Origin of the sequence: Burkholderia sp. KCJ3K979 (genome assembly GCF_016759955.1) — a bacterium.
GTDB classification, from domain to species: Bacteria; Pseudomonadota; Gammaproteobacteria; order Burkholderiales; family Burkholderiaceae; genus Burkholderia; species Burkholderia orbicola.
Window position 1 is genome coordinate 1 of record NZ_JACFYV010000029.1, and the last position, 47,317, is coordinate 47,317.

At 64.2% G+C, this 47,317-nt stretch carries 48 protein-coding genes; 23 read left to right on the forward strand and 25 right to left on the reverse strand.

Annotation, left to right across the window (positions count from 1 at the left end):
- The first annotated feature begins 108 nt into the window (after positions 1–108).
- On the forward strand, positions 109–828 hold the full coding sequence (locus tag H3O04_RS09660) for a response regulator transcription factor (RefSeq protein WP_043888301.1): 720 nt from the start codon (positions 109–111) through the stop codon (positions 826–828).
- Positions 829–961: 133 nt separating this feature from the next.
- Here H3O04_RS09660 and H3O04_RS09665 read toward each other — a convergent pair whose 3' ends face one another.
- From H3O04_RS09665 to H3O04_RS09680, 4 genes are all read right to left on the reverse strand, one after another.
- Positions 962–1,654, reverse strand: coding sequence for a response regulator (locus H3O04_RS09665; RefSeq protein WP_080331823.1), 693 nt, complete (start codon positions 1,652–1,654; stop codon positions 962–964).
- Positions 1,655–1,887: 233 nt separating this feature from the next.
- Entirely contained in the window at positions 1,888–6,507 is a 4,620-nt protein-coding gene (locus H3O04_RS09670) for an ESPR-type extended signal peptide-containing protein (RefSeq protein WP_202587571.1), read from the reverse strand.
- Positions 6,508–6,707: 200 nt separating this feature from the next.
- Complete coding sequence (locus H3O04_RS09675; RefSeq protein WP_237666228.1) at positions 6,708–9,743, reverse strand: hybrid sensor histidine kinase/response regulator; 3,036 nt, start codon at positions 9,741–9,743, stop codon at positions 6,708–6,710.
- A gap of 96 nt (positions 9,744–9,839) precedes the next feature.
- Entirely contained in the window at positions 9,840–10,634 is a 795-nt protein-coding gene (locus H3O04_RS09680) for a winged helix-turn-helix transcriptional regulator (protein ID WP_337249623.1), read from the reverse strand.
- Between the two features lie 412 nt (positions 10,635–11,046).
- Between H3O04_RS09680 and H3O04_RS09685 the strand changes: the two genes are divergently transcribed.
- From H3O04_RS09685 to H3O04_RS09740, 12 genes are all read left to right on the forward strand, one after another.
- Entirely contained in the window at positions 11,047–12,495 is a 1,449-nt protein-coding gene (locus H3O04_RS09685) for a sensor histidine kinase (protein WP_202587573.1), read from the forward strand.
- A complete protein-coding gene (locus H3O04_RS09690; protein WP_202587574.1) occupies positions 12,492–13,136 on the forward strand; it encodes a response regulator transcription factor in 645 nt (214 codons plus the stop codon). The genes H3O04_RS09685 and H3O04_RS09690 overlap by 4 nt, the downstream gene beginning before the upstream one ends.
- Before the next feature lie 107 nt (positions 13,137–13,243).
- Complete coding sequence (locus H3O04_RS09695; protein WP_023478112.1) at positions 13,244–13,960, forward strand: outer membrane protein; 717 nt, start codon at positions 13,244–13,246, stop codon at positions 13,958–13,960.
- A gap of 28 nt (positions 13,961–13,988) precedes the next feature.
- Positions 13,989–14,459, forward strand: a complete 471-nt coding sequence (locus H3O04_RS09700; RefSeq protein WP_200161595.1) for a hydroxyisourate hydrolase — start codon at positions 13,989–13,991, stop codon at positions 14,457–14,459.
- A gap of 31 nt (positions 14,460–14,490) precedes the next feature.
- Positions 14,491–14,826 carry a hydroxyisourate hydrolase gene (uraH, locus tag H3O04_RS09705; protein WP_124633310.1) on the forward strand — a complete coding sequence of 112 codons (336 nt, stop codon included), beginning with the start codon at positions 14,491–14,493 and terminating at the stop codon, positions 14,824–14,826.
- Positions 14,827–15,059: 233 nt separating this feature from the next.
- The gene (locus H3O04_RS09710; RefSeq protein WP_234044197.1) at positions 15,060–16,061 is read left to right on the forward strand and encodes a serine protease; all 1,002 of its coding nucleotides are present in this window, start codon (positions 15,060–15,062) and stop codon (positions 16,059–16,061) included.
- Positions 16,062–16,163: 102 nt separating this feature from the next.
- Positions 16,164–16,511: an ArsR/SmtB family transcription factor gene (locus H3O04_RS09715; RefSeq protein ID WP_058902586.1), complete on the forward strand. Its 348-nt coding sequence runs from the start codon at positions 16,164–16,166 to the stop codon at positions 16,509–16,511.
- Between the two features lie 23 nt (positions 16,512–16,534).
- Entirely contained in the window at positions 16,535–17,029 is a 495-nt protein-coding gene (locus tag H3O04_RS09720) for an arsenate reductase ArsC (RefSeq protein WP_058902587.1), read from the forward strand.
- A 62-nt stretch (positions 17,030–17,091) separates the two neighbouring features.
- Positions 17,092–18,165 carry an ACR3 family arsenite efflux transporter gene (gene arsB, locus H3O04_RS09725; RefSeq protein WP_200161593.1) on the forward strand — a complete coding sequence of 358 codons (1,074 nt, stop codon included), beginning with the start codon at positions 17,092–17,094 and terminating at the stop codon, positions 18,163–18,165.
- Between the two features lie 20 nt (positions 18,166–18,185).
- Entirely contained in the window at positions 18,186–18,908 is a 723-nt protein-coding gene (gene arsH / locus H3O04_RS09730; protein WP_077178149.1) for an arsenical resistance protein ArsH, read from the forward strand.
- A gap of 113 nt (positions 18,909–19,021) precedes the next feature.
- On the forward strand, positions 19,022–19,441 hold the full coding sequence (locus H3O04_RS09735; protein WP_237666229.1) for a GNAT family N-acetyltransferase: 420 nt from the start codon (positions 19,022–19,024) through the stop codon (positions 19,439–19,441).
- A 182-nt stretch (positions 19,442–19,623) separates the two neighbouring features.
- Positions 19,624–20,295 (forward strand): MarC family protein, encoded by a 672-nt coding sequence (locus tag H3O04_RS09740; RefSeq protein WP_023477195.1) that lies wholly within the window; start codon positions 19,624–19,626, stop codon positions 20,293–20,295.
- A 72-nt stretch (positions 20,296–20,367) separates the two neighbouring features.
- Here the strand turns inward: H3O04_RS09740 and H3O04_RS09745 are convergent, their stop codons facing one another.
- The 3 genes from H3O04_RS09745 to H3O04_RS09755 all read right to left on the reverse strand — a co-directional run bounded on the left by H3O04_RS09745 (position 20,368) and on the right by H3O04_RS09755 (position 22,561).
- On the reverse strand, positions 20,368–20,856 hold the full coding sequence (locus H3O04_RS09745; protein WP_202587575.1) for a GlcG/HbpS family heme-binding protein: 489 nt from the start codon (positions 20,854–20,856) through the stop codon (positions 20,368–20,370).
- A gap of 204 nt (positions 20,857–21,060) precedes the next feature.
- Positions 21,061–21,927 (reverse strand): ion transporter, encoded by an 867-nt coding sequence (locus H3O04_RS09750; protein ID WP_202587576.1) that lies wholly within the window; start codon positions 21,925–21,927, stop codon positions 21,061–21,063.
- Between the two features lie 331 nt (positions 21,928–22,258).
- Entirely contained in the window at positions 22,259–22,561 is a 303-nt protein-coding gene (locus H3O04_RS09755; protein WP_080331816.1) for an H-NS histone family protein, read from the reverse strand.
- Positions 22,562–22,893: 332 nt separating this feature from the next.
- Here H3O04_RS09755 and H3O04_RS09760 point away from each other — a divergent pair, with 332 nt between their 5' ends.
- On the forward strand, positions 22,894–23,454 hold the full coding sequence (locus H3O04_RS09760) for a hypothetical protein (RefSeq protein WP_080331815.1): 561 nt from the start codon (positions 22,894–22,896) through the stop codon (positions 23,452–23,454).
- Between the two features lie 156 nt (positions 23,455–23,610).
- Here the strand turns inward: H3O04_RS09760 and H3O04_RS09765 are convergent, their stop codons facing one another.
- The 12 genes from H3O04_RS09765 to H3O04_RS09820 form a co-directional block, all read right to left on the reverse strand.
- Positions 23,611–24,234, reverse strand: coding sequence for an acyl-homoserine-lactone synthase (locus H3O04_RS09765; protein WP_202587577.1), 624 nt, complete (start codon positions 24,232–24,234; stop codon positions 23,611–23,613).
- Positions 24,235–24,486: 252 nt separating this feature from the next.
- Positions 24,487–25,275: an autoinducer binding domain-containing protein gene (locus tag H3O04_RS09770; RefSeq protein ID WP_202587578.1), complete on the reverse strand. Its 789-nt coding sequence runs from the start codon at positions 25,273–25,275 to the stop codon at positions 24,487–24,489.
- Between the two features lie 292 nt (positions 25,276–25,567).
- On the reverse strand, positions 25,568–26,497 hold the full coding sequence (locus tag H3O04_RS09775) for a 3-oxoacyl-ACP synthase (protein WP_202587579.1): 930 nt from the start codon (positions 26,495–26,497) through the stop codon (positions 25,568–25,570).
- Positions 26,491–27,486 carry a 3-oxoacyl-ACP synthase gene (locus H3O04_RS36070; protein WP_337249624.1) on the reverse strand — a complete coding sequence of 332 codons (996 nt, stop codon included), beginning with the start codon at positions 27,484–27,486 and terminating at the stop codon, positions 26,491–26,493. Before H3O04_RS36070 ends, H3O04_RS09775 begins: the two co-directional genes overlap by 7 nt.
- 44 nt (positions 27,487–27,530) lie before the next feature.
- Positions 27,531–28,124 (reverse strand): GNAT family N-acetyltransferase, encoded by a 594-nt coding sequence (locus H3O04_RS09785; protein ID WP_202587580.1) that lies wholly within the window; start codon positions 28,122–28,124, stop codon positions 27,531–27,533.
- Positions 28,121–29,239: an acyl-CoA dehydrogenase family protein gene (locus tag H3O04_RS09790; RefSeq protein WP_202587581.1), complete on the reverse strand. Its 1,119-nt coding sequence runs from the start codon at positions 29,237–29,239 to the stop codon at positions 28,121–28,123. Before H3O04_RS09790 ends, H3O04_RS09785 begins: the two co-directional genes overlap by 4 nt.
- Positions 29,240–29,272: 33 nt before the next feature.
- Positions 29,273–30,481: a pyridoxal-dependent decarboxylase, exosortase A system-associated gene (locus tag H3O04_RS09795; RefSeq protein ID WP_202587582.1), complete on the reverse strand. Its 1,209-nt coding sequence runs from the start codon at positions 30,479–30,481 to the stop codon at positions 29,273–29,275.
- Complete coding sequence (locus H3O04_RS09800) at positions 30,478–32,088, reverse strand: acyl-CoA ligase (AMP-forming), exosortase A system-associated (RefSeq protein WP_202587583.1); 1,611 nt, start codon at positions 32,086–32,088, stop codon at positions 30,478–30,480. The genes H3O04_RS09795 and H3O04_RS09800 overlap by 4 nt, the downstream gene beginning before the upstream one ends.
- Before the next feature lie 45 nt (positions 32,089–32,133).
- The gene (locus tag H3O04_RS09805; protein ID WP_202587584.1) at positions 32,134–33,069 is read right to left on the reverse strand and encodes a 3-oxoacyl-[acyl-carrier-protein] synthase III C-terminal domain-containing protein; all 936 of its coding nucleotides are present in this window, start codon (positions 33,067–33,069) and stop codon (positions 32,134–32,136) included.
- Positions 33,066–33,953: a 3-oxoacyl-[acyl-carrier-protein] synthase III C-terminal domain-containing protein gene (locus H3O04_RS09810; RefSeq protein ID WP_237666231.1), complete on the reverse strand. Its 888-nt coding sequence runs from the start codon at positions 33,951–33,953 to the stop codon at positions 33,066–33,068. Before H3O04_RS09810 ends, H3O04_RS09805 begins: the two co-directional genes overlap by 4 nt.
- A 121-nt stretch (positions 33,954–34,074) precedes the next feature.
- Positions 34,075–34,353 (reverse strand): acyl carrier protein, encoded by a 279-nt coding sequence (locus H3O04_RS09815; protein WP_027811693.1) that lies wholly within the window; start codon positions 34,351–34,353, stop codon positions 34,075–34,077.
- Between the two features lie 30 nt (positions 34,354–34,383).
- Positions 34,384–35,643, reverse strand: a complete 1,260-nt coding sequence (locus tag H3O04_RS09820) for an acyl-CoA dehydrogenase family protein (RefSeq protein WP_202587586.1) — start codon at positions 35,641–35,643, stop codon at positions 34,384–34,386.
- Between the two features lie 240 nt (positions 35,644–35,883).
- Between H3O04_RS09820 and H3O04_RS09825 the strand changes: the two genes are divergently transcribed.
- Complete coding sequence (locus H3O04_RS09825; RefSeq protein ID WP_202587587.1) at positions 35,884–36,717, forward strand: FadR/GntR family transcriptional regulator; 834 nt, start codon at positions 35,884–35,886, stop codon at positions 36,715–36,717.
- Between the two features lie 394 nt (positions 36,718–37,111).
- Here the strand turns inward: H3O04_RS09825 and H3O04_RS09830 are convergent, their stop codons facing one another.
- The 3 genes from H3O04_RS09830 to H3O04_RS09840 form a co-directional block, all read right to left on the reverse strand.
- Positions 37,112–37,390 carry a helix-turn-helix domain-containing protein gene (locus H3O04_RS09830; protein WP_202587596.1) on the reverse strand — a complete coding sequence of 93 codons (279 nt, stop codon included), beginning with the start codon at positions 37,388–37,390 and terminating at the stop codon, positions 37,112–37,114.
- A 19-nt stretch (positions 37,391–37,409) separates the two neighbouring features.
- The gene (locus H3O04_RS09835) at positions 37,410–37,736 is read right to left on the reverse strand and encodes a helix-turn-helix transcriptional regulator (protein WP_012338904.1); all 327 of its coding nucleotides are present in this window, start codon (positions 37,734–37,736) and stop codon (positions 37,410–37,412) included.
- 67 nt (positions 37,737–37,803) lie between these two features.
- Positions 37,804–38,139, reverse strand: coding sequence for a helix-turn-helix transcriptional regulator (locus H3O04_RS09840; RefSeq protein WP_027811697.1), 336 nt, complete (start codon positions 38,137–38,139; stop codon positions 37,804–37,806).
- Positions 38,140–38,320: 181 nt separating this feature from the next.
- Here H3O04_RS09840 and H3O04_RS09845 point away from each other — a divergent pair, with 181 nt between their 5' ends.
- Genes H3O04_RS09845 through H3O04_RS09880 form a run of 8 tightly spaced genes read left to right on the forward strand, consistent with a single transcriptional unit; the run spans position 38,321 to position 46,022 of the window.
- Positions 38,321–39,196: a branched-chain amino acid ABC transporter permease gene (locus tag H3O04_RS09845; protein ID WP_080331803.1), complete on the forward strand. Its 876-nt coding sequence runs from the start codon at positions 38,321–38,323 to the stop codon at positions 39,194–39,196.
- 4 nt (positions 39,197–39,200) lie between these two features.
- Positions 39,201–40,274, forward strand: coding sequence for a branched-chain amino acid ABC transporter permease (locus tag H3O04_RS09850; protein ID WP_202587588.1), 1,074 nt, complete (start codon positions 39,201–39,203; stop codon positions 40,272–40,274).
- Entirely contained in the window at positions 40,274–41,008 is a 735-nt protein-coding gene (locus tag H3O04_RS09855; protein ID WP_202587589.1) for an ABC transporter ATP-binding protein, read from the forward strand. The genes H3O04_RS09850 and H3O04_RS09855 overlap by 1 nt, the downstream gene beginning before the upstream one ends.
- On the forward strand, positions 40,995–41,750 hold the full coding sequence (locus tag H3O04_RS09860; protein WP_202587590.1) for an ABC transporter ATP-binding protein: 756 nt from the start codon (positions 40,995–40,997) through the stop codon (positions 41,748–41,750). The genes H3O04_RS09855 and H3O04_RS09860 overlap by 14 nt, the downstream gene beginning before the upstream one ends.
- Positions 41,747–42,925, forward strand: a complete 1,179-nt coding sequence (locus tag H3O04_RS09865; RefSeq protein ID WP_202587591.1) for an ABC transporter substrate-binding protein — start codon at positions 41,747–41,749, stop codon at positions 42,923–42,925. Before H3O04_RS09860 ends, H3O04_RS09865 begins: the two co-directional genes overlap by 4 nt.
- 52 nt (positions 42,926–42,977) lie before the next feature.
- Positions 42,978–44,393 (forward strand): amidase family protein, encoded by a 1,416-nt coding sequence (locus tag H3O04_RS09870; protein WP_200161578.1) that lies wholly within the window; start codon positions 42,978–42,980, stop codon positions 44,391–44,393.
- A complete protein-coding gene (locus H3O04_RS09875) occupies positions 44,390–44,935 on the forward strand; it encodes an amino acid synthesis family protein (protein ID WP_202587592.1) in 546 nt (181 codons plus the stop codon). The genes H3O04_RS09870 and H3O04_RS09875 overlap by 4 nt, the downstream gene beginning before the upstream one ends.
- Before the next feature lie 52 nt (positions 44,936–44,987).
- Positions 44,988–46,022 carry a porin gene (locus tag H3O04_RS09880; protein WP_202587593.1) on the forward strand — a complete coding sequence of 345 codons (1,035 nt, stop codon included), beginning with the start codon at positions 44,988–44,990 and terminating at the stop codon, positions 46,020–46,022.
- 65 nt (positions 46,023–46,087) lie between these two features.
- Here the strand turns inward: H3O04_RS09880 and H3O04_RS36640 are convergent, their stop codons facing one another.
- From H3O04_RS36640 to H3O04_RS09890, 3 genes are all read right to left on the reverse strand, one after another.
- The gene (locus tag H3O04_RS36640; protein ID WP_337249625.1) at positions 46,088–46,264 is read right to left on the reverse strand and encodes a hypothetical protein; all 177 of its coding nucleotides are present in this window, start codon (positions 46,262–46,264) and stop codon (positions 46,088–46,090) included.
- 74 nt (positions 46,265–46,338) lie between these two features.
- The gene (locus tag H3O04_RS36645) at positions 46,339–46,500 is read right to left on the reverse strand and encodes a hypothetical protein (RefSeq protein WP_337249626.1); all 162 of its coding nucleotides are present in this window, start codon (positions 46,498–46,500) and stop codon (positions 46,339–46,341) included.
- On the reverse strand, positions 46,491–46,661 hold the full coding sequence (locus tag H3O04_RS09890) for a hypothetical protein (RefSeq protein WP_237666232.1): 171 nt from the start codon (positions 46,659–46,661) through the stop codon (positions 46,491–46,493). Before H3O04_RS09890 ends, H3O04_RS36645 begins: the two co-directional genes overlap by 10 nt.
- Positions 46,662–47,317 lie beyond the last annotated feature (656 nt).

The window sequence follows — 47,317 nt, forward strand, 5'->3', positions numbered from 1 at the left end:
CGTGCGAAGATAGCGCCCAATTACGATCCACGACGCCGCGATGCGCGCCGTCGCCGCCCGCCGGGCGGCGAACCGGCCGCGACGATTGCCGCGCAAATCTGGACGACTATGGGAAGCTATCTGATACGCGTGGTACTGGCCGACGATCACCCGGCGATGCTGGTCGGCGTCGAGCACGGCCTGTCGTCGGTGCCGACGATCCAGTTGACCGGCAAGGCCGTCAATTCGACCGAGTTGATCCGGCTCGTCGAGGCCGGCGTGTGCGACGTCGTGGTGTCCGACTATGCGATGCCGGGCAGCGCGCACGGCGACGGCATCACGCTGTTCTCCTATCTCCAGCGCAATCACCCGGCCGTGAAGCTGGTCGTGCTGACCATGCTCGACAACCCGGCCGTGATCGGCGCGCTGACGCGGCTCGGCATCGAGTGCATCGTCAGCAAGTCCGACACGATCGATCACCTGATTCCCGCGATTCATGCGGCCGCGACGGGCGGCACCTATTACTCGCCGTCGGTCGAGAAGGTCGTGCGCACGCTCACGTCGCATTCGAGCGCCCGTGCGGCCGACCAGAAGCGCGACCTCAGCGACCGCGAACTCGAAGTCGTGCGGCTGTATGCGTCGGGCCTCACGGTCAACGAGATCGCCGACAAACTCAGCCGCAGCAAGAAGACGATCAGCACGCAGAAGGCGCGCGCGATGGAAAAGCTCGGGATCGACAAGGACATCGACCTGCTGCGCTACGCGATCGAGCACGGGATCGTCGCCGCATCGGCCAGCGAAGGGCGGGGCGGCGACGCGAAAGAGGAAGGCGGCGTCGATCCGGCCTGACGGCGCGCGACGAGGCCGGCCGCGCGGGATGGCGGCCATGACGGAAGGTGAGCACGCCTGCCTGTACCGACGCACCGATGCCCCGGCACCTTCAGGTTGCCGGGGCTTTCCGTTTCAGGTCGCGGCAGCGGCGTTACGCGCTGGCTTCGTCGCCGCGCACCGGCGGCGCATAGCCGTAGTCGGTCACGAGCCCACAGGCGATCGCATAGCGCACCAGGTCGACGTCGCGCTCGATGCCGAGCTTCTGCATCGCCGAGCTTTTCTGCGTGCTGATCGTCTTCTTGCTGCGATTGAGTTTTTCCGCGATCTCGTTGACCGACAGCCCCGATGCGAAGAGGCGAATCACCTCCACCTCGCGCACCGACAGCGCGGGCGCCTTGCCGCCGACGCTGCCGGTGTTGCGCAGGATCCGGTCCATCGACGGCGACAGGTAGCGTCCGTTCGTATAGGCCGCGTGGATCGCCATCGTCAGGTGATTGGGCATGTCCGACTTGCTGACGATGCACGCGATGCCGATGTCGATCAGCGCGCGCAGCGCCACCGCGTTCTCCATCATCGTCATCACGACGATCTTCAGCCCCGGAAAGCGCTTGAGCAGGGTCGTGAACATCGCGAGGCCGTCGCCGTATTCGGTGCCGGGCATTGCGTAGTCGGACACCAGCACGTCGCACGGATGGTTCGACAGCGCGTCCATCAGCTCCGTCGAGTTGTGCGCCGTCGCGACCACCGCGACGGTGTTCGTGGCCGACAGTTCGTAGCGGGCGCCGATGACGACGGCCGGATGGTCGTCGGCGATCACGATGCGAATGGGGAAGGTTCTGTTCATGTTGGTTTCACGCGTCGCGCCGCAGCCGGCGGCGCGCGTGTCTCGCTCGGTTGAAAGAAAGGGGTCGGCGCATGCGGGCCGCCGCGGGGCGCGCGATGAAAAGCCGCGCGCGAGGCGGACGCGCCGACGGCCGGTGGCGACTCCAGACGGAATCGGCACCGGCCGTCGGCCGAACGGCGGGGGAGGACTCCCCCGCGTCGGGTCGATGCTCCGCGCGAGGCGGAGCGATCGGGTCAGAACTCATAGCCGACCTGGGCACGCACGCCCACGTCGCCGACCGACGTGATCGACGTCGCGCCGTTCACGAGCCAGTTGCCGCTGCGCGACCGGTAGGTGGCGCCGGCGGCGATCGCCGAGCCGCTCTTGAAGTTCGCGGCGCCGACCGCGACGACGGTCTTGCCCGGCTGCGACGGCGTCATGTTCGGCATCGCCATCGCCGCCGCGATACCGGCGTACGCGTTCTTCGCGACGTCGTTGATCGCGCGGTTCGTGTCGTTGAAGCGTGCGTCGACCGATTCCATCGCGCGGTCGAGCTGGCCCTTCGTCGCCGCATCGCTGGCGTTGATGCCGTCCGCGATGTTGACGAGCCGGCGGTTGCCTTCTGCCGTGCCGTCACCGAACGAAACGGTGTTGGCTTCTGTCGCGACCGAACCCTGACCGATCGCGACCGAGCCGCTGCCGGTGGCCGACGCGCCCTGGCCCAGCGCCGTGCTGTCCTTGCCGGATGCAATCGCGCCCTGGCCCAGCGCCGTGCCGTTTTCGCCGGACGCGACCGCACCCTGGCCGACGGCCGAACCGTTGTTGCCCGACGCGACCGCGCCCTGGCCGACGGCCGAGCTGTTGCTGCCCGATGCCGTCGAGCCCTGGCCGATGGCCGACCCGTTGCTGCCCGATGCGACCGCACCCTGGCCCACGGCGGAACTGTTCTCGCCCGACGCGAGCGCCTTCTCGCCGAGTGCCGAGCTGTTCTCGCCCGATGCCACCGCGCCTTCGCCGACCACCGTCGAGCCGTCGCCCGTGCCCGGGCCGCCCGTGCCGGGGTTCGTTTCGAGTTCGCCGAGACGGTCGGACAGATCGTCGAAGCGGTTCGACAGGTCGCCGAACTGGCCGCTCAGCTCGCCGTACTGCTTCGCGAACTGCTCCTGCAGGTCGAACAGCTGGCTGCCGTTGATCGCGTCCATGCTCGTCGCACTGATTTCGCCCGCGGCGACGCGCTGCAGCTTCGTGCCGAACGTGCCGGCGAACGTCACCGTGTCGAAGTTCAGGCCCGAGTCGTACGTGACCGCACCGACTTCCTTGCCCGTGTAGTCGATCAGGCCGGTGGCGCGGAGCTGCGACACCGTCACGACATCGTCGTCGTCCACGCCGTTCGCGACGCCGGACAGCACGCGCGCGCCGCCGGTGCCCGCGAAGTTCACCACCGAGCCGCCGGTGTTCGCGCCGACCGTGATGCCGCCCGTCATCGCGTCCTGCTGGACGAGGCCGAGCGTGCCGCTTTCAAGCTGCTCGGACAGCTTCTTGAGGCCGCCTTCGTTGGTCGTGACACGGCCGTCGAGGTTGGTGACGACGTCGCCGACCGAGTTGACGATCTTCGTGCCGCCGCTGCCGTCACCGACGGTAAAGGCCGGGGCGGAGATCGAGCCGTCCGGGTTTACCGTCGCGCCGCCGCCGATCGCCGAAGCGACGCTTTCCGACACGCCATGCAGCTGCGAACCGTTGACGGCTTCGGTGCTCGTTGCCGACACGTCGCCTGCCGCGACACCCTTGAGTGTGCGTGCGCCGGTCTTGCTGCTGAAGTCCACGGCGTTGCCGTCGGTGTTCGCGCCGACGGTGATGTCGTCGCCGGGTTTCGCCTGCTGGACGAGACCGAGCGTGCCGCTGCCGATATCGTCGGCCAGCTTCTTGATGTCGCCTTCGTTGGTCGTGACGCGGCCATCGAGGTTGGTGACGACGTCGCCGACCGAGTTGACGATCTTCGTGCCGCCGCTGCCGTCACCGACGGTGAAGACAGGCGCGGAGATCGAGCCGTCCGGGTTCACCGTCGCGCCGCCGCCGATCGCCGAAGCGACGCTGTCGGACACGCCATGCAGCTGCGAACCGTTGACGGCTTCGGTGCTCGTCGCCGACACGTCGCCTGCCGCGACGCCCTTGAGCGTGCGCGCACCGGTCTTGCTGCTGAAGTCCACGGCGTTGCCGTCGGTGTTCGCGCCGACGGTGATGTCGTCGCCGGGTTTCGCCTGCTGGACGAGACCGAGCGTGCCGCTGCCGATGTCGTTGGCCAGCTTCTTGATGTCGCCTTCGTTGGTCGTGACACGGCCGTCGAGGTTGGTGACGACGTCGCCGACCGAGTTGACGATCTTCGTGCCGCCGCTGCCGTCACCGACGGTGAAGACAGGCGCGGAGATCGAGCCGTCCGGGTTCACCGTCGCGCCGCCGCCGATCGCCGAAGCGACGCTGTCCGACATGCCGTGCAGTTGCGAGCCGTTGACGGCTTCGGTGCTCGTCGCCGACACGTCGCCTGCCGCGACGCCCTTGAGCGTGCGCGCACCGGTCTTGCTGCTGAAGTCCACGGCGTTGCCGTCGGTGTTCGCGCCGACGGTGATGTCGTCGCCGGGTTTCGCCTGCTGGACGAGACCGAGCGTGCCGCTGCCGATGTCGTCGGCCAGCTTCTTGATGTCGCCTTCGTTGGTCGTGACACGGCCGTCGAGGTTGGTGACGACGTCGCCGACCGAGTTGACGATCTTCGTGCCGCCGCTGCCGTCGCCGACGGTGAAGGACGGAGCGGAGATCGAGCCGTCCGGGTTTACCGCCGCGCCGCCGCCGATCGCCGAGGCGACGCTGTCGGACACGCCATGCAGTTGCGAGCCGTTGACGGCTTCGGTGCTCGTTGCCGACACGTCGCCAGCCGCGACACCCTTGAGCGTGCGTGCGGTGCCACCGGTCGCGCTGAAGTCCACGGCGTTGCCGTCGGTATTCGCGCCGACGGTGATGTCATCGCCCGGGTTGGCCTGCTGCACGAGGCCGGTGGTCCCGCTTTCGAGCTTGCTCAGCTTGTCGTCGATGTCCCCGATCTGCTTGGTATGGCCGGCGACGGTGCTGATCGTCGACGACAAGCCGGTACTCAGGCCCGAGACGATGCTGTTGGTCGACGAGAGTCCGGTGCTCAGTCCCGCAACGGTGCTGTTGGTTGACGACAAGCCGGTGCTCAGGCTCGAGACCGTGACGTTGGTCGCGGCGATCGCGCTGTTCGTCTTCGTGAACTCGGCATTCATCTGGTCGAGGTTCACGGCGTCCGTGGGCTGCGTACCGTCAGCCACGTTGGTGATTTGCCGACGCAGCGCCGACGAGCCGACCGATACGCTGTTGTCGCGATCCGTGGTCGCGCCGGCGCCGAGCGCCACCGAATCGGTATGGGACGCCTTTGCGTTGACACCCAGTGCAACGCCATGCGAGCCGCTTGCGTTCGCAGCATTGCCGATCGCGATGGCGGCGCCGCCTGCGCTGCTGGCCTGGAAGCCGAGGGCCGTGCTGTTGTTGCCGCTGGCGAGTGCGCTGTTGCCGACGGCCGTTGCGTAAGATCCCGAGGCGCTGGTGTTCGTGCCGATCGCAAGCGCGGCCGTGCCGGCTTGCGCGGCGACCGTGCTGTTGCTCGTGTCGATCTTGACGTACGTATCGTCGACCTTCGTCGACAACTCCTTATTCATCTGGCCGACGTTCACGGCATCGTTGTCTTCCGTGCCCGCGGCGACGTTGACGATCTGGCGTGTGAACTTGTTCCCGTCGATATTGGGCACACCGGCGCCCACGGATACGGTGTTGTCCCGATCTGCAACCGTGCCGAAGCCCAATGCGACAGCGTTGCTGGCGCCGGCGCTGGACGTGGTGCCGATCGCGACCGACGCGTTGCCGGTTGCCACCGCAGCGCGACCGGTACCAATGGCGCTGCCGAGTGCAACGCTATAGTTCCCGGTTGCCGTCGAATTGCTGCCGAGCGCCAGGCTGGCGGCGCCGGTAGAGGTGGCCGACGTCCCCAACGCACTCGAATAATTGTTCGATGCGAAGGCGTTGGACCCGATGGCGGCCGAGTTCGAATTCGCCACACGCGCGTTCATCCCGAGCGCGATGGCATTGTTTGCCCCGCTGGCGACGGCCGCTGCCTGGCCGATGGCGGTCGAGCCTGCGCCCCCTGCGGTTGCGCTGGCGCCGAGGGCGGTTGCGTTATCGAGGGCCGCCAGTGCGCTCGTGCCAATGGCGGTCGAGTTGGCGCCTGCCGCAGTCACCAGCGAACCGATGGCAATTGCGCTGTCGCCGGATGCCGTCGTGATGTAGCCGATTGCGGTGGCTCGATTGGCGTTTGCGTTTGCTGCACCGCCGACTGCCACACCACGACTGACTGAATGCGACCCAGCCCCGACAGCAAGGGCATTGCCGGTCGCAACTGCATTCGAGCCGATCGCCACGGCACGGTAGGAAGCGCCGGTTGCGTCGGCCGATGCGTTTTCGCCGATTGCGATTGCGCCGGTGGCGGTCGCGGTTGCTGCTGTGGTGCCATTCACCTTGATGAGTGTGTCGTCGAGCGCCGCCGCCGTCCCGATCGACCCCATCGTACCGATCGCACTCGTGCCCTTCATCTTGCACACCCCCGCCGCATCGATCGTCCCGCTCGACCCGTCTTCCGTCATGCACGTTTCCGCCGCGGCCGCGCCACCGATCGCCGCACCACCCAGCGCGATCGCGATCACCGCTTGCCGCGCCGCGCGCGCCGACCCCTTCGAATGCGCCTTCGCCGTTTCGGCCGCGGCCGTCCACGTGTTGGTCACGGCATTCCAGACGCTGCGATAAGTCTTGTTCATGTCCCTACTCCTTTCAGTTTGTCAGTTCACAAACCGATGGTAGGGATCGGCCTCGTCCTAATCAGTCGTCCCTGGCTGATTCGAGATAGCGACCATGTAGGCCCAGTCCTACGTGCGCGACGACGCGCCGCGGGCCTGCGCCGCGGAACGAAAGGCGATGGAGGGAGGAAGCCGGCGCGCGAGGGCCGGCCGTGCGGGATTCAGGCAGCCGGCGCCTGCGTCGAGCGCCGTTGCAGCGCTTCGCGCGCGAGCGCGTCCGCTTCGGCGAGCCGCGCATCGAACGACGTCAGGTCGCCGCCGTGCACGATGGCTTGCAGTTCGCCGATCGCGTCGGCCACCGCATGTTCGTGAATCGTCGCGAACGCGCCGCGCAGCGAATGCAGTTGGTGACGCAGCGCGGCGATATCGTTGCGCGCTGCCGCGTCGTGCATCGCCGCGACCGATTGCGCGCGACTCGCTTCGAGCAGCGCATGCACGTCCGGCGGCAGCGGACCTTGCGCGAGATCGACGAGCGTGTGCCGGGCTGGCGCCTGCGCGGCGGCCGTCTGCGCGTAACGCCGCACGGTGCGGTCGATCGTATCGAGCAGCACCGGTTTGACCAGCACCGCGACGATCCCCGCTTCCGCACAGCGCGCATGCTCGGCCGCGCTCGCATGCGCGGTGACGGCGACGATCGGCAGCCCCGGATATTGCGCACGCAGCACGTGCGCGAGCGTATAGCCGTCCATCCCCGGCATGTTCAGATCCGTCATCACGAGGTCGTAGCGCGTATCCGCGCAGCGCCGCAGCGCCGCCGCGCCTTCGTCGGCGGCATCGGCCGCATAGCCGAGCGTGACGAGTTGTCCTTGCAGCAGCGTGCGGTTCACAGGGTGATCGTCGACCACCAGCACGCGCGCGGCGACGCTCGGCAGCGCCGCATCGCCGGCCTGCGCGGCATCGTGCTCGGCGATCTGCGCGTCGGTGGCCGCGCGCAGTGGCAGCGTGACGACGAACGTGCTGCCCTTGCCGGGGTCGCTCGTCACGTCGACCGTGCCATGCATCATCTGCGTGAGCTGCTTCGTCAGCGCGAGGCCGAGGCCCGTGCCGCCGTAGCGGCGCGTGATCGACGTGTCGGCCTGCGTGAACGGCCGGAACAGCGCCGCGCGCTGCGCGTCGGTCATGCCGATGCCCGTGTCGCTGACGCCGATCGCGACCGGCGATTCGGGATCCGTATCGTTGCGCAGGTAGACCTCGAGCGTGATTTCCCCGTGGTTCGTGAACTTGATCGCGTTGCCGACGAGGTTCGCGGCGATCTGCCGGATGCGCGTCGGGTCGCCGACGTAGCGCGACGCGAGCGCGTCGTCGACGAACACGTCGAACTGCAACCCTTTCGCGGCCGCGAGCGGCTCGAACATCGCGCCGGTTTGCCGGATCGTCTCCGCGAGATCGAACGGGATCGCCTCGATCGTCATCTGGCCGGCCTCGATCTTCGACAGGTCGAGGATGTCGTTGATCAGGTCGAGCAGCACCGACGACGCGCCCTCGACCGTATGCAGCCGCTCGCGCTGCGACTCGGCGAGCGGTTCGCGGCCGATCAGTTCGAGGTTGCCGAGGATCGCATTGAGCGGCGTGCGGATCTCGTGGCTCATCGTCGCGAGGAACGCGGACTTCGCGTCGTTCGCGGCGTCGGCGGCGCGCGCCGCTTCGTCGAGCCGGCGCTCGATGTTCTTCTGCGACGTGATGTCGGAGAAGTTGCACAGCACGACGTCCCTGTCGCGAAAGCGCGTGCGCACGAGGTTGACGAGCAGGTCGACCGCCTCGCCGGCGGCGGTGGGCAGCGTCACGTGCAGATCGGGTTGCCACGCGGCGGCGGTGGGCGAGCGGTCGAAGCGTTCGAGCAGCCGCGCCGGCAACGATGGTTCGCCCGCGCGGCGCGCATCGTAGTCGCGCATCGTGTCGTTCTGCAGCAGCACCGCGCCGTCGGCCAGCGACAGCAGCGCGATGCCGGACGGCGCGGCTTCGACGATCGTCCGGTTCAGGTTCTCGCTGTCGATCACGCGCCGCGTGCGCGCGTCGTCGGGTTTCAGCACGCGGCGGTCGAAGCGCACGAGCAGCCACCAGACGAGCGCGATCACGGCCAGCATGACCGCGATGTACCAGCCCGCGCGCAGGCCGATCGTCGCGAGCAGCGAGCGCAGCGTGAACGCCTGCACGAGCGTCCAGTCGGTTTCGGCGATCGGCTGGCTCAGCGAGAACAGCCCGTCGCCGAACGCGGTGCGCGGCCCGCCGCGCCGGACGGCTTCGCGCGTATGCGCGCCGAGCCGCTCGACGGCCGCGCGCGTGGCATCGTCGTCGGCCGCGGTGCCGGCGCGCAGCAGCGTGCGGCCGTGCGCGTCGACGACGATCGCGGCGTCGGTCGTGTCGCCCGTCGACAGCCGCGTGCGCAGCACGTCGACCGGCAGCGTCGACAGGAACACGGCGCGCGGCGCTTGCGCGTCGTAGACGGCGCCGGCGATCCGGAACACGTCGCGCCGCTGCACGGGGTCGTAGACAGGCGAATGCCATTCGTATTGCCCGGGCGGCGGCGTGCCGACGCCGGCGGCGACCCGGGCGACGAGCGTGGCCGCATCGGTGGCGGGCGACGCGGTGAGCGGATCGGGCGGCACCGGTTCGGGAATCACCACCGCGAAGCTGCGGTCGGGGCGATAGGCGTAGCCGGCGATCGCGCGATCGGCGTCGTGCTTCGCGACGTACGCGCCGACGCGATAGCTCATGTCGCTCGCCATCGCCAGATCGTGCGCGTAGCTGTCGGCCGGGTGCGCGGGCGACAGGTCGGCCAGCACGAGCGTCGGCGGAAAGGCCGGGCTGCCCTGGATGATCAGCCGGCCGCGGCCGGCCGCGAGGGCGGCGACGCGCGCCGGATCGGTCGCGCGCGAATTCCACACGGCCTCGTCGTGCGTGACGAGCGTGTCCATGCCCGTCGTGCGCATCTTGAATTCGATCTGGACCAGGAACTGGCGCACCGCGAAGGTCGTATAGCGCGCCTGGATCGCCTCGCGCGCCATCGTATACAGCATCAGGCCGCTCGCGAGCAGGATCGCGACCGTCACGGCCGCGCCGCCGGCATACAGCAGCGCGCGCTGGCGGCGGCCGACGCGGGTCGGCGCGGCGGACGCGGGCGCGGCGGCGGAGCGGGCGGGATCGGGTGCGGCGCGGTGGTCCATCGGGAGCGGGGCGGTCGGCCAGGGTGCCCCCATGATAATGGAGTCCGATCAGCGCGCAATGGGGGCTGTCAGGATTGCGGGGTGCCGGCGAACCGGTCGGCGCCGCGGCGTGCCGCCGGGCCAGGCCGGCTATCGTCGCGGCGCCGCTTCGTCGCCGTCGGGCTCCGCGCCTGGCTCGCACGTGACGAGCCGATAGCCGAACCCGTACATCGTCATCATCTTCACGCCGTGCCGCCCGTCGAGTTCGAGCCGGTCGCGCAGATATGCGACGTGCGTGTCGAGCCGCCGGCTGGACGCCGCGACGAGCGAGCCCCACACCAGCTGGCTCACATGTGCACGGTCGAGCGCGCGGCCCATGTTCAGGAAGAACGCGGTCGCGATCTGGAAATGCTTCTCGGTCAGCACGTGCTCGCGGCCGGCCACGGTTACGCTGCGCGTGGCCGTATCGAATTCGAACGCGCCGATCCGCCAGTGGCGATGATGGGTCGCACGGTGATGCGACCAGCGCAGCCATGTCGCGATGCTCGCGATCAGCGTGTCCGGCGGCACGGCGTACGGGTGATGCTCGTTCGCCCCGGCGATGAAACACGCGGAGCGTGCGAGTTCCGCGTCGCGCTGGCTGATCGACACGATCGCGACGGTGCCGGCGAACCGCGCGCGCAGCGCCTGGATCGCGTCCGTCGTGCGCCGGCAGGCCGTTTCGCATTGCACGACGAACAGATCGAACGCGCGCGTGTCGCAGGCTGCGAGCAGGTCGGGCAGATACTCGAAGCGCGACGGCCGGTAGCCGGCGCGGCGCAGAATGTCGTCGATGCGCAGGCGGTCGTAGCCGTATCCGGCGCGACGCAGCCGGTCGTCGAACGTGCCGCGGCTCGGATGGTCGATCGTCAGGATCGCGATGGCGGTGGATGGGGCGTCGGTCACGATGCGGGCGGGCGAAGCCGGTGCGGCGCGAGTGCGGCGTGCGTACGCGGTCGGACGAAAAGAGACGGGATCATGGCCGGACAGGTTCCGGGCAGCTAGCGGCGTGACGCCGTCCAAAAAAAGTCCCGCCGGGAGGGCGGGAAAAGTATCGACTATGGAGCCTGTACTCCAGGAGGCAACGGAGAACAAGCAAGCCGATTCTGGTCGGTTCGGACTCTGAAGAAAATCAGCCCAGTCTGAAACTGCAGGCGGTGCAATCGATGTCGCCGCGGTTTGGGACTGGGCTGACATCCGGCATAACCGGATTCGGACCACGGGCCGTGTCGATTTGTCGACAATGACGGTCCCCGGCGCCGGGTGCGGCAATCGTTTCGTGCTGTGCGCCGGCCCGCTTTCCCGCTTGCCATCGAACATGAAACCGTCTTTCCGAATCGCCGCGCTGGCCGCGTGGCTCGCGCTGAGCCTTGCCGGCACCGCGTTCGTCGTCTCGCGCGCCGTGTCCGACGCGTACGGCCGCTTCTTCCAGGACTCGAGCATCACGATCCGCCTGCTTGCGCAGAAGGCCGCGCAGCACGAGGCGATCCTCGCGACGCTCGGCGCGTCGTCGCTCGCGGCGCCGCCCGCGCACATGCTCGACAACCTGCGCGAACGGATGCCGCAGCTCGACGGGCTCGCATACTGGCGGCCCGGTAGCGGCTGGCAGACCGACGGCGGGCCGGCTCCCGACACGCTGCCGCGGCAACGGCCGGGCAAGCCGTTCACGCTCGCGTTCGACGGCCCGGCCGCGTACTGGCTCGTCGCCGGAACCGGCTGGGCCGTGCGCGTCGATCCTCGGCTGATGCTGCAGCCAGGCGATTGGTCGACGGCGATTTCGTCGGCGGCGCTCGAATTGCGCGACCGGCGCGTCGAGCTGCTGCGGCGCGTGAATGGCGGCGCGACGCCGTTGTGGACGATGCATCTCGAGAAACACCTGCCCGCGCAGCCGCAGGCGTTCGTGCTGCGCACCACCCGCACGCTGACGGCCGCCGACCTGCCGTGGCTGCCGATCGCGCTGTGGAACGCGGTGGCGGCGCTGCTCGCGGCGGGCGCGCTCGGCGCGTGGCGGCTGCGCGAGGCGCGGCGGCGCGAGGATGCGCGGGCGCGCCTCGATCGCTTCGGCCGGCTCGACACCTTCGGCGAAATGGCGGCCGGCCTCGCGCACGAGCTGAACCAGCCGCTGACCGCGATCGTCAGCCACACGCGGGCGGCCGAACGCATGCTCGACCAACCGGCCGAGCGCGACAGCGTGCGCCGCGCGCTGCAGACGAGCGTCGCGCAGGCGAAGCGCGCGGCGGCGATCCTGGAGCGCATGCGCGACGCGGTGACCACCGCGCATGGCGGCGAGCGTCGCGCGCTCGATCCCGACGCGATCATGAATACGCTGCTGTTCCTGTACCGCGACGAGTGCGCGCGCGAGCACATCGCGCTCGGCTGGCACAACGCGGCGGCGCGCGAGCGGCCGTTCGCGGAGCCGATCGCGGTCGAGCAGATCCTGCACAACCTGATCCAGAACGCGCGCGACGCGCTGGCGGGCGCGGGAGTCGGCACGGTCGCATCGCGCGGCGAGATCCGCATCAGCGGCGCGCGCGTCGGCCGGCATTACCGTTTCAGCGTGACCGACAACGGCCCCGGCGTGCCGGAAGACGTGCTGCCGCGCCTGTTCGAACCGTTTTTCACGACGCGGGCGCGCGGCCTCGGCCTCGGGCTGCCGCTGTGTGACACGCTCGCGCAGCGCCAGGACGGCACGCTGACGGTGCGCAATCTGCCGTCTGGCGGCGTTGAAGCCGCGTTGCTGCTGCCGTTGGCCGGGGAGGTCGCATGAACGATTCACTTCGACACGCCGCCACGCGTGACGCGCCCGTCGTCGCGATCGTCGACGACGACGAAGCCGTGCGTGACGGTCTCGCGTTGCTGCTGCGCACGGTCGGCGTGAGGACGCGCTGTTATCCGGACGCATCGGCCTTCCTCGCCGACGCCGACGACGCGGCGCTCGGCTGCGTGCTGCTCGACATCCGGATGCCGGGCATGAGCGGCCTCGATGCACTCGACGAACTGCGCGCGCGGCGCGACCTGCCGGTGATCGTGCTGACGGGCCACGGCAACGTCGACGCATGCCGGCGCGCGTTCAAGCGCGGCGCGCTCGATTTCCTGCGCAAGCCGGTGGACGACGACGAACTGATCGACACGGTGCAGCAGGCGCTGCGCCGGCAGGCCGCGCAGCGCGGCCAGGACGACGTCGACCAGACTCGCGCGGCCCGCCTCGCGACGCTGAGCGCGCGAGAACGCGAGGTGCTGGAAGGGATCGTGCGCGGCGGGAGCAACAAGGAGATCGCCCGCGAACTCGGGCTGTCGCCGCGCACCGTCGAGACCTATCGCGCGAACGTGTTCGACAAGCTGCGGGCCGCGTCGCTGGTCGAGCTCGTGCGCGATTACGCGGCGCTCGCGGGCGGCTCGCCTCCGTAGCGCTACGGAGGTGCCACCCGTAGCCGAACGGGTTCAACGATCGCGGCGCGATTCCTACGATGACGGCTTCTCCGACAAGTCATTCATCGTCAAGGATTCGATTCATCATGATCAAGCGCTTTGCCCTGCCGTCCACGCTCGCCCTGCTGTTCTCGGGCGCCGCCTTTGCCGATACCGTCGCCGCACCGGAGACGAAGAGGACCGCCGACGCGGGCGACGCCGGCTACTACGCGACGGGCCGCGTCATCGGCGCGTTCGACAACGCGGTAAACATGGAGCTGACGAGCCCGCGCGTCGCGAGCCGCGTCGGCGGCCCGGAGACGGGCTCGAACGTCACCGGCTCGCTCGGCCTCGGCTACCAGTTCGGCAACGGCTGGCGCGCGGAAGGCGAATACGTGTTCAAGCGCACCAACAACTTCACGAGCTACTGGGCGCCGTTCGACGCGAACGCGAACGAATTCCACGTGTCGGCGCAACGCCTGATGCTGAACGGCTACAAGGACTTCGATCTCGGCCGCGGCTTCTCCGTGTACGGCACGCTGGGCATCGGCGTCGCGATCGTGTCGGCCGACGGCTGGCAGACCAACGATACGCGCCGCTTCGCGTCGAAGACGCAGACGAACCTCGCGTATTCGGCCGGTGCGGGCGTCAGCTACGCGATCAACAAGCGCTTCTCGATCGACCTCGGGTATCGCTATGTCGACATGGGCAACGTCGAGACCGGCTTCAACACGTTCGCGAACCGCATCAACGCACGCGACGAACAGTTGAAGTCGAAGCTGTCGTCGAACGAAGTGTTCATCGGCCTGCGCGGCCGGTTCTGATGGAAGACGCGGCCGGGAGACGCATCGCATGACGAACGTGATCGATACGGGGCGACGCAGGCTCGTGCTGGCGACGACCGCGCTGGCCGCCGTGCCCGCATGGGCTGACGGCGCGCGTGCGCCGCGCGTCGCGCCCGGTGTGCGGCGCGGCGCATCGCCCGACCTGACGGTGCGCATCGTCGACCTGCTGCACGGCGTCGCGGCCGAAGGGATGCGCGTCGAGCTGTCGCGTGTCGACGGCGCGCAGGACGTGCCGCTGCACACCGCCACCGTCGATGCGCGCGGCGGCACCGGCACGCCGTTGCTGGCCGGCGACGCGTATCGCGCGGACACGTACACGCTGATGCTGCATGTCGGCGAGTACTTCCGTGCGCGTGGCGTGCAGTCGCCGTTCCTGACGGTCGTGCCGGTCCGCTTCCGGATCGCGCGCGACGACGAGCGCCTGCATGTCGCGGTGCAATTCGGCCGCTGGAACTACACGTATTACCGCGGCACGTGATGCGGCCGCACCTGCGCAAAGGGAGGACGACATGACGGGCATCAGCACGCATCTGCTGGACGTCGCCACCGGCCGGCCGATCACCGGCGTGCGGATCGAGCTATTCGACCTGGGCGAGCAGCCGCCGGCGCTCGTCGCGCGTGCGGTCAGCAACGCGGAAGGGCGCAACGACGCGCCGATGCTGGACGGCGAGCTCGCGCGCCGCGGCGAGTTCGAACTGCGGTTGCATCTCGGCGCGTATTTCAAGGTGGCGGATGCGCTGACCGACATCGTGCCCGTGCGTTTCACCGTGACCGATCCGGCGCGACACCATCACGTGCCGGTGGCGTGTTCGCCGTGGTACGTGTCGGTGTATCGGGGCAGTTGAGCGTTCGACGGACGGTGCGAGGCGGCGATGCGCGGTACGCGCGGGGCGTGCGCCGTCCGTTCGGGCGCCCGGGCGCGACGGTAGGACCAGGCTGACCGCCGTATCGGACCGAAGGTGACGCAGTCCGATTTACCGGAACCGGGGCGACGGCGATACTCGGAGCCATTCGTTCAACTACGGGAGCACGGATTGCCGCGGCGGATGTCGCGCAATGCGTCGTCGACATCATGAGCATGCAGGACATCACCGGGCATTACGCGATTCCGCTCGCGCATCCGTTCTCGGATGTGCCGCCGCCGTACGGCCGGCGACGCCGGCCGTTCGTGGCGAGCCGACGCGCGCGGCAACACGTGTTCGATATCTACGGCGCGCCTCGCGTGCCGGCCCCCGCGACGGACGGCGGCACCGTCGCCAAGGCCGCACGGCCCGCCAAGGCCGTTCGCGCGGCCGACTTCGGTTCCGACAACCGCGCGTGGGTGCGCCCGCATCCGCTGCGCCGCCGCTGGCGGTTGACGCTGATGGCGTGCGCGTTGTTCGGCGCGACGTGCATCCTCGCGACGCATCTGGTCGACGAGCGCCAGCACGCGGCCGAGCACGACGCGGCTTACTCGGCGGCGATCGCGGCCGCGCCGACCGCGGCCGTCGCGGCGACGGAAGTCGCGCGGGCGACGGGCCACGCCGCGGAAGTCGCGATCGTGCGGGCGGATCGGGCGGCGCCGACGGATGCGCAGATGAAGGCTGCCGCGACGGTGGTAGCGGAAACCGCGTCCGCGGAAGCGCGTGCGTTGCACGTCGCGGGGAGCGGCTCGGCGGGTGAGCCGGTGGCGGTGGCGATGGCTGTCGCGTCGAATGCCGTCGTCGCGGAAGCCGCGCCGACGCGTGCCGATCGTGCATCGTCGGCGAGCAAGCCGGTTGTGGCGCCAGCGGCGCGGCCGGCGGCGAAGTCTATTGCGGCGTCGCGCGGCAAGGCGGCGCGTCAGGCCGAAGCGAATGCGCCGGCCGCGAAACATGCGGCGATCGCGGCGCGTGGTGTGACGCCGCGTGCGCAGCCGGCAGCCCGCGCGGCCGATACGCCGACGACCGCGCCGGTATCGAGTTCGGCTCAAGCCGTCGGCATGACGGCCACCGAGTTCACGCAATGGCTTACCGCGACGCGCGATACGTCGTGGTCCGCCGCGGGCGGCACCGATCTGTCGGTCGAACTGCCGAGCCACACGCGGTTGATCGGGCACTGACCGGCGAGCGTCGCGCGGCGTATATCGACGGACAGACCGTCCCGGCGACGCCCTGTATCGGCGTCGCTTTTCCAATTTCCATATTTCGACTATTATCGAAATATGGAAACGAATGAAACCATTGCCGCCCTCGCGGCGCTCGCGCATGAATCCCGGCTCGCGGTCTTTCGCGCGCTCGTGCAGGCTGGGCCGCAAGGCATGCCGGCCGGCCGGATCGCCACGCTGCTCGACGTGCCGCCGTCGTCGCTGTCCTTTCATCTGAAAGAACTCGCGCACGCGCAGCTCGTGACGAGCCGCCAGGACGGCCGCTTCGTGTTCTATTGCGCGAACTTCGACACGATGAACGGGCTGCTCGGCTATCTCACGGAGAATTGTTGCGGCGGCAATCCATGCTCGCCGGTGTCCGGCTGCTCGCCTTCCGGGAAGATCGATCGTCCCCGTCAATCCTGACGCGCGTTCGCGCGCCTTCGCTCATGACCACGAACGTCCTGATCCTCTGTACCCACAACTCGGCGCGCAGCGTGCTGGCCGAGGGCATGCTCAATCACTGGGCCGCGAAGCTCGGCAAGGATGTGCGGGCCTATAGCGCCGGCAGCGCGCCGAGCGGCCGGCTGAATCCGTTCGCGCTGGAAGCGCTGACGCATGCCGGCGTCGACGTCGGCGGCTATCGCAGCAAAAGCCGGGACGAGTTCGTCGGCGACGGTGCGCCGGAAATGCGCGTCGTCATCACGGTGTGCGACAGCGCGGCGTCCGAGACGTGCCCGTACTGGCCCGGCAGCCCGGTCAACGTGCATTGGGGCTACGCCGATCCGTCGAACGCGACGGGCGGCGACGAAGGCAAGCGTCTCGCCTTCGAACTGACACGGCAAGCGATCGGTTACCGGATGCTGCAGTTGCTGGCGCTGCCGCTCGACCGCATGAGCGACGATGCACTCCGGGCCGCGCTGATCGAGATTGCGCAACACTGATCGCACGCTGCGATGCGCCGAGACGCGCAGCCGCCCACGACTACAAGACCGACGCTCGTCCGATGAATACGTCCAACATCACGCCGCCCGGTACGGCGGTCGCGAAACCCGCCATCAACTTCTTCGAACGCTATCTGTCCGTCTGGGTCGCGTTATGCATCGTCGCGGGCATTGCCCTCGGCCAGGCGCTGCCCGGCCTGTTTCAGGCGATCGGCCGGATGGCGTACGCGCAGGTCAATCTGCCGGTCGGGCTGCTGATCTGGGTGATGGTCATCCCGATGCTGGTCAAGGTGGACTTCGGCGCGCTGCACGAGGTGCGTCGGTATGTGAAAGGCATCGGCGTCACGCTCGTCGTGAACTGGCTCGTCAAGCCGTTCTCGATGGCGTTTCTCGGCTGGCTCTTCATCCGCCACCTGTTTGCACCGCTGCTGCCGGCGGAACAGCTCGACAGCTATGTCGCCGGGCTGATCCTGCTGGCGGCCGCGCCGTGCACGGCGATGGTGTTCGTGTGGAGCCGGCTCACGGGCGGCGATCCGCTGTTCACGCTGTCGCAGGTCGCGCTGAACGACAGCATCATGGTGATCGCGTTCGCACCGCTGGTTGGCCTGCTGCTGGGGATGTCGGCCATCACGGTGCCGTGGGCGACGCTGGTCACGTCGGTGGTGCTCTACATCGTCATTCCGGTGATCCTCGCGCAGATTCTGCGCAAGCGGCTGCTCGCGAACGGCCAGGCCGCGTTCGATGCCGCGATGACCAGGATCGGCCCGTGGTCGATCGCCGCGCTGCTGGCCACGCTCGTGCTGCTGTTCGCGTTCCAGGGCGAAGCGATCCTGAGGCAGCCGCTGGTGATCGCGCTGCTCGCGGTGCCGATCCTGATCCAGGTGTTCTTCAACTCGGCGCTTGCGTACTGGCTCAATCGCGCGGTCGGCGAAAAGCACGACATCGCGTGTCCGTCGGCGCTGATCGGCGCATCCAATTTTTTCGAACTGGCGGTCGCGGCCGCGATCAGCCTGTTCGGCTTTCATTCCGGCGCAGCACTGGCCACCGTCGTCGGCGTGCTGATCGAGGTGCCGGTGATGTTGCTGGTCGTGCGCATCGTCAACCGGTCGAAGGGCTGGTACGAGTGCCGCGCCTGAAATCACGAGAGTATTTACCCATGGCTGACTACCTGAACGACCTGCCGCAACTCGATGCCGAACTGTTCCGTGTGCCGGACGCCGCGCAATTGCGACCTGCGGCGCCATCGACGCATCCGCCGCGGCTCTTGCTGCTGTACGGCTCGCTGCGCGAGCGTTCGTTCAGCCGTCTGCTGATCGAGGAAGCCGCGCGATTGCTCGCGGCGATGGGCGCCGAAGTGCGCGTGTTCAATCCGAGCGGCCTGCCGCTGCCCGACGACGCGCCCGACAGTCATCCGAAAGTGGTCGAGCTGCGCGAGCTCGTGATGTGGTCGGAAGGGATGGTGTGGTGTTCGCCGGAACGGCACGGCGCGATGACCGGAATCATGAAAGCGCAGATCGACTGGATTCCGCTGTCGGTCGGTGCCGTGAGGCCGACGCAGGGCAAGACGCTCGCGGTGATGCAGGTGAGCGGCGGCTCGCAGTCGTTCAACGCGGTGAACCAGATGCGCGTGCTCGGGCGCTGGATGCGCATGCTGACGATCCCGAACCAGTCGTCGGTGGCCAAGGCGTTCATGGAATTCGACGAGGCGGGGCGGATGAAGCCGTCCGCGTATTTCGATCGCGTCGTGGACGTGATGGAAGAACTGGTGAAGTTCACGCTGCTCACGCGCGATGTCGGTCCCTATCTGGTCGATCGGTATAGCGAGCGCAAGGAAAGCGCGGAAGAACTGTCGAAACGCGTCAATCAAGCGCGTATCTAGCATCGCCATCGAATGAACGCGGGGGCGATCGGGCACGTTCCGGTGCGGCGCATCGGGCTTGTGCGAGCGTGTTGGGTGCAGGGATTGATGTCACCGCAAACCGGGGTGGAACCATGGCACTTCTTCGTCAAGCGACCGAATCCGATCTGGCCTCGATCGAGGCGCTGCTTCGTGCCAGCGGTTTGCCGACCGCCGGCGTCGCCGTGCACCTGCCGCATTTTGTCGTTGCCGGTGGGGTATCCGGCATCGTGGGGTGTGGCGGCATCGAATTCCACGGACGCCATGCGCTCATTCGCTCGATCACTGTCGTCGAACACGCGCGTCGCGCCGGGGTAGGGCGGCTGCTGGTAACGCGCTTGCTCGCGCAATGCCGCGCGCATGCCGTCCAGTCGGTCGGACTGTTGACCACGACGGCGGAAGACTACTTCGTCAGGCAGGGTTTCGTCGTATCGCCCGCGAAGCGGTGCCGGAGCCGTTGCTGGCGTCCAGCCAGTTTCAGGGTGTCTGTCCGGGATCGGCCGTCGCGATGCTGATGGTCTGCGACGACAAAATCAGACTCGACTGATTCCCTTCCCGGTTCACATTCCCGACAATCAAGTTTCTGCGGCCCGGCATACCCCCGTGTGCCGGATCATGGAGATATCTCCTCTTTGCGGCCGGTCTTCTCGACTGGCCGCTTTTTTATTCCCGTTCGTTACCGGAGAGCACGATCGCGATGCAGCTCGACCGCCTGATCCCTGAAATCCTGTTCGGCTTCACGGGCCTGATCGGCATCATCAATCCGTTCGGCATGGCGTTCGTGTTTCTCGAACGCACGCAATCGCTGAGCGAAGCCGAGCGCGCGATCCTGTCGAAGCAGCTCGCGACGAACGTGTTCTTCACGCTGCTCGTGATCTTCTTCGTCGGCGCGCCGGTGCTGAACTTCTTCGGGATCTCGATGGAGGCGTTGCGGATCGGCGGCGGCTTCGCGGTGGCGGTGGCCGGCTGGTCGATGCTGAACGCGCCGGACGTCCCGGCCGGCGGCGACGTCGCCATGCATGGCGACGATCTGCAGAAGCTGATGTCGCGCGCGTTCTTTCCGCTGACGGTGCCGCTGACGATCGGTCCCGGCTCGATCGCGGCCGGCATCGCGCTGCATGCCAATCGTGCGCATACGGCGAGCGACTACCTGGTGTCGGGTGTCGTGTCGGTGGCGGTCGCGGCGCTCGTTGCGTTCGCGATCTGGCAGATCTACAGCCGCGCGACGACGCTCGCGCGCTATCTCGGCAGCGAAGGGACGAAGGTCGCGATGCGTGTGTCCGCGTTCCTGCTGCTGTGCGTCGGTGTGCAGATCATGCTGACGGGCTTGGCCGCGTTCGTGCAGATGCTGGGCGGGCAGGCGGGGTGAGAAGCGGGCGCTTTCACGGTTTGTGTCGGCGCCCGATAAAAAAGCCGCTCCGTCAGGGAGTGGCCGGTTGCGTTACATCAGCTTCGCTTGTACCCGCGCAATCCCCTGCAGCGCACACGCTTCGTCGAGATGCCCGCCCGGCGCACCGCCGACACCCACGGCGCCGATCACTTCGTCGCCGGCCTTGATCGGCACGCCGCCGCCGAGCACCAGGAAGCCGTCGATGGCCGTCATCTGCGCGGCGGCCGGGTTCTTCTGCAGGTTCGTGGCCAGCGTGGCGGTCGACGTTTTCGTCGACAGCGCGGTATAGGCCTTGCGCTTGGCCGCATCCACGGTATGCAGCCCCGCGTTGTCGCCGCGCAGCACTGCGCGTTCGATACCGCTGCGGTCGACCACCGTGACCGTCACGTCGTAGCCGCTGGCCGAGCATGCCTGGATCGTTTGCTGCGCGATGTCGGCGGCGAGATTCAACGGCAGGTTTTTCTCGTGAAGCACCTGGGCGGAAGCGGCGGTCGTCAGCGTGGCGGCGACGAGCGTCGCGAGGGTAGCGCGAATGATCATGTGAACTCCTCGATGAAATGACGGATGCGAGCGGGGCATTGGGTGGGCGGTTTCATGCGAACTTTCTTGAAAACCGCCGGCGCGTGCGACCGATGCGCAGGCCGTTACGGCCCGGAGCGATCGGTCGCGGTCGTCCGCTCGATGAGTTCAGTGTCGGCCAGCGGGAAGGGAAGCTGAATAGGACAGGGCTTATTCTTGCCGCGGCTATCGCGCGTCGCGGCCTTTGGCGGGCACGCGGCCGTGCGCATGGGTATCCGCCGCACCTTGCACGGGGAGCGCACCGCCGCAATGCGGGCAGCACGGCCCGTCGCCGTCGGCCGGCCGCGCGTTCGCCCTGTTGCGCTCCATCGCCGATGCAACGAGTTCCGCGCCCATGATCCCGGTCGGAAACGCGATGATCCCGTAGCCGAGCAGGATCGCGCACGACGTGATCAGCCGGCCGAGCGGCGTGACGGGCGTCAGGTCGCCGTAGCCGGTCGTGCTCATCGTCACCGCCGCCCAGTAGACGCCCACCGGAATGCTCGTGATCCCGTGCTCGGGCCCTTCGACCAGAAAGATCACGGTGCCGAGAATCACGACGAGCACGAACATCCCGCCGATGAACACGAAGATCTTGCGCCGCGCACGCGTGAGCGCCCGGATCAGCATCTGCCCTTCCTCGAAATAGATCGACAGCCCGAGGATGCGGAACACGCGCAGCAGACGCAGCAGCCGCACGTCGATCAGCGCGTGCAGGCCGGGGAAGAAGAACGCGAGATAGGTCGGCAGCACCGACACGAGATCGACGATGCCGAAGAAGCTGCGCGCATACGCGACCGGCTTCTTCGCGGTGCAAAGGCGCAGCAGATACTCGGCGGAAAACAGCAGCGTGAACGCCCATTCGGCCGCGTAGAGCGCGTGGCCGTATTGCTGGTGCAGTTCCTGCACGCTGTCGGCCATCACGACGAGCACGCTCGCGACGATGAGCACGAGCACCGCGATGTCGAGCTTGCGCAGGAACGAAGGGCGGCGCGCGACATGCGCGACGGCATCGCGCGCCGTATCGAAGGAGGACTGGATCAGCGAAATCATGTGCCGCAGTGTACGGACGGCATCTGGCCGGGCCAATCGGACCTGTCCGATATGAGCTGTATGAGCCGGCCTCGATCTTATTTCGTGCCCTGTTTCCACGGATGCGCCGGAAACCATCAACGTTGACGCCATGGTGCGTCCCGAGTTGGTGCCGCTCCGCCTATCGGTGCCGTTCTAAGTCTTTAACGCATGTGCTTAGCAAATTTGCACCGAGCCATATCAGTGCTCATCGAGCGTAGTCCCGAGGCGCTGTGCGCTGTGCCCGCTCAATGCAACTGATATGCCCTGCGCGCACGACATGAGACGGGACAGAAAACCACGAGGTGCCCCTCTAGGTCTGTTCGATCAGGAACCGTTCGCGTTTTTTCCCCTTGATCCAGCCGGGTTCGCGACCGCGGCCACTCCACGTCGCGCCGGTTTTGGGATCGCGATACCGGGCCGGGATACGACCTTGGCCGACCTGCGGGGCGGAGGCACTGCGCCGACGCCCAAAGACCTGCTCGGGGGTCAGCGCGTATTCGGCCACACGCGCGCGAACTTCCGCGAGAACGATGTCAAGCTCAGCCAGGCGGGCCTGTTCTGCTTGTTCTCTGAGCTGTTCAGCTTGCGCCTTCAATTCGAGATACGTTGGCATCGAATCGACTCCTATCGGATGAGCTCGCGTCGAAACTGGAAAAGATCGGCGCGTACGACCGATTAAACCGGCTCGCGAAAGCGAGGGTGCGTGCGTTCAAATGAATTGTCGCGGAAAACCTCACGCTTCTGACCTCCATAGTCTCGTAGTTGACGATGCGTGGTTCTGCAGCAAACACTGCATCGGCTGGCCGGCGAACGATATGCGGCGACATCGCAAATCGATTGCGTAGCGATTGAGCTGGTTTTGGCGTGCGGTGTTACCGCTTTTGAGTAGGTTGATCCCGTTGCGGCTCAGTGCCGAGGTGATCATGGTCATGAAGAGGTGGACGCATGGAACGCCCCGAGAAGGCTGACGATACGAACGAGCAGTGTTCGCTGTCGCCCGACGAATGCTCGGCGCTGCAAGCGCGCGTGCGGCGAGCAGAACAGGAAGTCGGTCGATTGCACAATCGCCTTGAGCTGAAAACCCAGGAACTGGCTAACTTGACCCGTGCAATTGTCGATTCTTCCGTCAGCCATTGCGATGTCGAGGCGCGATTGCAACGTGAGCTTCACGCGGTGTGCACGGGCATGGGCGGAACCACAATGCCAATGTCTGGTTTGCCCCTTCAAGCTGATTCGCCCGGCAAGCTTGTCACGGTCGAATTGCCTTATACGACAACGATCTTGGGCGTGTTGTTCGAGAGCATGTTCACGTTTTGGGCCGATTGTGATCCTCGACGCCTGCCCAAATCGTCGACCGTGGCGCGTGCCATCGACGAGCGCCTTGGGTTTTCTGCTCAGGCCAATGGTGAAGCGTCACGCAGTGCTCAGGCTTATGCATCTGCGATTCGGCCGGACTGGGTGAAAGACACCGATCGCCGACATCATCGCGCGGGCCCGCGCATGTAGCGCGTTCGCGCCGGGCGGGGTGTGTTCAAACCCGCCGCGGCGCGCAATCCCGCCGAGATGCCGCGTCAGTTTCTGGTCGGAAACGGTGTTTGGCACCGGCAGCGGCCTTTCAATGACCGCTGGTATCGGGCGGGGCACGGACATCGAAAGTGCGACTCACGTGGGATGGGCGCCGAGCCATGTCACGGCGGCCAAAAGCTTGTGCGCGTCGCACCCCAGATTCGTGAACGTCGATCGCGTGAGTTCGATTGCGCCAATCAGGTAGGCTGGACGACCTGCGGTTTCGATAGTGTTGACGACTTGGAGCGCCAGACCGCAACGCTGGTAAAGTCGTGCCACGGCACGTGTCATGGCACCGATGACGCATGTGGCGCCCAGTGACGCGACGATTGCGAGAATCGTAGGAAACAGCTGCATTCCAGTTGATGCGCGCATGGTCGGGTTTGCCCCGCAGCGGGCGGCAAACCGCGACAGTTCCCAGACCGTGGGTGCGCATGGCAAGTCTAGAGCCGCTGAAGGCGCGCACAGTGTCTGGAGCAAATACGGCTGTGTGGTCGGTATCAATCGTGCACACCCGCAAATGTGCTGAGCCTGATCGACCGAGACGACGTGAATCGTACGACCCCGATCAAACTGATCCCATTCGGTCAGGCTCGTCGCGTCCGCTCCGGGTAACTGCCAACCCAGTCGACCTACAAACACGTCGTAGCGGAACACGCCGAGGCGGCGATGCATCATAGTTGGCATGTCGTCGAAACTGCCAGCGAAGATGGATGGCACGATTTTCCCCTCAAACAAAATAGCCGATGCCACGCTATCAAGCGCGTGAGGTAAGGGGAACTAGTTAGGTGGGGAGGTGCGGCGCCGATGAAGTTGACAGGACGCCGGTAGCGAGTTGCCCTCGCGATGCATGCGATTGTGCGGGCACGCGCGGGTAAGCTCGAATGTGCTGATGGCGCCACGAGTCCACAATGAGGCCGGTCGATGGTCGGGTGGCCGGCAGGAACTGCCGCAGACGGTCCTGCTGGCCGCTTACACCTGGATCAAGCCGGTTGTGACGGCATGCACAGCTGCCGCGGTTCGACTGTTGATGCCCAGAATCTTCATCGCTTCGGCGATATGGTAGTCAACGGTATGGGGCGATATGCCAACAATGGAGGCGATCGCCCATGACGATTTACCCCGGGCAACCCACGCAAGGCACTCTTGTTGGCGCGGGGAGAGTTCAATCGCCGGCTCAGGCCGATGGGGCTTCATCAATCGATGGAGCTCTTGATGAAAGAGCGCGCCTATTAAGCTCGCGAGCCGCATGTGGACTTCTGTCTTGATCTCCGGTGACGGACTGGCGAGATTCACCAGCAGGATGTCGCCGTTGGTCTCGCGAAGCGGGATACTCACGCCACTGGTTAATCCCGCGTCGCGTGCCTCACCGAGCACGCGTTGCTCGATGCGATTCAAGCCTCTGATGTCGGCCCATCGATAGGGTGTGGCACGGGCAAACGCCATCCGATGGACCGGATCGACCGGACCGTAGTCTCGTTGCGCGTAATGGGCGACCCAATGATCCGGATAGCGTGCGCAAAGCGTCTCGACCGCCATCGCGCGGCCGTTTCCCGTGTGTCTTCGTGAGACTCGGCTGATGGCAAAGCGTGGGAAGCCCAACGAAGCGGACACGTCACCGAACAACTTCAGCAAAGACGACAGGTCCACGGTATTGAGAAAGGCGGTGGCCAGCGGTGTCCATCGGCCGGCCAGGCTTGATGTTAAAGGCTGCGGTACGGTGGGTGTGTCACCCGCGCCGCGTTGACAGACTCGATCCACTGGAGGCCCTCGGAGGAACTTCGCGCACTGGTGCGCGGCGCGGTGGCCGGACGTGCGTCGTTTGGGATTGAAGCACTACAATGCGTGGCGATTGCAGGTGGCGCATGTTCTGCTATTGACCAATTGATCGCCATGCGAAAAGCAAGTGTAGTCGCTTGCAGCCGTATCACAGCCATAAAAATGTAATGTTTTGATACATCGACCCGCGCACTCGCGTATATCACGTCGATCCGCGGCTGCATGGCATGAGGCCATGGGCTTCCAGGGGCGATCGGGTGTGGAGTGTGCGCATCTAATGAATCAGCAATGCGGCAGCTGAAAATCCCCCTACGCCCTGCGCATAGAGCACCAAGGGGGCGCCTTGCGCGATTGGGCCGCAGTCAGCCAGGTTGATAAACGGGTCGCTTACGGTAACGTGTGCGATACGGGAAAAATTGTGCGCGAAAAGGCGCTCGGATGGCAGCCCCATCGATTGGACGAGACGCCGCCACGCAGGCTGATTCAGATGAGGCGGCAAGATGCGATCGAGCTCGGTGAGCGCAATGTGTGCATCCTGGGCGACTTGCGCGATGAGTTTTCGCGCGACGAGCTGGTACTGCGCGAGGAAACTCGCTTCGACCTGCCCTAGCATTCCGCGCCAGCCGCGACCGCTCGCGTGCGTGGCCAGCGCGACGAGGCGATTGGTGCATGCGTGGCGCTCGACCAACGCGGCGAACGCACCGTCACCCAGCAGCCCTGACGCACCCATCGCGCGTTCGGTCTCCATAGGCATCACGTCCGCCCCGACGAGCAGTATGCGATGGAGGGCGGGATGTGCGATGAACATTGCACGAATGATGCGCAACGCACCGAGCGAGGACGCGCAGTGTTGCTGGGCAAACGAGAACGACGGGACACCTACAAGGCAAAAATGCTCGCATAGCTGCCGCGGCAAAGATACCGGCGGCGGGGCGATGCTGCCCTGCAGCGTGTGAGTGTAGACCAGGCAGTCGATTGACTCGGGCGAGATTGGTGCATTGCGCAGCAGCGAGTCGACCGCTTGAATCGCGAGGCTCAAGGCACTTTGCCCGCGTGCCACGTGAAAATTGCGTACGCCGGCCTGCTCGAGCTTTGCCACCACAGCAGCGGATTGGCCGGTGCGACGTGCCCAGTGGCGAACGGAGTCGACATGTTCCGGAAGGTGGTAGGCGACACACGGGATGCCGATTGTGGTGTCTACCATGAGGAGTTCGCGCCAAGGGAGCGCGCGACCAAAGGCGCACTATGTGCGTCGAGTAGCGCGCAGCCTACGTAGCCGCACGATGCGATATTCCATAGCAAGAGGGTGTGCTGTGATGGGAAGGTATGCGTCTGGGCCATGCTCGTCAATTGTTCGATCGAATCCGCTACACCGAGATTCGCATCGTGCATGTGCATGCCTGCAAGCGAGGCGATGCCGAGTTCCTGCTGCAGTGCAGCTGCAAGCGCGTGCATGTGGCATTGTCCGACGGCGGTGACGTGGCACGGGGCAATCGCGTGTTTTGCGAGCAGCGTGGCGATCAATTGCAGCATCGTTTGAAGTAGACGTGGGTCAGGATGCGCGTGGCGATGCGGCGCGTCGCCGCTTGGTGTCGGACAAGGATGGGTTTGAGCGTCGATGAGGCGCAAGCCGCGCGTGCTCGCACCAAAGCGTTCCAGAAGGAGGGCGGCGGCTGCGTCCCCTTGCAGTGGGCCCGTTCCAGTGTGGCGAGAAAACGGTGCCACCCACTTCTCTGCGGCAGCAATCAGGATCGTACGTAGGTCGCGTTCGGCGACGAACAGGTCCTGCGCCAGTCGTAAGGCCGTGAATGGGGCAGTGCTGCCCTGCTGCGAGATCGAGAACGAAAAACACGGGCTGCGCGGGGCGCCTACTACGCTTGCCAGACGCCCCGCGGTTGTTGTCGAGATATGTTCGTCAACACTGCTGTGGCAAAAAATGACGACGTCAACCGGGGCGGCAGCGCGAGGCCGAGCGGCACAGATCGCCCGCGTGACATATGCCGCAAGCCCAGACAGATCGGTGGTGTGGGCGATCGGCGCACGCAGGGGCCTATCCCTCGGACCGATACGAGGCATTGCTGTCGGCCCGAACGGTGTGCATTCGGTGCGCCACAAGGCCATCCATGCATCCCAGCCGGTAAGCGGCCTCGTCGTGGTGGGCTCCATGGCCGATACCTGTTCGTCGAGCTTCACGACGGGCGGCACGTAGGAGCACAGTGCGGTGACGACCGGGGGCATCATATTGGCGTCGGAAAGCTTAGGTCCTGCGGGAGCAGGTCGTAGAGCAGACGCCCCATGCGTTGGCCGTCGATGACATGGCAATCGCGTTGCAAACCGATAAGGCGAAACCCCAAACGTGCGAGCAGTCGCTGTGATCGAATATTGCGTTGCGCCGCCCACGCGCCAATGCAATGCAGTTTATCGCGCTCGAAACCTTCTCGAAGCACCTGTCTCGAAGCTGCGAGCGTCATATTCGCGCACGCGGCCCGCGTGGGATCACGCAGCACCCAGAAGGAGCCGAGACCAAACCGGTGAGTAACATCGCTGATCGCGACCAGTCCGCTTGGGCGGTCCGTGCCGCGTACGCCAAATACGCGTAGCCGATGTCGATCACTTTGCGCCATCGCCTGGATCGCCAGTAAGGAAAGCGATTGTCGACCGAGGCCGAAGTCAAACCACTGCGCAATGGCCGGACGCGCAAGCCAATCGGCGATATCGCGCATATCGTCGCGATTTACTTCGCGCAGCCAGCACTCATGTGGCGACGTCGCGGATCTGCCCGAATGGGGTTCGCACAAGTGGCGATGATGGGAGTATTGGTGCGCATTCATGCCGATGCGCCAGTGGTTGAGTCAAACGTATGTCGAGCCGTGAGCTGAGCGAGCGCCGTATCGACACGCATGAGCAACATCGCGAACCAATGACATGTCGTCAGGCGCGCTGCGGGCGGTAACCCTGAGACATAGCCGTGTGCGCCGCAAAATTGAACAAGCTCATGGGTGAGCTCCATGGATTCGGCTGCAATGTGACGGACCAGCTGGCGCACGAGCGCGGTTGATATGTTCGGCTCGGCAAGCGTGAGCGCACGCAAGAAGAGATGCGTGCCTTGCGTTGCAATGAGCATGTCGGCCAGCCGGGTGGCCACGCGCTGATGCAGCATGATCGGCTTGCGAAATGCGCGTCGCTCGGCTCCGTAGCGCAGTGCAAATGCAACGTCGTGCTGCATGGCGCCGCTGAGCAAGGCCGACACGTACAGGGCGATGTTGGTGAGCCATGTCTGGGACGGTGAATCACTTTGCGCGCCACACTGATCGATCGAGGCGAGTGGGGCGGCACACAGTGTGCCGTTGCAGCGCCATTGCTCAAGAGAAAGAGCGCCAAGCACAACGAGGCGGCGGCGGTATGCCTTAGCATCCCCGTGGGCCGAGTCGATGAGGGCGAGACCGCGGGCGTGCGGTGCGAGCATCAGCGTTGCAACGAGCGCGCAATCTTGATCGTGCAGATGCCAGAGCGTGGCGGCGTGAAAATCCGGCACCGTAAGCGCGATCGCGCACGTGCCGTTAAAGTAGTCACCGATGGGATGAGGCGCGAGCGCATCGAGCATGTCGTATGCGCGCAGCGTCACGAGCGCCGGAATGCTCTGAGTGAGTTGTGCGGCGCGTTCAATCGGGCCACAGGCCAACGTGCTTACAATACCGCACAGATCGTGCTGGCCAATAGCCATACCGCCCAGGGCCGTCGGCAAAATCATGGTTCCCAGATCCAGCGAGCTTGCATGTGTGACGATATCGCGCCAGCCCGCTTGCGATGGCGGGGCAGCGAGCAAAGGCTCGAGCTGGTCTCGAGCGAAGCGTTGGCATGCGGTGACGAGTGCGCGCTGATCGTCAGATACGGCCCATGTGGGCGGCACCAGATCGGACGATGACGGTATAGGGTTGCGCATCATGGCTCTCTCCGTATTGGGTGTGAGTCATCGGTGTCAGACGAGCATCTCGATTGCTTCGGGATGGCTGAGGAAATCCCTGGGACTTGCCGAGCGCGCGTAGGCACCCGATTGCAGAATGACAACGAAGTCACCAATCTGAGCTTTGGGGAGCAGCACGTCGTCGACGATGCGATCAAGCGGAGTGCACGAGCAGCCGACGATGTGACATCGCTCAGTTGGTGTATCGCCGAGCCGATTGCCGAGTGCCACGGGGAAATTGCGGCGCAGTATCTGCCCGAAGTTGCCCGAGGCCGCGAGGTGGTGGTGCAGGCCGCCGTCGGTGACAAGGAAGGTGGTGCCGCGTGAAACTTTTCGATCGATGACGCGGCATACATAGGCACCGGCCTCGCCGACCAGGTAGCGCCCGAATTCGAGCACGGGGCGCACACCGGGCAAAGCGCGTTGCATGCGCGAGAGCCAGGCGTGCATTGGCTGGGCGACGGCATCGAGATCGAGCGGTACTTCGCCTTCGAAATAGGGAATGCCAAAACCGCCGCCCAGATTCACGTACCGGGGCGGCAGTGGCAAATCGGACGCGAGCTTCATGACGAGCTCGGCACTGCGCCGCTGTGCTTCGACGATGGTAGCCGGGTGTAGGCACTGCGAGCCCCAGAAGACGTGAAAGCCTGCCAGTGTCACGTCACATGTGCCCAGTTCTTGCAGTAGTGCCGGGACCTGTTCGGTGTCGATGCCGAACTGAGTTGCTCCCCCACCCATGCGCATGCCGGCATGTGTTATCTGAAAATCCGGGTTCACGCGAATTGTCACGTTTGGGCGCAGGCCCAGCTCCCAGCCAAGGGCTGCCACCAGATGCAGTTGAGTGAGCGATTCGATATGCACGTTCACGCCGCTGGCCACTGCACACCGTAGCTCCTCACGTGTTTTGCCCGGACCTGCAAAGCCGATCTGATCAGGCGGCATGCCTGCGTTGAGCGCCAATGCCAACTCGGCGCCGGAGGCCACGTCAAAGCCGTCGATTCGCGTGGCCAGATGGTGTACGACGGCAGGCATTGGGTTGGCCTTGATCGAGTAATGCAACTGTATCGACGCCGGCAGTTTTGCGCGCAACTGGCACACGCGGGCGTCGATTGCGGCGCGCGCATAGACGAAAAAGGGTGTGGAACCTGCACGATTGGCAAGCCGTGTGACATCGATACTGTCGGCGAACAGGACGTCATGGCGGCGGGTCAATGATCGATTCATATTGGCCTCGCTTGGTTGTTCGGCGCGCTCACGAGTGTGTCTCGCAAGGCTACGCGATCGAATTTGCCGTTGGCATTGCGCGGGATGTCCGTCTGAACGATGATGCGATGCGGCACCATGTAGCTGGGCAGGCGTTGCTTGCACCACGACAGCAGCGTTCGGGCGAGAAACGGCGTGACTGCCGGCACGACGACCAGCGTGATCGTCTCGCCGAGCGCATCATCGGGTACACCCACGGCAGCGACTTCGGAAACAAGACCACTTTCGTGGATGATTTCCTCGATTTCTTCCGGGCTGATCCGGTAGCCGGAACTCTTGATTTGCGCGTCGTTGCGCGCAATGAAATACAGAAAGCCGTACGCATCGCGTCGCACGAGGTCCCCAGACCAGACAGCGGTATCTGGCGCAGCCCCACCAGGTTTATGCTCGGGCGAGGGACGATAGCGTTCAGAGGTTCGCGCTGCATCACCCCAGTAGCCCATCGTGACGCACGCGCCGACGTGTACAAGTTCGCCGGGTTCGTCAGGCGCACACGGCGAACCATCGGGGCGCACGACCAAGATGCGTGCATTGGGCACGGCCTTGCCGATCGAGTCAGGGCGGTGATCGACTTCGGCGGGGTCGAGGTAGGTCGAGCGGAACGCCTCGGTCAGACCATACATGAGGTAGGGTTTGGCATGGGGAAACAGCGCACGCAGGCGTTGCAGTACTGCCCTGGGCATGCGGCCACCGGTATTGGCAAAGTAGCGCAGCGTGGCGCGCGCGGCATCGGGCCAGCAAGCATGGGCCAGTTGCATCCATAATGGGGGCACGCCCGTGATCGCGGTGATGTGCTCACGCGCGCAGGCCTCTATCACGTCTTGCGGGCAGAGGTAATTGACAAGGACAACGGTGGCGCCGCTTGCCCAGGCGGACGTGAGTTGGCTCAGGCCTGCATCGAAGCTAAGCGGTAGTACGGCCAGGATTCGATCGGCGCGCGTATGGTTCAGATAATGAGCCACGCTCCACGCACCCTCGAGCAGGTTGCGATGGCTGAGCATGACGCCCTTGGGTCGTCCCGTCGAGCCGGATGTATAGAGAATGGCCGCGAGGTCCGTGTCAATGCCCGATGTCGGGACATCGGATGTTTTTCGTTGCGAGTCGATAGCCGCCCGAGCGAAGCACTCGCTCCAACGATGGACCCGTGCAGTCCCGTCGTATGTAGGTGCCATTTCATCGGGAGCATCTGTGAGGATCGTATGGGTGAGGGCGAGCGGCCCGTTCTCGGCTAGCAAGCGTGCACGCGTTGCGCTGGTAATCAGGCAGATCGCGCCGCAGTCGTGCAGGATATGTGCGACCTGTTGCGGTTTGAGCAGCGGATTGATCGGCACAAAAACGCAGCCTGCGGCGGCAATACCCAGCAGCGACACGACGGTTTCGAGGCGCTTTTCCAGAAAGATGCCGATACGTGCGCCAGGCGCGATGCCGAGCGAGGTGATCGTGTGGCCAAGTACGCGTGCGCGCTCGGCAAGTTCCTGGTAGCTCAGGTGGATATCGCCGAATACGATCGCGTGCGAATCGGGTGCCTGATATGCGGCTGCCTGCACGAGGTCGAGTATGTTTCGCATGGTGTGGAATGGTGTCGTCGGGTTGAGGAAGATGCTCGGTGTTCGTCAATGACGAATCACCAGGGCGCCGAAGCAGCCGGCCATACCACTAGAAAAAAGCAACGACCATTCACCGGCCTGCTGGTTGCGACAGGTCTCGAAATTGATGAACGGATCCGCGCCGAATGCGTGGCCGACCGTGCCGAAATTCGCGATGAATAGCCGCGCCTCGGGAATGGCGAGCATTTCCATCAACCGTGCCCAGCCGGGTAGATTGACGTGGTGAGGCAAAACGTGCGCGATGTCATCCGGTGCGATGTTTGCCTGGCGAATAGCTGCGCGCATGGTGGTAAAGGCCGACCAGTAGTACCGATCGTCGGGAATCGGCTGCAAAGTGTCGTCCGTCCCGCGAAAGAAGCGCGCATCGGTATATAGATGCAAGCTGGCGATGACGTTGTGTCTGGCCCCTCGTTCAAGTAGCAACGCGCATGCGCCGTCGCTATGCAGCGCCAGGTCCTCGATCGCACGAAGTCTATCGCAGTCCGAACCAATGACGTCCGCACACACGATGATGGCGCGCTCGATAGTGGGGTATCGCGCCGCAAGCGCAAGCAGTATCCGGATGGCTGCCATTGGAGACACGCACTGCTGCTGCGTGACGGAAAACGTCAATGCCCGGTTCAGTCCGCAATGGCGTTGAATGTAATGGGCTGTACTGGCAGGTGGCGCGAGCGCGCTCGTCTGTATCGTATGCGTGTGAATGAGGGCATCGACTGTTGAGCGTGGTGTGGCGGTTTCGCGCAAAAGTGTCGTGATAGCACGTACGGCCAGATTTGGTGGGGACTCGCCCTCGGCGTCGTGGAACTGCCACACACCGTGATCGCGCAGTGCACGAGCGCTCGCGTCAGACAGACCGCAACGTTCGACCCACTGATTTACGTGTACGGTTTGAGCCGGCAGACAGTGGGCGACCGCGGAAAGTGAGAAGAGACTCGTTCTCATAATGGTGCTTCGCAGAATTGAAGAATCGCACAGGCGACTTGGCCGTGAAATCCCGTAGACCATACAAGCAGATGTTGGCCATCGCGCGGCGAAACAGCCCGCGTGAGGCTATCAAGACGCGCAGGTGTGTGTGCTGCGCAAAGGTGGCCGGGCGTGTCATCTGCGAGCCAGATGCGCTCAAGCGGCAAGTCACCGTGCGCACGGATACTGCGCAATAGTCGGTTATCCGTCTTCGCTGGGACAATCCAGTCCATTTGTGTGGCCTGACAGGCAGCTCGTGCCAGCGCCTTGTTGATGGCGCCGATAAGCGTGGCGGAATCGACAGGCGTTGCGATGACGCTGGAGCTGCTGGGCGTGGCCGGCGTACAGATGGTCAGGCCGCGCACGCGCCAGCCAGGTGTCGGATGGCGTGTGAGGAGAGCGGCAGCGGATCCATCGGCGAGGCGCGTGTGCAAGTCAACGTACCGAGAAAAGGGCGGAAGCCAGCGCTCGGCCGCGACAATCAGGACGGTATTGAGCTCGGTGTCCGCATCCATCATGGCTAGCGTCAGATCGAGCGCCGTTGCAAACGAGACGTCCTGAAGCTGCCCGATCGCGAATGGCGGGCGACGCGATGCGAGCTCGTGATGCAAACGTCCCGCACAGGACAATGTCAGATCGTGTTCGAAGCTGGTCGAGCAAACGATGATTTGGTCTGGCCGGGGAAGTTGTGAGGCACCGTCATACAACAGGCGTGCCGCGCGTAGTGCCATGTCGGACAGTGAAAGGTTCGACTCGGCTACGACGAGCTGGTCTGAAGGCGTAGGCGGCGAAGGCGCCTTTGGAGCGCGTTGTGGATCACATTCGTTGCGCCAGCGCAGTGTGTCGCTATAGACCGCTTGCATCACGGAATCAAGCGGGCATTGCCACAGTGGCGAGCTCACGTCGGTGCGTATAGGGTGCGCGCTGCGTGCGAATGGAATGTACTGTGCGGTCGCGACGATCCTGGGCGCCGGAACCCAGGACTCAGTTCGAGGGAACATGGGAGGCGACGAATGTAACCAGGTTGTCGAATCGCAGGAAGAGGTCGCTGCTCAGGTCTTCAGGGTCAAGCACAAACTTGAATCGCTGCTCCACTTGCAGCAGGAGCTCGGTCATGTTCATCGAATCGACACCAAGGTCGAAGAGGTTTGTGTCGTCCTCGATGAGCTCGGTGCTCAGATGCGTGCCGAGCGTTGACAGCAGACAGGATTTGAGCGCGGTAGCAATATCGTCAGGGCGATTTGATACGGAATTGGATGTCATGAACGTCTCCGGTATGAAGGACAAGTGAGGTCATGCACGCGGCAACGCGGCTGAATGCGCAAGCGCGTCTGAAGTGGATTCCCACGGCAATTGCGGCGCGCGTAGGGCAGCGCGGGCGATCATCAGCCGCTGCATGTCGCCGGTACCTTCCATGATGTCAAACGCCTTGGCGTCTCGGCAGCATTGTTCGAGCGATGGACAATGCGCGATACCGCCGAGTCCAACGAGTGCGAGTGCGGTTCGAGTGACATGGGCTGTCACGCGTGCGGCGTATGCCTTGGCCATCGAGGCATGCATGGCGCTCGGATGGCCCTGATCTGCGAGCCATGCTGCGTGATGACAGAGCAGGCGCGCGGTCGCGATATGCCGATCGAGATCCAAAAGATGCACGTCGACGTCGCCGGGACTGCATCGCAGGTCGGCCGGATGTGAGCCCGATTCGAAATAGGTTGTGAGTTCGTCACGTACCCGTCGACACGTGCCGACCATCACTGCGGAGAGCAGCGGCCGAAAATAGTCCCATGACCGTTGCGCGCCGGAAAACGCATCGCTCAATGGCGCTTGGTCGTCGCGCGTGAGGCAAGCATCGTCAGGCACTTCGCAATCGCTGTACGACAGCACGGCCAGTTGGCTGGCCCGCAGCCCGGCCATATGTTCGACACGCATGACCGAGAACCCCGGGGCGTTGTGCTCGACGCGAAATGCCCGGATGCCGAAACGGCCCGCGTTGCGGTTGATCGTTGCGAACGTGATGATCGTGTTGGCGCGCGCGCCGTTCGTGATGAAACATTTGGTGCCATTGAGCACCCAGCCGTGCGCGGTTTTGCGGGCCGACGTTCGCATGGCTGTTGCGTCGGACCCGCAATCAGGCTCCGTAATCGCAAATGCACCCCAGCGTGGCGCGTCGCTGTGAAAGCTCGCGAAGAATGCGGCCTGCTGTCGTTCGTTGGCGAGTGCGATAACCGGAGGCATGGCAAGTCCTGGGCCGGGCAGAGCCAGCGCGAGCGCGGCGTCCGCGTAGCCCAAATATTCCATCAGCATCACGCGTGAGGTGAACGATTGCACCCCGGGACATCCCCCGTATTGGCTCGGCACGAGATTCAGGTTCAAAGCACGGACCGTATCGCCTTGCCAGAACGTTGCGGGAATTTGTCCGGTACGGTTCGCTTCGTCGCGATGTGCGCGTATTTGCGCGCACAGTCGATCGAGGTCCAGCCCGGCGGCTGCCAGGGCCGCCTTAAGCGTTGCGACTTCATGGCGCGGATGTGGTGTTTGCAGAGCGTCTGGCATGTCCGATCGTTCCGAATGGCGCACGCGCGCCGGCCGATGGCTTGGCATGGACGACATGCTCGCGCGGCGTCCATACCGTGTGCCATGCAGCGTAGGCATCTGTGGGAAGGTTTGCTACCTCCCAACCTAGGGAGGGTGACGTCGGGTAAGGCATGCCGCAGATTTTCGCCAGCGGCGACAGGGATGCCCGATAATGGCGCCGATATTGGATGACGCTGGCCAACCACGGACGTAACTAACATGGCAGGACGACAACGGGCGACGCGTAAAACGCAATCTATGCCGCCGGACAAACGCGGCCCACGTACGACCAAGCGAGGCGATCAGGTGGCCGAGCTGATCAAGGGCTGGATTAACGACGGGCGGGTGCGTCCGGGCAAGCGCCTGAACAAGGAAGCTGAACTACAGCAGATGTTCAACGTGAGCCGGGGCTCGATGCGCGATGCGCTCAAGGCACTGGAAGTGCAGGGACTCGTGAGCCTCAGTACAGGCCCCGAGGGAGGCGCCACAATTACGCGTGTGCCGCTGGCGCGAGCGTTCCAAGCACTGCAGAACTATTTGTTCTTCGAGAACGTCACGCTTGAGGAGCTTTATGCGGTGCGACGCACGCTCGAGCCGATTGTCGCTGCGGGCGCAGTAGCGCACTTGACAGATGCAGATTTCGAAGCACTCGAGCGCAGCATTTCAGTGTGCAAGCCGTTTGTGGCCGGCCACGAGCAGGCGCTCGATCAGCGCTGCGAGGATATTCATTTTCACGACGTGCTGGCTGCGGCTCATCCGAACGCGTTTTTGCGGTGCCTTTGCCGGATCATCAATCAGATGCTGCATTCGCTGGTGATCGTGGCGGGCAACGTCACGCAGCGTGACTATCAGGCGTTCGGTCGTACGACGCTCGCTGCGCACCGTGCAATCCTCGAGGCTGCACGGCGGCGCGACGCTCAGGCAGTGGAGCGCTTGATGGCCGCGCATATGGACGAGGCTGAGGCGCAACTGCGGAAAGTACATGCCGCGTTGAAGCAAAAGCTTGTGCTCGACTCCGAACTTGATACGCAGATGAGCCGCGACGCGTCCTGAGGTGGTATCCACGAACAGCAGGGGCCGCCATCGCATGATCTGCGCATGCCCGCCGAAGTTCACGACATGTCAGTCACAATGCGCCCGTTAATTACAATAAATGGACTAAAAGAGTGTCGAGGTGCTCATCGAGAGGGTACGTAGGCGGGGAGCTTGGAGATAATTGCCGGGGTAAACGCTGACGTTTTGTCGCTTGACCAGGTGAGATATTCGATCGTAAATTTATGATAATAAATAGACGTCAAGATCGAAGCTGCGCGCGTACCGGTCCGACCGATCTCCGTGGCGGTTCATCGCGTCAAGTCGAGGCCGGCGAGGTTCTATTCCAAGGCAGCGGCGATCGTTGGCGGACTGCTTGTAAGTGACGAATGGCCGATCGCCGCCGGCGAGAGGCTCATAGTTGTTGTTTGTGTGAGGCCGACGGGATCTGGCGAAGATCTGCTCGAGTCACTGCTGCTTTAACCAATTGCGAGAGAGAGGTGTCGAGGGCCGCAGCAAGCGCAAGCAGAGCGTCGATCTTGGGGACTATTTGGGCACGCTCGACCAAAGAGATCGTGTTCGGATGGACGTTGGCCCGCGTCGCGAGGCCCACTTGAGTGGGCTTCTTTGTTGGGCGACATGTGCGAACTTCGTCTCCAAGGGCCTTGATAAAGTGCGCAGTGGTTGGCGCTATTCACCGACGGGAGTGACGGCTATTCTTGCGCGAGCGATTCTGCCGCGGCGACTAGGGCCCGCTTCTTTTCTTTGCTCAGTCGCCCAGCAATTAAGAGAAGGTTGGCCAGCAAGTCGTCCTCCTCGTACAGGAAGCTTGTCGGAATGAGAAGCGCTCGGGCAAGCCGCTGACTGGTCTGTACGGTTGGAGCATGCTTGCCCTTCTCGTACTGGTTGACGCGAGCGCTGGCGGAAAATTCATCGATGCCAGCCAGAATGCCAAGCTGTTCCTGGGTGAGGTCGGTACGCAACCGCGCCTGCTTCAGGCGTTTCGAAAACACAGAGGTGACGGTCGAGTCGCTGGACATGCATCAAGTGTCCAGGAATCGATTGCCCGGTTTGCTAAGTAACTCTTAGTCCGGGCGTTGTCGGGAATCAGGAGGCGGCGGTTCGTGACAGTCGCTCGGCGTATTCGAGAAGTGCTTCTAGGCTGTCCTGCGGTAGCGGTGCGGCCACGACGAGAAGCCGCGCAAGGAGGTCATTGCTTTCATATAGGAAGCTGGTCGGGACGTGCAGTACTCGGGCGAGACGGTGGGCCGTCTGGAGCTTGGGTGCGTGTTTGCCGGTCTCGTACTGATTCACGCGTGCGCTCGCCGAGAATTCATCAATCCCGGCTTCGATGCCGAGCTGTTCCTGGCTCAGGCCCGAGCGTAGACGTGCCTCTCTGAGGCGCTTGGGAAAGATCGAGGATGTCGATGAGGTCCGACGCATCCTAAGAGTTTCTTAATTTTTAATGGACTTTTTGCTAAGTATTTCTTAGTCTGCAAGCTAAGCGTTACTTAGTTTGGGTGGCGACATGCATCGTATCTGTGTCGTCTTGGTGGGCTTCGCTGTCACATGCTTGGCGAGGGCTGGGTGGGTTGGGCGGTCATTGAACACAGGATTTGGAGTAATGGCGACGATCTTAAACATTCTTAGTTACGTTAGCGTGCTTACGCTTGTGGCATTGGGCCTTGCGATCGTGTTTGGCCTGATGGATATCGTGAACCTCGCGCATGCCGAGTGGGTGACGATGGGGGCTTACACATTGGCGGTTGCGCAGTCCGTGGGAGGTCAACACGCATTCTGGGCTGGGCTGCTCGCCGCGCCGATTGTCGGCGCGGGGCTCGGGTGGTGTCTTGAGCGCTTCGTCATCCGACTGCTCTATGACCGTCCACTGGATACGCTACTGGCGACCTACGCGGTCAGCCTGATCGTTCAGAAGGCGATCGAGTTGATCTTCGGCACTCAGCCGATGCTGGTCTATGCGCCGTTCAACGCAACTGTTGACGTACCGGGCGGCAGCTATCCTGCTTATCGGATGTTCGTGATCGGTGTGGCACTGGCTGCTACCGCTGGATGCTGGGTGCTGTTCACTCGGACGCGTTTTGGTACGAAGCTGCGTGCGGTCATTCAACATCCGGCGATGGCTGAGGCCGTCGGCATCAATACCAGAAGGCTGAATCGGGTGGCCTTTTGTGGTGGCGCCGCGCTCGCTTCGCTCGCCGGTGTTCTGGTGGCACCAATGGTGTCGGTGGAGTCCCATCTCGGGGTGTCCTATCTTGCCAAGGCGTTCTTCGTGATCGTGCTGGGGGGGATCGGCTCGGTGGCCGGCAGCATACTCGGCAGCGCTTTTGTCGGCACGATCGAGACCTTGCTCAGCTATCGCGTCGATCCGTCACTCGCGTCGGCGATTGTCCTGATTGTATCCATTGTCCTGATTCGTTTCCGGCCACAGGGTCTGCTCCCCGGCTTTAGTGCGGCGCATCAGCTTCTCGGAAAGGGGTAAGGCAATGTTCGACCGTTATTTTTCTCGTGCGCGGACTTGGTTGTCACAGCCCGCCTTGAGCGGCAGCGATCTGTCTCCGGTTATGACCGGTTTTGCGATCGTTGTGGCCGGCGCAATTCTGCCGTTTGTCGTTGGGGCGTATCAACTCACCGTGATACGCGATGCACTCGTTCTGGCGATATTGGCGCTCAGTTATGACCTGCTGTGGGGGCGTGCCGGTGTACTAACGCTGGGTCACACGACCTTCTTCGGCATTGGAGCATACGGCTTCGCCGTGACTACGGTCCAGTTTGGGCAGACGCCGTTAGTCGGATTTCTCGCTGGCCTTGCCTGTGCTGCGGTCGCAGCGGCCGTTCTCGGTTACTTCTTGCTGTATGCAGGGGTGAGGCTGCATTTCTTTGCCATTCTCAGTATGGCGGTGTTGATTATCGCGCAGCAGCTTGCAACGAGCTGGCAGTCGGTAACAGGCGGAGACACGGGCTTGCTCGGTATTCCGGGGCTGTCCTTCCAGCTTGCGGGGCACACACTCGATTTGAGCGGCCCGGTCGCGTCCTGGTATGCCGTCGCGATAATCCTCGTTGCGCTGCTTGGGGTGGTGTGGCTGCTTTGTCGCAGCCGATACGGGAAGGTGCTCGCGGCGATCTCGACGAACGAATGGCGCGCGCTGGCGTGTGGATATCACACGTCCTGGCATCTCCTGTTGATGTTCATGGCCTCGGCGGTGTTGGCCGCGGTGGCGGGTTGCTTGATGGCAGCAACCGCCGGCGTTGTTGCGCCCGATGTGTTTTCACCGGTATTGGCCACCGAAGTCATCCTCTGGGTTGCCATAGGCGGACGTGGCTCGCTGGGCGGTCCCGTGCTCGCCGCGGTCGGCCTGACGCTACTCAAGCATGGTGCGTCCAGTCTGAGCACACAGTGGTGGCCGCTTATTCTCGGCGCAGTTTTTCTCGCGTGCGTGCTTTGCCTGCCGAACGGTGTGCGTCTGGGGGGCATGCTCAAGGGACTGCGTCAATTCACTGGAATATCGCTCAAGCGCATGCCGCGCTCTTGTGCGCGGCGCGTCGAAGGAGGGTCGTGATGAACGCGCCGATCATCAAAGGTGTCGGACTGTACCGTGCATTTGGCGGCATTAACGCGATTGCGGGCGTTGACGTAGAAATTGGCGCGCGAGACCTGCTTTGCGTCATCGGCCCGAACGGCGCTGGAAAAAGCACGCTGGTCGGGCTGATGTCGGGCGCGATTGTGCCTGGGGCTGGCGAGCTGTATCTCGCAGGTGAGCGAATGACCGGCCGACCGATGTATCAATACTGCCGGCGCGGCGTCGTACGGAAATTCCAGGGAACAAATGTCTTCCAGATGATGAGCGTACGCGAGAACCTCGAAGTGGCTGCGCTCGGTGTGTCGAATCGACAGGCGTTTTCGATGCGGCACCTCGATGGCGTTCTCGAGCAAATCGGACTTGCCGCGCAAGCCGACATGTTGGCGATGCATCTGCCACACGGCGAGCGCCAGTGGTTGGAAATCGGCATGGCGATGATGTGTCGCCCCGCATTGTTGCTGCTCGACGAGCCTGCTGCGGGTTTATCCGCCGCTGATGCTCAGCGGCTTGTGCATCTCATCCACCGCCTGCGTGAGCAGTGTGCGGTACTTGCCATCGAACATGACCTGCGTTTCGTGCAGTCGCTTAATTGCGAGACGTGGGTTATGCACCGCGGGCAAATCGTTCGCCAAGGGCGCTACGACGACATTGCGAAGGACGAGGAGGTCCGACGCATTTATCTGGGGCAGGGGGCAAGTCATGCTGCACATTGAAAATCTGTCGGCCGGATACGGCGACATCGCTGTCTTGCACCAGATCACGCTTGCCGTTCAGCCCAACGAAGTGGTCGGGGTGCTCGGATGCAATGGAGCGGGAAAAACGACGCTTGTGAAGGCGATCATGGGCTTTTTGCCGCACGTGAGCGGAGCGGTTCGCTTTGGCGAGCACGTCATCAACGGCATGCGCGCGCATGAAATCGCTCGGCTGGGCATCGGGCTGGTGCCGCAGGGGCGATGGATTTTTCCGAAGCTCACGGTACGCGAGAACCTGATGATGGGAACCGCGGCGGCCGGCGACGCCGAGATTCTGGATGAGGTGTTCGAGTATTTCCCGGTATTGAAAACGCGGCTCTTGCAACATGGCGGGACGTTGTCGGGCGGCGAGCAACAGGTACTGGCTATCGCGCGTGCATTGTGTGGTCGACCGAAACTGTTGTTGCTGGACGAGCCTTCTGACGGCGTGCAACCCAATCTTGTCGAGCTGATCGGCGATGTAATCCCGGTGCTGTGCCGTCGTTCGAAGCTCGCGGTGCTGCTTGTCGAACAGAATCTTGACCTCGTGTTGCGCTGCGCGCAGCGATGCATTGTGCTCAAGAACGGGCGGCTCGCCCATGCGGGAAAGATTGAACCGCACCGCGGCACGGACAGCGCGCACCCGTTGGCCCAATTCTTGTCACCTGCTGCTGAACGAACGGCTGATTCGCAAGCGGCGTTCATTGAAAGAGAACCTACATGAATCGACGTGACTTTTCGCGATCTGCCCTGTGGGGCGCGCTTGGGGCGTTCAGCGCCGCCGTTTGTCCGAACCTTGTCCGAGCAGCGGCGCCGATCAAGATCGGATTGCTTGCGCCGTTGAGCGGCCCACTTACCCGGGTCGGGGAAACCAATCGGCACTGTGCGATGCTCGCCATTGAAGAAATCAACGCTGCTGGCGGACTGCTTGGGCGGCCGCTCGAACTGGCCGTCGAAGATACGCAGATGTCGACGGCAGTGACGCTCGAGAAAGCCAGGCAGCTATTGATGCGTGACGAAGTGGCGATGCTCACAGGCATGGTGCTGCCGTCCGAGCGCGAGGCGGCGCTGCAGGCCGCTAAGACGGCCGCGCGTCTTGTCGTCTATCCGAATTTCGACGAGGGTCGCTGTGATCCGCTGTTGTTAAGTACCGGTCTGAGTGTTGCTCAGCGGGTCGAACCGCTCATTACGTGGCTCATGCGTGGTGGTGGAAAGAGTGTCAGCGCGGTCGTCTCGGACGTCGGCAGCAACCGCAAGGTGCTGGTGCCCGCGCTGGAGGCGGCCGTATCTCGCCACGGTGGCCGCTTGTTGAGCGTGTACTGGTTGCCGTTCGGCACGCGCGATTATGGTGCCGTGCTTCAACGAATTGCAGCACAGCAGCCGCAACTGGTATGGCACAGCATCGGCGATGATCCGGTCACGTTTGTCAAACAGTATCGGTCGTTTGCGATGAGGCCGCGTTTGGTCACGGACATCGCGCACGAATCGCTATCGATTGCAACTGCGGGCGCATCAACGGGCGCCATCGGTGTGTCATCGTACTTTATGAGCATCGATAGCGCTGAAAATCATCGCTTTCTTGCGCGCTACACCGCGCGCGTGGCCAACACCCGTGCGCCGCGGTTAGGCCCCTATGCGGTGATGCTGCCTCACGGGGAATGCACGTACGCGGGTATTCGACTCTTTGCGCAGGCCGCGCAAGACGCTGGCAGCGTCGAGGTCATGCATGTCAAGGCGGCATTGTCGGGCATTTCGCTGAATTTGCCGCGCGGTAAGTCGGGCGTGAGCCGAGTGGGCGATCACGTCACATGCATGACGCGCATCGCTCAGGCGCAGGCGGATAACAGCTTTGCGCTTTTGGATTCGGTCGGACCGATTTTACCGACGTGTCGGGGATAAAGCGGTCACGACATCCCGTCATTACTTTGTCTATATCACTAAGGAGTGCGATATGAATGATATATCCATGATGAGTGCAGAGACGTTGCTTGTCGAGTATCGACGTCATGCACTGTCGCCACGTGAGTGTATGGAGGCAGTGCTGGAGCGCATCCAGCGGTTTGATCCGCTCGTGAATTGCATGTGCAGCTTCCATGCAGATATGGCGCTGCAGGCAGCGCGCGAATCGGAGCAGCGCTGGATGCGCGGCGAGCCGCTCGGGCTACTCGATGGCGTGCCGGTATCGGTCAAGGATCTCATCGATGTACAAGGATTTCCGACGCGGTATGGCTCATTGACGAGCCCGGACACACTGCAACGTAGCGATGCGCCTGCGGTTTCGCGCCTGCGCCGTGCCGGGGCATTGTTGTTCGGAAAAACGACGACATCGGAATACGGCAACAAGATTGTGACGGACTCCCCGCTCACCGGCATTACCCGCAATCCTTGGGATCGGCGCGTGACGCCGGGTGGCAGCAGCGGCGGCTCGTCAGTTGCGGTCGCACTTGGCATGGGTCCTTTGTCGCTGGCCACCGACGGCGGCGGGTCGATTCGTGTGCCGGCGTGCTGGAGCGGCGTCGTAGGCTTTAAGCCCACGTTCGATCTCGTGCCGACCGGCGTAGCCGGCTCCTGGACGCGACTGTCCACGCTCGGGCCAATTGCGCGCAATGTGCGTGACGCCGCGTTGATGCTCAGCGTTGCATCGGGAGTGCACGAGCCTTTGCGGTCAGAGTCAGTTCGCCCGGTGGACTATCGCATTGGACTGGAGGATGGCGTCGCCGGGCTGCGCGTGGCGTATTGCCCTGGCATTGCGGGCGTGACGGTCGACCCCATGGTCGCTGCAAGTGTCGCGCAGGCCGCGGACGTGCTCAAGGCCTTGGGTGCGCACGTCGAGCAAGTCGATGTGAAGCCGCTGGCCAATTATCTGGACAGTCGCATGCACGCGATTCAGTGGTCGGTGTTCTTTGCGCAACGTGCATGCGCGATGAGCGAGGCGCAACGTGCACAGCTCGACTCGGACGTACAGGTCCTTGTGCAGTCCGGTCTGCAAGTCACCGCGCCAGAACTTGCCGGTGCGTTGCGTGCACGTCATCTGCTGGGTGTCGAGATGGCCGCGTTCTTCGAGCGCTACGACTTGCTCGTGACACCGGTGTTTCACTGCGGCCCACTGCCGGTGCCTGGGTTGCCGACGACGTTGCTGACGGCACCTCAGCAGACATCGTGGTGCAACCAGACCGGGCTGCCTGCCGCGAGCGTGCCGTGCGGCCTGCCCGGTGGTTTGCCGACGGGGGTGCAGATCGTTGGGCGTTTGCACGCGGATGCACTCGTACTGCGTGCCGCACGCGCCTACGAGTCGGCGCGCGGCGCGTTTCCCACGGCGCCCCTGTTGCAGGGCGAGCACGCAGTCGCCACGGAGGTAACGCTGTGAGCGTTCAAATCGCAAAGATCGTGGTGCATCTGGTTGAGCGGCGTGCCGAGTTGAACGCCGCGATCTATCCAGCCCACCGCCAGGCCATTGCAGCTGCGGTCCTGTCACGGCAGAACTGGCGAATAGATGATCCTCTTGAGCCTCTGTACGAGCTCGGTGCGGAGCTGGGGACGTCGCTGACCGAGCACGCCCGATGTGCACTGGGCGTGCAACGCGGGGCCATTCAAGTGTACGGCAAGGCCGCCTTGGTGGGCACGGCGGTGCCGCTCGAGTGTGCGGCCGCGCTGTTACATCCACGAATGGGCAAGGCGATACGCGCCTGTCTACCGGGGACCACCTCGCTCATTCCGTCGGTCACGAAGCGCGGCGCCGCAGGTGCGTGTCTGGACATTCCGTTGCATGGCGCGGTTGACATGTGGAACTTCGATCACTTCGATACCGCGTCGCTGATTGTGCCGGATTCTCCTGCGCCGGATGAACTCGTGGTGGCCGTCGCATTGGCCGAGCACGGTCGGCCGCTCGCGCGCGTCGTGTCCGCGTAGACGCGTCGCCCCGGTTGCGCGCGATCGATTCGAACAACGAGGAGGAGAACCTATGCGGAAGATAGTTTGGGGCTTGGCGCGCGCTTGCGCTGTTTCGGTTGGGATGTGGGGCATCCCGGGCGTCGTCCACGCCCAGTCTTCGGTATCGCTTTACGGTTTGATCGACGCCTTTGTTGGCGAAACGCATGCGCCAGGCGCCGCTGGCAGTGCCTGGCAGGTTGGCTCAGGCGGGATGACGACGTCATATTGGGGCGTGTCTGGATCGGAGGATCTTGGTCACGGCATGAAGGCGGTATTCACGCTGGAGAGTTTTTTCCGTGTAAACGCTGGTCAGCTCGGTTCATTCAATGGTCAGTCATTCTTCGGTCGCAATGCCTTTGTCGGACTGAGCGGAGGCTTTGGGGACGTGACGGTCGGGCGCAATACGGCACCCCTGTTCGTCTCCACGTTACTCTTCAATCCGTTCGGTAACTCGTTCGCGTTCTCGCCGATGATCTCCCACGGATACCTGGGCTCGGCCATGGGAGCGGCTTCCGTGCAAAGCGATACGGCGATCGACAGTTCGGTGTTGTATCAGACACCGGAGGTCGGCGGGCTCTCTGGAAGCTTGCTCTATAGCAATGCGGGTGTGGCTGGCCATGCTGGACAGGCGAACTATAGTGCCAACGTCCTTTACTTCGCCGGCTCGTTCTCGGCAACGGCTGCGGTGCAAAGCTTGCACACAGCTTCGCTTTTTCTTAACGGTGCGACGGCACAAACGGCATGGCTTGTCGGCGGTGCCTATCGGATCCACGCGACGAAGCTCATGTTCCAGTACGAGCGGGTGAGCAACAATAGCAACGTGACCGACGACACCGTGCAGGTGGGAGCAAGCGCGCGATTCGGTATGGGCAGTATGCTGCTGTCATGGGCGGGCACCCGTCGGCGTCCTGTCACCGGTTTCGACATCCGGTGGTCGACGTTCGCGCTGGGCTACGACTATCCACTGTCGAAGCGCACAGACATCTACGCGGCGTGGCGCTATGACACGATTACGCATGCCTCATCAGGAAATGGCGTCGGAGCCGGGGTGCGGGTGCGGTTTTGATTTGCTATGCAAGCACGTCTAGTCGAAACGGATGTCGGTGCCTATAGCTGGTTTGGTGATCCCATTCAACTGGTGCCGGCGCTCGTCGGCACTATCACGCTCAGTCCCGGCAGGTCCGCAAAATCCGGCACGTTCAGCGTCATCAGTGCGTAGCCGTGCTCAATCGCCTGCGAGGCAATCCACAGGTCGTTGCAGTGGGGCCGCGGCGAGCGGCCGGTTTGTTCGACGGCAGCGGCCAGCACGCCGAACGCGGCCGCGGTGTGGCGCGTGATGTCCAGCGCAGGCCGGCGCTCGAGGTGCAGGTGCGCGGCGCGCGCTAGGCCGCATCCGTGCAGGACTGCACGCCGAACGCCAGTTCGCCGAGCAAGATCGTCGAGATAAACACCGGCGCATCTCCGGCTGCATCGATCACCGCGCGCGGCGCGACCATTCCGCCGGCGAGCCCGACCCCCACGCAGCTGTCGATGATCACGCCCACGGGTCACGCACTCCGTCTTCGAAGCCGGTGCGGCTGTCGTGTAGCCAACGGGCTGCGGCCTCGGCACCGATCATCGGCAGACCGGCGAGCGCCTGGGCGGCGTTCATCGCGGGTTCGGCGGGCACCAGGCGCGCGATCACGGTCTGGTTGCGTTCGACCACGATGGTCTCGCCTTAGCGGGCAACTCGGTCGAGAATCTGGCGGGTGTGGCGCGCCAGATCGGTGGCGGTGATGGTGGACATGACAGCCTCCTGATACAGTGAATTCGTATTATGCGTATTTTCACGGCTCGAAGGCACGGTGAGTTGCGGCCCTCAGCACGCGCCTGATTTTCAGCCCGACGGTCTCTCTAGCCGGCGGAAGTTTCGTGTTCACGAACGGGCGCCGTCGGTTCGTGTGTTCGCGCGATCACGGAGCGCGCGTTACCGGTCAAGGGCGGGTCGACGCGTATTACCCCGGCTTCGGAATGCTCGAGCGTATCGGGCATTTGGATCTGGGGGGCATCCGACATACCAAGTATTCATTTCATGGCGACATGAAAGTCGATTTCAGCCGGACATTGCGGCTTTAATTGCGGCGATGCCGCTGTTCTTAACTGAACAATTTTGCCGTAGGTTTAGTGCCGCGCAATCGCGTTAAGAAGAAGGCATTCGAGAGACGGCGTCTAGCGAAATGAAGCGGAACATATTAAGGACTATGTTACCCTTCATTTCGGGACATAGGCGAAGACTCCGGGGGCGCGGCACTCCCCCTAGGGGATTGAGCGCTCCTATCACGGCGATTGAAAAGCGGTGCCATCACCGTTCCGGCGCCCCTG

What these genes read in the sequence shown, in the direction of transcription:
- H3O04_RS09815 (WP_027811693.1), bottom strand. Translation starts at nt 34,353, where the DNA reads ATGACATCCAATTCCGTATCAAATCGCCCTGACGATATTGCTACCGCG.
- arsH (WP_077178149.1), top strand. Translation starts at nt 18,186, where the DNA reads ATGGCTGACTACCTGAACGACCTGCCGCAACTCGATGCCGAACTGTTC.
- H3O04_RS09660 (WP_043888301.1), top strand. Translation starts at nt 109, where the DNA reads ATGGGAAGCTATCTGATACGCGTGGTACTGGCCGACGATCACCCGGCG.
- H3O04_RS09840 (WP_027811697.1), bottom strand. Translation starts at nt 38,139, where the DNA reads ATGCGTCGGACCTCATCGACATCCTCGATCTTTCCCAAGCGCCTCAGA.
- arsB (WP_200161593.1), top strand. Translation starts at nt 17,092, where the DNA reads ATGAATACGTCCAACATCACGCCGCCCGGTACGGCGGTCGCGAAACCC.
- H3O04_RS09825 (WP_202587587.1), top strand. Translation starts at nt 35,884, where the DNA reads ATGGCAGGACGACAACGGGCGACGCGTAAAACGCAATCTATGCCGCCG.
- H3O04_RS09720 (WP_058902587.1), top strand. Translation starts at nt 16,535, where the DNA reads ATGACCACGAACGTCCTGATCCTCTGTACCCACAACTCGGCGCGCAGC.
- H3O04_RS09695 (WP_023478112.1), top strand. Translation starts at nt 13,244, where the DNA reads ATGATCAAGCGCTTTGCCCTGCCGTCCACGCTCGCCCTGCTGTTCTCG.
- H3O04_RS09850 (WP_202587588.1), top strand. Translation starts at nt 39,201, where the DNA reads ATGTTCGACCGTTATTTTTCTCGTGCGCGGACTTGGTTGTCACAGCCC.
- H3O04_RS09690 (WP_202587574.1), top strand. Translation starts at nt 12,492, where the DNA reads ATGAACGATTCACTTCGACACGCCGCCACGCGTGACGCGCCCGTCGTC.
- H3O04_RS09805 (WP_202587584.1), bottom strand. Translation starts at nt 33,069, where the DNA reads ATGAGAACGAGTCTCTTCTCACTTTCCGCGGTCGCCCACTGTCTGCCG.
- H3O04_RS09755 (WP_080331816.1), bottom strand. Translation starts at nt 22,561, where the DNA reads ATGCCAACGTATCTCGAATTGAAGGCGCAAGCTGAACAGCTCAGAGAA.
- uraH (WP_124633310.1), top strand. Translation starts at nt 14,491, where the DNA reads ATGACGGGCATCAGCACGCATCTGCTGGACGTCGCCACCGGCCGGCCG.
- H3O04_RS09870 (WP_200161578.1), top strand. Translation starts at nt 42,978, where the DNA reads ATGAATGATATATCCATGATGAGTGCAGAGACGTTGCTTGTCGAGTAT.
- H3O04_RS09845 (WP_080331803.1), top strand. Translation starts at nt 38,321, where the DNA reads ATGGCGACGATCTTAAACATTCTTAGTTACGTTAGCGTGCTTACGCTT.
- H3O04_RS09775 (WP_202587579.1), bottom strand. Translation starts at nt 26,497, where the DNA reads ATGGTAGACACCACAATCGGCATCCCGTGTGTCGCCTACCACCTTCCG.
- H3O04_RS09665 (WP_080331823.1), bottom strand. Translation starts at nt 1,654, where the DNA reads ATGAACAGAACCTTCCCCATTCGCATCGTGATCGCCGACGACCATCCG.
- H3O04_RS09685 (WP_202587573.1), top strand. Translation starts at nt 11,047, where the DNA reads ATGAAACCGTCTTTCCGAATCGCCGCGCTGGCCGCGTGGCTCGCGCTG.
- H3O04_RS09735 (WP_237666229.1), top strand. Translation starts at nt 19,022, where the DNA reads ATGGCACTTCTTCGTCAAGCGACCGAATCCGATCTGGCCTCGATCGAG.
- H3O04_RS09740 (WP_023477195.1), top strand. Translation starts at nt 19,624, where the DNA reads ATGCAGCTCGACCGCCTGATCCCTGAAATCCTGTTCGGCTTCACGGGC.
- H3O04_RS09670 (WP_202587571.1), bottom strand. Translation starts at nt 6,507, where the DNA reads ATGAACAAGACTTATCGCAGCGTCTGGAATGCCGTGACCAACACGTGG.
- H3O04_RS09835 (WP_012338904.1), bottom strand. Translation starts at nt 37,736, where the DNA reads ATGTCCAGCGACTCGACCGTCACCTCTGTGTTTTCGAAACGCCTGAAG.
- H3O04_RS09790 (WP_202587581.1), bottom strand. Translation starts at nt 29,239, where the DNA reads ATGATGCGCAACCCTATACCGTCATCGTCCGATCTGGTGCCGCCCACA.
- H3O04_RS09710 (WP_234044197.1), top strand. Translation starts at nt 15,060, where the DNA reads ATGCAGGACATCACCGGGCATTACGCGATTCCGCTCGCGCATCCGTTC.
- H3O04_RS09745 (WP_202587575.1), bottom strand. Translation starts at nt 20,856, where the DNA reads ATGATCATTCGCGCTACCCTCGCGACGCTCGTCGCCGCCACGCTGACG.
- H3O04_RS09810 (WP_237666231.1), bottom strand. Translation starts at nt 33,953, where the DNA reads ATGCAAGCGGTCTATAGCGACACACTGCGCTGGCGCAACGAATGTGAT.
- H3O04_RS09675 (WP_237666228.1), bottom strand. Translation starts at nt 9,743, where the DNA reads ATGGGGGCACCCTGGCCGACCGCCCCGCTCCCGATGGACCACCGCGCC.
- H3O04_RS09855 (WP_202587589.1), top strand. Translation starts at nt 40,274, where the DNA reads ATGAACGCGCCGATCATCAAAGGTGTCGGACTGTACCGTGCATTTGGC.
- H3O04_RS09760 (WP_080331815.1), top strand. Translation starts at nt 22,894, where the DNA reads ATGGAACGCCCCGAGAAGGCTGACGATACGAACGAGCAGTGTTCGCTG.
- H3O04_RS09880 (WP_202587593.1), top strand. Translation starts at nt 44,988, where the DNA reads ATGCGGAAGATAGTTTGGGGCTTGGCGCGCGCTTGCGCTGTTTCGGTT.
- H3O04_RS09750 (WP_202587576.1), bottom strand. Translation starts at nt 21,927, where the DNA reads ATGATTTCGCTGATCCAGTCCTCCTTCGATACGGCGCGCGATGCCGTC.
- H3O04_RS09700 (WP_200161595.1), top strand. Translation starts at nt 13,989, where the DNA reads ATGACGAACGTGATCGATACGGGGCGACGCAGGCTCGTGCTGGCGACG.
- H3O04_RS09860 (WP_202587590.1), top strand. Translation starts at nt 40,995, where the DNA reads ATGCTGCACATTGAAAATCTGTCGGCCGGATACGGCGACATCGCTGTC.
- H3O04_RS09800 (WP_202587583.1), bottom strand. Translation starts at nt 32,088, where the DNA reads ATGCGAAACATACTCGACCTCGTGCAGGCAGCCGCATATCAGGCACCC.
- H3O04_RS09795 (WP_202587582.1), bottom strand. Translation starts at nt 30,481, where the DNA reads ATGAATCGATCATTGACCCGCCGCCATGACGTCCTGTTCGCCGACAGT.
- H3O04_RS09785 (WP_202587580.1), bottom strand. Translation starts at nt 28,124, where the DNA reads ATGAATGCGCACCAATACTCCCATCATCGCCACTTGTGCGAACCCCAT.
- H3O04_RS09715 (WP_058902586.1), top strand. Translation starts at nt 16,164, where the DNA reads ATGGAAACGAATGAAACCATTGCCGCCCTCGCGGCGCTCGCGCATGAA.
- H3O04_RS09865 (WP_202587591.1), top strand. Translation starts at nt 41,747, where the DNA reads ATGAATCGACGTGACTTTTCGCGATCTGCCCTGTGGGGCGCGCTTGGG.
- H3O04_RS09820 (WP_202587586.1), bottom strand. Translation starts at nt 35,643, where the DNA reads ATGCCAGACGCTCTGCAAACACCACATCCGCGCCATGAAGTCGCAACG.